This is a genomic window from Tautonia rosea (assembly GCF_012958305.1).
GTDB classification, from domain to species: domain Bacteria; phylum Planctomycetota; class Planctomycetia; order Isosphaerales; family Isosphaeraceae; genus Tautonia; species Tautonia rosea.
This window is the reverse complement of sequence record NZ_JABBYO010000006.1, coordinates 1-57,671: the sequence shown is the minus strand read 5'-3', so window position 1 is coordinate 57,671 and position 57,671 is coordinate 1. Positions and strand designations below refer to the sequence as shown.

Annotated in this window: 45 protein-coding genes and 1 rRNA gene; 22 read left to right on the top strand and 24 right to left on the bottom strand. The window is 65.2% G+C overall.

Annotated features, from left to right (window positions below):
* Positions 1–486 precede the first annotated feature (486 nt).
* A complete protein-coding gene (locus HG800_RS12055) occupies positions 487–1,074 on the bottom strand; it encodes a hypothetical protein (protein ID WP_169976885.1) in 588 nt (195 codons plus the stop codon).
* Between the two features lie 197 nt (positions 1,075–1,271).
* Here HG800_RS12055 and HG800_RS12050 point away from each other — a divergent pair, with 197 nt between their 5' ends.
* Together HG800_RS12050 and HG800_RS12045 are read left to right on the top strand one after the other, a co-directional pair.
* Positions 1,272–1,610: a PadR family transcriptional regulator gene (locus HG800_RS12050; protein ID WP_169976884.1), complete on the top strand. Its 339-nt coding sequence runs from the start codon at positions 1,272–1,274 to the stop codon at positions 1,608–1,610.
* Complete coding sequence (locus tag HG800_RS12045) at positions 1,611–2,258, top strand: hypothetical protein (protein WP_169976883.1); 648 nt, start codon at positions 1,611–1,613, stop codon at positions 2,256–2,258.
* Positions 2,259–2,563: 305 nt separating this feature from the next.
* Here HG800_RS12045 and HG800_RS12040 read toward each other — a convergent pair whose 3' ends face one another.
* The 6 genes from HG800_RS12040 to HG800_RS12015 form a co-directional block, all read right to left on the bottom strand.
* Entirely contained in the window at positions 2,564–3,151 is a 588-nt protein-coding gene (locus HG800_RS12040) for an REP-associated tyrosine transposase (protein ID WP_206352241.1), read from the bottom strand.
* A 391-nt stretch (positions 3,152–3,542) separates the two neighbouring features.
* Complete coding sequence (gene glgP, locus HG800_RS12035) at positions 3,543–5,687, bottom strand: alpha-glucan family phosphorylase (RefSeq protein ID WP_169976882.1); 2,145 nt, start codon at positions 5,685–5,687, stop codon at positions 3,543–3,545.
* Between the two features lie 206 nt (positions 5,688–5,893).
* Entirely contained in the window at positions 5,894–7,054 is a 1,161-nt protein-coding gene (locus HG800_RS12030) for a tetratricopeptide repeat protein (RefSeq protein WP_169976881.1), read from the bottom strand.
* A gap of 390 nt (positions 7,055–7,444) precedes the next feature.
* On the bottom strand, positions 7,445–9,058 hold the full coding sequence (locus HG800_RS12025; RefSeq protein WP_169976880.1) for a hypothetical protein: 1,614 nt from the start codon (positions 9,056–9,058) through the stop codon (positions 7,445–7,447).
* A gap of 243 nt (positions 9,059–9,301) precedes the next feature.
* Positions 9,302–11,254 carry a Xaa-Pro dipeptidyl-peptidase gene (locus HG800_RS12020; protein ID WP_169976879.1) on the bottom strand — a complete coding sequence of 651 codons (1,953 nt, stop codon included), beginning with the start codon at positions 11,252–11,254 and terminating at the stop codon, positions 9,302–9,304.
* 154 nt (positions 11,255–11,408) lie between these two features.
* Positions 11,409–12,056 carry a bifunctional 4-hydroxy-2-oxoglutarate aldolase/2-dehydro-3-deoxy-phosphogluconate aldolase gene (locus tag HG800_RS12015; RefSeq protein WP_169976878.1) on the bottom strand — a complete coding sequence of 216 codons (648 nt, stop codon included), beginning with the start codon at positions 12,054–12,056 and terminating at the stop codon, positions 11,409–11,411.
* A 631-nt stretch (positions 12,057–12,687) separates the two neighbouring features.
* On the opposite strand from HG800_RS12015, the gene modB reads away from it, so the two are divergent.
* The 4 genes from modB to HG800_RS11995 all read left to right on the top strand — a co-directional run bounded on the left by modB (position 12,688) and on the right by HG800_RS11995 (position 17,926).
* Positions 12,688–13,386 (top strand): molybdate ABC transporter permease subunit, encoded by a 699-nt coding sequence (gene modB / locus HG800_RS12010; protein WP_169977146.1) that lies wholly within the window; start codon positions 12,688–12,690, stop codon positions 13,384–13,386.
* 146 nt (positions 13,387–13,532) lie between these two features.
* A complete protein-coding gene (locus tag HG800_RS12005; RefSeq protein ID WP_169976877.1) occupies positions 13,533–14,627 on the top strand; it encodes a molybdenum ABC transporter ATP-binding protein in 1,095 nt (364 codons plus the stop codon).
* Positions 14,628–15,003: 376 nt separating this feature from the next.
* Complete coding sequence (locus HG800_RS12000) at positions 15,004–16,791, top strand: serine/threonine-protein kinase (protein WP_169976876.1); 1,788 nt, start codon at positions 15,004–15,006, stop codon at positions 16,789–16,791.
* A gap of 43 nt (positions 16,792–16,834) precedes the next feature.
* A complete protein-coding gene (locus tag HG800_RS11995) occupies positions 16,835–17,926 on the top strand; it encodes a hypothetical protein (protein WP_169976875.1) in 1,092 nt (363 codons plus the stop codon).
* A gap of 27 nt (positions 17,927–17,953) precedes the next feature.
* Here HG800_RS11995 and HG800_RS11990 read toward each other — a convergent pair whose 3' ends face one another.
* A complete protein-coding gene (locus tag HG800_RS11990; protein WP_169976874.1) occupies positions 17,954–18,469 on the bottom strand; it encodes a DUF488 domain-containing protein in 516 nt (171 codons plus the stop codon).
* On the opposite strand from HG800_RS11990, the gene HG800_RS11985 reads away from it, so the two are divergent.
* Positions 18,463–19,416, top strand: coding sequence for a class I SAM-dependent methyltransferase (locus tag HG800_RS11985; RefSeq protein WP_235963636.1), 954 nt, complete (start codon positions 18,463–18,465; stop codon positions 19,414–19,416). The two genes, HG800_RS11990 and HG800_RS11985, sit on opposite strands and share 7 nt — an antisense overlap.
* A gap of 21 nt (positions 19,417–19,437) precedes the next feature.
* Complete coding sequence (locus HG800_RS11980) at positions 19,438–20,739, top strand: replication-associated recombination protein A (protein WP_169976873.1); 1,302 nt, start codon at positions 19,438–19,440, stop codon at positions 20,737–20,739.
* A 28-nt stretch (positions 20,740–20,767) separates the two neighbouring features.
* Here the strand turns inward: HG800_RS11980 and HG800_RS11975 are convergent, their stop codons facing one another.
* Together HG800_RS11975 and HG800_RS11970 are read right to left on the bottom strand one after the other, a co-directional pair.
* Positions 20,768–22,063, bottom strand: coding sequence for an ATP-dependent 6-phosphofructokinase (locus HG800_RS11975; RefSeq protein ID WP_169976872.1), 1,296 nt, complete (start codon positions 22,061–22,063; stop codon positions 20,768–20,770).
* Positions 22,064–22,208: 145 nt separating this feature from the next.
* The gene (locus HG800_RS11970) at positions 22,209–24,107 is read right to left on the bottom strand and encodes a sulfatase-like hydrolase/transferase (RefSeq protein ID WP_169976871.1); all 1,899 of its coding nucleotides are present in this window, start codon (positions 24,105–24,107) and stop codon (positions 22,209–22,211) included.
* 260 nt (positions 24,108–24,367) lie between these two features.
* Between HG800_RS11970 and HG800_RS11965 the strand changes: the two genes are divergently transcribed.
* Both HG800_RS11965 and HG800_RS11960 read left to right on the top strand, forming a co-directional pair.
* Positions 24,368–24,733 (top strand): STAS domain-containing protein, encoded by a 366-nt coding sequence (locus HG800_RS11965; RefSeq protein WP_169976870.1) that lies wholly within the window; start codon positions 24,368–24,370, stop codon positions 24,731–24,733.
* 238 nt (positions 24,734–24,971) lie between these two features.
* A complete protein-coding gene (locus tag HG800_RS11960; RefSeq protein ID WP_169976869.1) occupies positions 24,972–27,218 on the top strand; it encodes a mechanosensitive ion channel family protein in 2,247 nt (748 codons plus the stop codon).
* 78 nt (positions 27,219–27,296) lie between these two features.
* On the opposite strand, the gene HG800_RS11955 is transcribed toward HG800_RS11960, so the two are convergent.
* Positions 27,297–28,688: a sulfatase gene (locus tag HG800_RS11955; RefSeq protein WP_206352240.1), complete on the bottom strand. Its 1,392-nt coding sequence runs from the start codon at positions 28,686–28,688 to the stop codon at positions 27,297–27,299.
* 44 nt (positions 28,689–28,732) lie between these two features.
* Complete coding sequence (locus HG800_RS11950) at positions 28,733–29,314, bottom strand: thioredoxin family protein (protein ID WP_169977143.1); 582 nt, start codon at positions 29,312–29,314, stop codon at positions 28,733–28,735.
* Between the two features lie 283 nt (positions 29,315–29,597).
* Between HG800_RS11950 and HG800_RS11945 the strand changes: the two genes are divergently transcribed.
* Positions 29,598–30,164: a CHRD domain-containing protein gene (locus HG800_RS11945; protein WP_169976868.1), complete on the top strand. Its 567-nt coding sequence runs from the start codon at positions 29,598–29,600 to the stop codon at positions 30,162–30,164.
* A gap of 43 nt (positions 30,165–30,207) precedes the next feature.
* On the opposite strand, the gene HG800_RS11940 is transcribed toward HG800_RS11945, so the two are convergent.
* From HG800_RS11940 to HG800_RS11920, 5 genes are all read right to left on the bottom strand, one after another.
* The gene (locus HG800_RS11940; protein ID WP_235963635.1) at positions 30,208–31,761 is read right to left on the bottom strand and encodes an oligosaccharide flippase family protein; all 1,554 of its coding nucleotides are present in this window, start codon (positions 31,759–31,761) and stop codon (positions 30,208–30,210) included.
* Between the two features lie 360 nt (positions 31,762–32,121).
* Positions 32,122–32,886 carry an SIMPL domain-containing protein gene (locus HG800_RS11935; protein WP_169976867.1) on the bottom strand — a complete coding sequence of 255 codons (765 nt, stop codon included), beginning with the start codon at positions 32,884–32,886 and terminating at the stop codon, positions 32,122–32,124.
* A gap of 141 nt (positions 32,887–33,027) precedes the next feature.
* Positions 33,028–34,386 carry an ABC transporter permease gene (locus tag HG800_RS11930; RefSeq protein WP_315852022.1) on the bottom strand — a complete coding sequence of 453 codons (1,359 nt, stop codon included), beginning with the start codon at positions 34,384–34,386 and terminating at the stop codon, positions 33,028–33,030.
* 102 nt (positions 34,387–34,488) lie between these two features.
* Positions 34,489–35,736 carry a hypothetical protein gene (locus HG800_RS11925; RefSeq protein ID WP_169976866.1) on the bottom strand — a complete coding sequence of 416 codons (1,248 nt, stop codon included), beginning with the start codon at positions 35,734–35,736 and terminating at the stop codon, positions 34,489–34,491.
* 265 nt (positions 35,737–36,001) lie between these two features.
* A complete protein-coding gene (locus tag HG800_RS11920; protein ID WP_169976865.1) occupies positions 36,002–36,250 on the bottom strand; it encodes a hypothetical protein in 249 nt (82 codons plus the stop codon).
* A gap of 22 nt (positions 36,251–36,272) precedes the next feature.
* On the opposite strand from HG800_RS11920, the gene HG800_RS11915 reads away from it, so the two are divergent.
* From HG800_RS11915 to HG800_RS11905, 3 genes are all read left to right on the top strand, one after another.
* Positions 36,273–36,917: a PEP-CTERM sorting domain-containing protein gene (locus tag HG800_RS11915; protein ID WP_169976864.1), complete on the top strand. Its 645-nt coding sequence runs from the start codon at positions 36,273–36,275 to the stop codon at positions 36,915–36,917.
* A 504-nt stretch (positions 36,918–37,421) separates the two neighbouring features.
* On the top strand, positions 37,422–37,829 hold the full coding sequence (locus HG800_RS11910; protein WP_169976863.1) for a hypothetical protein: 408 nt from the start codon (positions 37,422–37,424) through the stop codon (positions 37,827–37,829).
* A 54-nt stretch (positions 37,830–37,883) separates the two neighbouring features.
* Entirely contained in the window at positions 37,884–38,657 is a 774-nt protein-coding gene (locus HG800_RS11905) for a hypothetical protein (protein ID WP_169976862.1), read from the top strand.
* A gap of 102 nt (positions 38,658–38,759) precedes the next feature.
* Here the strand turns inward: HG800_RS11905 and HG800_RS11900 are convergent, their stop codons facing one another.
* A complete protein-coding gene (locus HG800_RS11900; RefSeq protein WP_169976861.1) occupies positions 38,760–40,502 on the bottom strand; it encodes a S1C family serine protease in 1,743 nt (580 codons plus the stop codon).
* A gap of 283 nt (positions 40,503–40,785) precedes the next feature.
* Between HG800_RS11900 and HG800_RS11895 the strand changes: the two genes are divergently transcribed.
* Entirely contained in the window at positions 40,786–41,880 is a 1,095-nt protein-coding gene (locus HG800_RS11895) for a hypothetical protein (protein ID WP_206352239.1), read from the top strand.
* A gap of 24 nt (positions 41,881–41,904) precedes the next feature.
* Here HG800_RS11895 and HG800_RS11890 read toward each other — a convergent pair whose 3' ends face one another.
* The 3 genes from HG800_RS11890 to HG800_RS11880 form a co-directional block, all read right to left on the bottom strand.
* Positions 41,905–42,669, bottom strand: coding sequence for a class I SAM-dependent methyltransferase (locus HG800_RS11890; protein WP_169976860.1), 765 nt, complete (start codon positions 42,667–42,669; stop codon positions 41,905–41,907).
* Between the two features lie 71 nt (positions 42,670–42,740).
* Complete coding sequence (locus HG800_RS11885) at positions 42,741–44,102, bottom strand: Gfo/Idh/MocA family protein (RefSeq protein ID WP_169976859.1); 1,362 nt, start codon at positions 44,100–44,102, stop codon at positions 42,741–42,743.
* Positions 44,103–44,572: 470 nt separating this feature from the next.
* Entirely contained in the window at positions 44,573–45,658 is a 1,086-nt protein-coding gene (locus HG800_RS11880; RefSeq protein WP_169976858.1) for a peptidoglycan recognition protein family protein, read from the bottom strand.
* Between the two features lie 331 nt (positions 45,659–45,989).
* Here HG800_RS11880 and HG800_RS11875 point away from each other — a divergent pair, with 331 nt between their 5' ends.
* Both HG800_RS11875 and HG800_RS11870 read left to right on the top strand, forming a co-directional pair.
* Entirely contained in the window at positions 45,990–48,725 is a 2,736-nt protein-coding gene (locus HG800_RS11875; RefSeq protein ID WP_169976857.1) for a cation-transporting P-type ATPase, read from the top strand.
* A gap of 790 nt (positions 48,726–49,515) precedes the next feature.
* Positions 49,516–50,427: an acyl-CoA desaturase gene (locus HG800_RS11870; RefSeq protein WP_206352238.1), complete on the top strand. Its 912-nt coding sequence runs from the start codon at positions 49,516–49,518 to the stop codon at positions 50,425–50,427.
* A gap of 96 nt (positions 50,428–50,523) precedes the next feature.
* Here HG800_RS11870 and HG800_RS11865 read toward each other — a convergent pair whose 3' ends face one another.
* Positions 50,524–51,072, bottom strand: coding sequence for a fasciclin domain-containing protein (locus HG800_RS11865; RefSeq protein WP_169976856.1), 549 nt, complete (start codon positions 51,070–51,072; stop codon positions 50,524–50,526).
* 558 nt (positions 51,073–51,630) lie between these two features.
* Between HG800_RS11865 and HG800_RS11860 the strand changes: the two genes are divergently transcribed.
* Positions 51,631–53,613, top strand: a complete 1,983-nt coding sequence (locus tag HG800_RS11860) for a SpoIIE family protein phosphatase (protein ID WP_169976855.1) — start codon at positions 51,631–51,633, stop codon at positions 53,611–53,613.
* A gap of 161 nt (positions 53,614–53,774) precedes the next feature.
* Here the strand turns inward: HG800_RS11860 and HG800_RS11855 are convergent, their stop codons facing one another.
* Positions 53,775–54,317, bottom strand: a complete 543-nt coding sequence (locus HG800_RS11855; RefSeq protein WP_169976854.1) for a hypothetical protein — start codon at positions 54,315–54,317, stop codon at positions 53,775–53,777.
* A gap of 186 nt (positions 54,318–54,503) precedes the next feature.
* On the opposite strand from HG800_RS11855, the gene HG800_RS11850 reads away from it, so the two are divergent.
* From HG800_RS11850 to HG800_RS11835, 4 genes are all read left to right on the top strand, one after another.
* Positions 54,504–54,974, top strand: a complete 471-nt coding sequence (locus tag HG800_RS11850) for an RrF2 family transcriptional regulator (RefSeq protein ID WP_169976853.1) — start codon at positions 54,504–54,506, stop codon at positions 54,972–54,974.
* A gap of 130 nt (positions 54,975–55,104) precedes the next feature.
* Entirely contained in the window at positions 55,105–55,860 is a 756-nt protein-coding gene (locus HG800_RS11845; RefSeq protein WP_169976852.1) for a 3-keto-disaccharide hydrolase, read from the top strand.
* Between the two features lie 95 nt (positions 55,861–55,955).
* Positions 55,956–56,402, top strand: a complete 447-nt coding sequence (locus HG800_RS11840; RefSeq protein ID WP_169976851.1) for a hypothetical protein — start codon at positions 55,956–55,958, stop codon at positions 56,400–56,402.
* Positions 56,403–56,450: 48 nt separating this feature from the next.
* Positions 56,451–57,317, top strand: coding sequence for a hypothetical protein (locus tag HG800_RS11835; protein ID WP_169976850.1), 867 nt, complete (start codon positions 56,451–56,453; stop codon positions 57,315–57,317).
* Positions 57,318–57,400: 83 nt separating this feature from the next.
* On the opposite strand, the gene rrf is transcribed toward HG800_RS11835, so the two are convergent.
* Positions 57,401–57,509, bottom strand: a 5S ribosomal RNA gene (gene rrf, locus HG800_RS11830).
* Positions 57,510–57,671 lie beyond the last annotated feature (162 nt).

Here is a 57,671-nt window from a genome sequence, read left to right as displayed (position 1 = left end):
GTTGTCGGATCGCGTGTCCAAGGCGGGACGGTGAGTTGCCGCGAGGCTTGCGTCGGTGCGCCGCCCATTGCGCGGGCTGGTGCGCGGAACGACATACACGGAAACCATTTCAGGAATAGACGTTGCGAAAAAATCGAGCGTTCGTTTCGGGAAGTGTTCGTGGCGGGGCGGTCGCTGGATAGCCAGAGTCCGGGGCGTTGAGGTTCGCAGGGACGGACGCACCGGGTGCGCTGCCCGGTGCGCGGGGCGTGCGCGGTTCGGTGCGCCAGGGATGAAATGCGAAGACGGTTTCATTGCAAGAGGTTACGTTGACAAGAGCCGTTCGTTTCGGGAATTCAAGAGGAGATTTAGAAGGGTTGGTGTCGTTCGATCGAGCTGAGCCTTCGAAGCCCACAAAATCATTCAACCACGCAATGCCAAATCAGCCGTGAACGAGGTCCGGGAATCGGCAGTTCCTCGATAAGATGATCGGGAAATCGGGGAGTGTCAGTCACGGAAAATGGGCGTTTCGCCTGAGATTGAGGGGGGCTCGGTGCGTTGGCCGGCGTCTCGAATCCTGAGGGCCAGCCAGAGGAAGGGGCTAAGGACGCCGAAGACGAGCCCGGCAGTCAGGATCAGCCAGGCCAGAATGAGCGCGAAGCGGAGGCTCGCCAGGATGAGGGCCACCGCGGCAATCAGTCCGCAGAGCGAACCGATCGAGAAGCGAGGAGGCAGGCCGAGGCGATCGGAGAGTCGTTGCGCGACGGCGACGGATGCGCCAAGCATCGCCGCGATGATCGCCAGGTCGACGGTCAGAATGCCGGGGGAGAACCACGCGGGAGGGCTTCCCGGCGGGGCCATCACGCGAGGCACAGAGCGATAGGGGAAGGGGAAGCCGTAGATCGCGGAATCTTCCTTGCCGAGGTTGCCATCGATCGTGGCCAGGATTCCCACGGCCAGGCCCACCCAGATGAAGGTGAAGCAGCCGAGCGGGCCGGGCCATCGCCAGCGCGATTGCGAGCGATCGGCCCGGATTGGCGTCTCGGGGGCCTCAAACGGGTTCGCGGGGGCAGGGCGATCGGGACGGGAAGGCATTTGTGATCCTCGGCTCTGGGGCGGGGGTGGTCCGGGTTCCGAGCAGCGGACCCCGGGAACGCAAAGCCCAGGGTTCACCCGGGGTCCGCTTGCGCGGAACCCGGGCCACCCGACGCGGTTTCCCACGGTCGGGCCTTGACAGGACGGTCGGCACCGGTACTCTGTGGTGCGTAGTAGCGATCAGGGAGGGGATGGGGATGGATCGGTGGGAGACGCAGGTTCGGCGAGGGTTGGTGGAGCTGGCCGTGCTGGCGGCGGCGGCCCGGGGGGAGACCTACGGGTATCGCGTGGTCGAGCAGCTCGGGAGCTTGCCGGGCCTGGCGCTGACCGAGAGCACGGTCTATCCGGCCCTGACGCGGCTCGCCCGCGAGGGGATGCTCGCGGTCCGGGTCGAGCCGTCTCCTGCCGGCCCCCCCCGGCGCTACTACCGCCTGACGGACGACGGCCGAGGCCGGCTCGGACGGATGGCGGACTCCTGGCGATCGCTGACCGAGTCCCTCAACCTCCTCCTGGAATCGGGGGGGAAGGAACCCTGAATGATGACGCTCGAAGACGCGGGACCGCTGACGCTCGAAGACGCGGGACCGCTGACGCTCGACGCCTCGCTGCAAAACCTGATCGACGCCCGGCTGGACACGATCGACCGGATGCTCGTGGGCCGGGTCCCCCGCGCCGACCGCCTGGCGATCGCCCGGGAGGTGGAGGCCCAGATCTTCGACCAGCTCGCCGGCCAGTCCGCCGACGGGATCGGCCGGGACGAGGTGCTCGCCGTGCTCGGCCGCCTCGACCCTCCCGAGGCCTACCTGCCCGAGGACGGCGAGGCCGGACCGGCCGTTTCGGGAACGGGCGAGATGAGGGTTTCCACCCGGCCCATTCAGGCCCGCCGATCGGGCAAGGCGAGCGGGATCGTCGGCATCGTGGCGTTCACGGTCACCGCCCTCTGGACCGCTCTTTCGTACCCGTTCGCGCACCTTTTCAACTCCGAGTTGATCCTGTTCACCGGTTTCTTCGGGTCCGGCTTCGTGGGGCTATGCGCGGGGGGCACCGCGGTGGCCCTGGCTGCTTTCGCCCGCCTGCGCGACGCGTGGGCGATCTGCGGCCTGGTCAACGGGATCCTGACCATCCTCTTCGGGCTGCTCAGCCTTGCCGCGGGTGTGTGTTGGCTGCTTCTTATTTCGGTGTGACCCCCGCCCCCCGCCTTCCGGGGCGGGGGCTCACGGCCGGGTGGCCCGGGTTCCGCGAATGCGGACCCCGGGAAGGGAAGCCCCGGCCTCTCACCCCGGGGTCCGCTGCGCGGAACCCGGGCCACCCGACGCAACAGCGGAACCCGGGCCACCCGACGCAACAGCGGAACCCGGGCCACCCGACGCAACAGCGGAACCCGGGCCACCCGACGCAACAGCGGAACCCGGGCAGGATGGCCCGGCGGCCGGAGATGGCCTCAGGCTCCTAATGGCCCGCGGAGTGCTTGAAGCCGGCTTCACCTGCTTCATTCGTAAGTCCGAGGCAATGTCGGGTCCATTTCCAACCGCACCGGCCGGATCCCGGCATACCATCGGGCGCTCGACCACTCCCAACGCTCCGGTCGATCGACCAGCCCACGGCGGACGGGATTCAGGTGGACGTAGTCGATCATCTGTGCGAGGGTCGTCTGCTCGGTGACGTTCCGATCGTAGCCGCCCCCGGGTTGCCAGAAATGGAACGTCGTCGACCCGTCCGGGCGTCGTTTCGCCAGCCGTCCCATCCATCCTGGGGCATGTATCTTGAGGAAGTGGATCGCCTGCCGGGCCACCGGCCGCTTGATCTGCCAGAGCATCCGGGAGACCTCGTACCGCGGTTCCCTCGGACAGACAATCAGATGGACGTGCTCCGGCATGATGACATAAGCCCACACATCGAACCGGAGGGATTGCCTCGCCTGCTCGATCGACTCGATCAACCAGCCTCGCGTCCGGTCCCTGGACAGCAGCGGGAGCCCTCGGAAACACGAGAAGGTCAGCTCGTGGGCATCCCCAGGATGATTGATCCGCCGGCGCCGGGGCCCCGAGCCGCGGCCAGGCATCGGAATTGGGCCCATCGACGTCACGCATCCCCCGAGGACCAGGGACGATCATCATTTCGTCCACGCTGCCGTTCCCGGGGATCGACTCGCAACCGATCACCTCCGAGAACACTCGCGTTGATCGCTGATTCAATCATTCCGTGGGTCCCCGCGTCCAGCGTTGAGTGCCGCGCGGCCAAACCCGGGGTCCACGACGCGGAACCCGGGCCACCCGAGGAGGGCCACCCGAACGGCGTCGAACCCTGGAGGTGGGTGGCCTGGGTTCCGCGCCAGCGGAACCCAGGAACGCAAGGCTCAGCATCTCACCCGGGGCCGGCGACGCGGAACCCGGGCCACCCGACACCGGTCTGCTGAGGTCGAGACGACCCCAGCCACCCTAATCCCGAACGAACTCCGAGGTCGAACGTCAGAAGCTCGGCATGGCGCAGGGCTGGCCGCCGCCGGCGGGGAGGTAGGCGAACTGGGCGTAGTCCATGACTTGGCGGTCGGAGTTGAAGCGCCAGCCGAGGGTGCGGAGGTTGTCTTTCACGCGGGCGATCCAGCGGCGGGGGAGGCCGTCGTGGTCGCGGTCGTAGTAAAGGGGAATGACCTGATGGGCGAGGGTGTTGATCAGGTCAAGGTAGTCGCGTTCGTCCTGGATGGAGGGAACAGCGTGGGTGCGGCCCGAGCCGATGGCGAAGCCGTTGCGGCCGTCGTAGCCTTCGGCCCACCAGCCGTCGAGGATCGAGCAGTTCAGGCCGCCGTTCATGGCGACCTTCTGGCCGGACGTGCCGCTGGCCTCCTGGGGGCGTCGCGGGTTGTTGAGCCAGACGTCGACCCCCTGGACGAGGAACCGGGCGACGTTCATGTCGTAGTCTTCGATGAAGGCAAGGCGGCCGCGGAACTCGGCCGAGTTGCTGATCTTGACGATGTGCTGGATGAACTCCTTGCCGAAGCGGTCCTCGGGGTGGGCCTTACCGGCGAAAATCATCTGCACGGGGCGGTCGGAGGCGTTGACGATCTCGGCCAGGCGCTCGGCGTCCTTCATGACCAGGGTGGCCCGCTTGTAGGTGGCGAAGCGGCGGGCGAAGCCGATGGTCAGGGTGTCGAGGTCGAACATCCGGTGGTAGCGATCGAGTTCGTCGGCACGGGCGCCTCGGGCCTCGGCCTGTCGGGCAAGGCGCTGGCGGACGAATTCGAGGAGGCGGGCCTTGAGCACCTGGTGGGTTTCCCAGAACTCGCCGTCGTCGATCTCCGAGGCGGTATCCCAGACCTCGGGATAGCGCATCCGGGTTTCCCAATTGCTGCCGAGGTGGCGGTCGTAGATGGCCTTCATTTGCGGGGCGAGCCAGCTTAACGTGTGGACGCCGTTGGTGATGTGGCCGATTGGGACTTCTTCCTCGTTGCGGTTCGGGTAGAGCGGGTGCCACATCTGGCGAGAGACCTTGCCGTGCAGGGCCGAGACGCCGTTGGCGTGCCTTGAGAGCTTCAAGGCCAGCACGGTCATGCAGAACGGCTCGTTGTGGTCGCCCGGGTGGACGCGGCCGAGGCCGAGGAAGTCGTCCGGAGGCAGGTGAAGCTGTTCGCGGAGCTTGCCGAGGGTGTCTTCGACCAGATCGGCACTGAAGCGGTCGTGACCGGCGGCGACGGGCGTGTGGGTGGTGAAGACGGTCATCGAGGCCACGTCTCGGACGGCCTCGCCGAAGGGGCGGCCCTCGGCTTCCATGACGGTCCGGGTCAGCTCCAGACCGGCGAAGGCGCTATGCCCTTCGTTCAGGTGGATGACTGACGGGTCGATTCCCGAGGCGAACAGTGCGCGGACGCCTCCGACGCCCAGCAGCAACTCCTGGCGAATCCGGATGCGGGCGTCTCCGCCGTAGAGTCGGCCGGTCAGGGCGCGGTCCGACTCGCTGTTCTCGGGGACGTTGCTGTCGAGCAGGAGCAAGGTGGTGCGGCCGACCTCGACGCGCCAGACCTTCGCGTGCAAGGTGCCGGATCGGCTCTCGACGGCCACGCGGACGGGGTCGCCCTGAGGGGTGAGGGCCTCCTCGATCGGCAAGCGGGCGGGGTCGTTGTAGGGGTAGCTTTCGTGCTGCCAGCCTTCGGCGTCGAGCGACTGGCGGAAGTAGCCTTCGGCGTAGAGGATGCCGACGGCCACGAGGGGAATGCCCAGGTCGCTAGCGCTCTTGAGGTGGTCGCCGGCCAGGACGCCGAGGCCGCCGGAGTAGATCGGCAGGCTTTCGTGCAGGCCGAATTCCATCGAGAAGTAGGCGACCGGCCGGGCGCGGAGGGTCGAGGCGTGGATCGCTCCCCAGCTATCGCGGTTTTCGAGGTACTCGTTGAGGCGGCGGAAGGCGTAGTCGATCCGGGAGATGAGGGCCATTTCCGAGGCGCGCTGGACGAGCAGCTCGTGAGGGATCCGGTCGAGGAAGACCACGGGGTTATGGTCGGTTTCTCTCCAGAGCACCGGGTCGAGTTCCCGGAAAAGCTCGATGACGTGCGGCTGCCACGTCCACCAGAGGTTGCGGGCCAGTTCTCTCAGCTTGTTGATAATGGTGTCCTGGCTGACCATCTCCGCTCCTCGGGTCGCATGGAGTCCAAACGCCCCGGTCGATCCGGACGGGGGCTCGTGCCCAGTCTTCGGGCCAGTTCGGGCCGTCAGTATCCTCAATACGCGATGAATCGCCAACCCCGTACAGAGTTGCGGCTCATTTTCGCGGAATTGCCCGATTATTTGACCGCGCCCCGGTCGTCGCAACCCGGTTCGGAGGGAGATGATCAGGGGAGCGACTCGGATCCGGGCTGCGCATCCGGCGCGGGGTCCGGCTCCTGGTTGACCGGGGGTTCAAGCGCCGATCGGGCGAGCAGATGGGGGATGCGGGCCGGGTCGGCGGACTCGACGACCCACTGGAGCAAGGGCCGGGCCTGGTCGGTCTGGCCTTCCATCTGGAGGGCGATTCCGGCGTAGGCCCGGGCCTCGGCCTGCTGGTCGGGGGTTTTGGCGGCGGCGATGAGGTCTTCGAGGGGAAGATCGCCGAGCAGGTAGTCGAGAATCGGGCCGGGCCAGACGGAGAGGTCGCGATCCTCGGCCGCAGCGGCGAGCAGGCCATCGGCCTGAGCCTCTCGACCTTCGCGGCGGTGTTCGAGGCTCGCGAGCAGTGCGGCGTAGGGGGACAGGGCCTCGTACCAGCCGACGAGCACGAGGAAGGCCTCGGCATCGGCCGCTCCGCCGTCGAGGCCAAGGGCGACTCCGAGGGCCGCGCGATTGAATCGGGCGGCGGCGTGGTTCGGATCGACCCGAAGCGCCAGGCCGAACTGATCGTAGGCGCGCTTCGGCTCCTTGAGGTCGAGCCAGGTGAGCCCTCGGTTGTAATAGGGCAAGGGGTCGAGCGGGGCGAGCTGCACGGCGCGGTTCAGGTCGTCGAGAGCCTCGTTCGGCCTCCCGTCGGCGCGGCGAAGGTTGCCGCGGTTGAGCCAGGGAGTGCGCCATTCGGGTTCGAGCCGGATGGCCTCGTCGAAGTCGGCTTCGGCGAGATCGGGACGGCCGCGATCGGCCCAGAGCAGGCCTCGGGTCAGGTAATCCTCGGCCGACGGGTTTGCGGAGGCGATCCGCTCGGAGGCGGCCTCCAGAGCCTGGTCGAAGGGCAAGACGCGGTCGCTCTTGATCCAGCCGGCAAGGTCCTCGGCTTCGAGCCAGAGCCAGGGGCCGTTGACCTTGCCGACGGTGTAAACGCGGTGGATCGCTCCCGAGGCCACGATCCGCGCTTCAATCTTCAGGACGTCGTCGATCGAGGCGAGGACGACGCGGTCGCCGGGTTCGATTCCCTGCGCCTCGGCCCGAGGGGCGGCCATCAGGCCCAGCGATGCGACGATCAAGAGGATTGCAACGTCGCGTCGGTGGCCGTTGGGGTGGTCGGGGATGTCGACTTCTGCGTTCACCCTTGAGTGATGTGTTGTGGGTGGCCCCGGTTGCTTGCCAACCGGGGTCGCGGAGCGACGAGAGGCTTCGGTGCGGCCTCGCGTTGCCTCGCGCGGCTGCGCCGCCCCGGTTGGCGAGCAACCGGGGCCACCCGATGCAAGGGGCGACTCATCATTCGATGGCGGAAGCGGTACAACGCGAGGGACTTCGCATTCATTCAGGACGATGAGGGCAAGTCCGGGGCGAAACCGTCGGCGGAGGTTCCGGAGGTTCATGGCGTCCCTCGGCTCGATCAGAAAGGTGCGAATCCAGGGCGTTGAGGAATGGGGGATTCCGGATGGGAGTCCGGAATCCTCGCTTCCTTCAATCCCAATCGTATCGCACCACGACGAGCGGACCCAGAGGGCGGATCAGCGGACGGGGGAGGATCGGACCCGGGCGCTGGGGTCGAGGCCAAGAATTCGGCCTCGGGGGCGGGGGATGTCGAGGACGATCGGGTCGGACGTTTCGACGGCATTCTGGTTGCCGACGACGTCGAAGACATCGAGCCTGACGTGGAATTGGGCCGGGATGTTGGGGGGTAAGGGCCAGACGAACCGGCCGGAATCGGGCAGGGCGGGGGTGATTTGCTGCCAGATGGCGTCGGGGGCGTCGGGGCGGATCGAGACGACGACGGGAGTTTCGGCCGGGTGCGGCTCGTCGGTCCGCCATTCGACCACGAGCGATCCGGCCTCGTCTCCGCTGCCGATGCCGACGGAATCGAGCGCAACGCGGGGGGGGGTCGTATCGACAATTACCTCGAACTCGGGAGGAGTCCCCGGAACGGGGCGGGGGTCTCCAAGTCCGTTTTGCGACTGGACGACGATTCGGAGCCCGTGGCGGCCGTCGCCTCCCAGATCCACATGAAACGGCGACCGACGATCCGGGTCGGTGCCGAGCGATTCCCAGTTCTGCCCGCCGTCTCTTGTGACCCACATCTCGACGACTTCGAGCGACTCGACCGAAGCATCTTCTACGCCGTAACTCAACGGGAAACGTGGGCTTGCAACGATCCTTGCCCCTCCTAAATCGGCTGGAGGAGCGGAACGGGCGGGCGTTGGATTCGGAGCCGGGGCGGGCATCGGTCGAGCGGGCTGAGCCGGATTCGGCGATCGGACCGGAGCCGAGGCATTGGTCCGAGGAGCGGCCGGGGGCTGATCGTCGATCCCGGCGAACGGGTCGTCCGAGACTCCCGAGCGGCCCGGCGAAGGGTCGGAGGAGCGTCGGGCCAGGATCGGCGGCGGCGCGGAACCGGCCGAGGGGACGGACACCGTTCCCGGGGCCTCGGCCAGACCATCGGGCAAGAGCTGCTGCGCGGAACCCCGATTGCCGGACGCGTCGGAGACGGTCACGCGGACGGTCACGGGCAATCCCGTGCCCACCTCCCAGCGGGCCTCACCGACGATTCTCGGTGAAGTCTTGACCTGCCTCCAGGCGTTGGCCGGGGCCCCTTGCACCTGATATTCGAGCATGAACGTGGAGAGATCGAGGTGCTCGTCCTGGACCTCCCAGACAATCCCGACCACTCCCGCCCGACGCGGCAAGGCACGCACCACGACCGAGGGAGCCGTGGTATCGACGACCACGCGGAGCTTCGGGCGCACTTGCTCCATGTCGGGCGGATAGAGGCGGTTCTGGCGATCTCTCGTCCGCACGGCGAACCAGTATTCACCGTCCCGAGCGGCCCGGTACGGGAACGCAAGCTGATCGGGAGCCGTGTTGCCGGCATACTCCCACGACAGGCCGCGATCGGACGAAACGTAGAGATGGACCTCCGCGATCTGTTCCAGCATCGCGGGGTCCTGAATGTTGAACGGGATCCGGAAGGAGGGCTTATCGGAGTAGGTGATCCGCGGCTCGGCATTTTGGGGGATCGGCGCAGCCCTGGCAGGAGGCGCGGCATCGGGCGCGAGCAAGGCCGAGGCCAGGGCGAGGCCCAGCCCGACGACCTTCCGGCACGCTCGATTCGCGGCCGATGCTGCCACCTTTCGCCCTCCCTGGCCGAGCCGGGCCGGACCGCAGAGCCTGGCCTTCCCTGGCCGGCTCTTTTTTTTGCGGAGTCCGCTTCGGATGCGTCTTCGGTTCCCTCGGGGGCTTCTCAGCGGGCGAGACCGCCGCGCAGGGAAGCCGGTCGGTCATCCCGAGGTCCGGTTTCAACGGGTTTATCGTCGTGACCGGTTAGACGGCTTGAGATGATCTTGGGGGGCGTCTCGGAAAGCCCGAGTCGGTCACTCGGAGGTGTCGACCCGAGGGGGTTGTTCCTCCGCATCGCGGATCGCCTCTGCCAGGCGATCGGCGCCGCCGACGACCGGCAGTTCCAGCGAGGTGGCGTCGAGATCGACCGTCAGCTCCGTTCCCGGCTCGGGCCAGAGGGTGAACTCGCGGTCGCTGGAGAAGATCATGAGGGCGATCTGCTGCCCCTCGGGGATGATCTGATCGTCGGGCTGGAGGTCGAAGCTTAGGGTGACGAATTCGCCGGGGGTCAGCGGCGCACTCTCGGAGAGCGATTGGGAGTTCTGCGGGTCGGCCCAGCCTCGGGTGATGATGTTGTCGGTGATCGACGAGCGGGGGCCGGATTCCCAGGGCAGGGCGACGAGCCAGACGGACAGATTGGCCGCCGGCGTGTTCGAGGCCAGCCGAATCGTCAGCCGGGGGGTGCCCGAGAGGTGGACCTCGGTGCTCAAGGGAGGGGTGGCGTAGAGGAGGCGATGGTTGGTCCATTCGGCCTTCGCCAGCGTCGCGCCGTCGAACGAGACGTTATCGACGAGCGTCTCGGTTCCCTGAGCGTCGTCGAGGGGATCGAGCACGAGCCCGCCGGCCTTCGGTGCGCCGGGCGTCGGGTGCAGGACGGCTGGCTCGGCGTCGGGGTGCGGATAGTCGGGATAGGCGGTCGGCTTCGTGCGGTCGTCCTGCTCTCGGACGATCCAGGCCAGAGGCTCCTGCTCAACGCCGTTCTCGACGCCGAGCAGATACCGGGTGAACCATCGGTTGACCTGATCCGGGGGAGGCGGGCCGCCGTGCCCTCCTTGATGGAAGTAGATCTGTGCCGGGACTCCCTTGGCCTTGATCGCCTCGTAGATCCGGACGCTGTGCTCGGGCATCACGTTCCAGTCGTTGAAGGCGTGGGCCATCAAGGTCGGGGCCTTCAGCGGACCGAGTTCGTTGAGGTAGTCGCGGCCGGCCCAGAAGTCGTTGAGGTCGCCGGTCAGGCGGTCCATCTGCTCGGCCATCTCGGTGTCTCGGACGGTGCAGTCGCAGTGCGGGCGGCGTTCGGGGTTGCCGCTGCGGACGAAGTCGTAGAGGACGTCGATGTCCTCGCCGAGATAGCCGCCCGGCGATCGGACCAGGCCGTGCGACCGATAGTAGTGGTAGTACGACGTGTTGGGCGCGATCGGGATGATCGCCTCCAGGCCCTCGACGCCGGTCGTCGCCGCGGCCAGGGCGAGCGTGCCGTTGTAGGAGGTGCCCGTCATGCCGACCTTCCCGGTGCACCAGTCGGCCACGACCTCCTCGTCGCCGTCGGGGGAGGTAAATCCTTTCGCCCGGCCGTTGAGCCAGTCGATGACCGCCTTCGGGGCGAGCGACTCGTTGTCGCCGCCGATCGTCACGCACCCTTGCGAAAGCCCCGTCCCCGGCGACGACGAGTGCACGACCGCGAACCCGCGAGGAAGCCACGTCTTGACCTCGTCGTTGGAGATGATCGGCCGGTTCTCGCGACGGCGGATCTCCGGTGGGTCCGGGCGCGCCGGGGGCTCGGCCCCCAGCTCGTGCCGGACGTCCCACATGAGCGACTGCGCCGATCCCGCCGTGCCGGCGAAGTAGGGGCTGGAGACGTAGATGGCCGGCACCTTCAGCCCCTCCGTCTCGGTCTGCTTCGGCCGGGTGACGCCGACGTGCATCCGGTCCGGCTTGCCGTCGTCGTCGGAGTCGAACTCCGCCTCGACCCACAGGTCGTGCCGGACCCAGAGGTCCGGGTCGCTGAAGGCCGGCACTTCCTGCGCCATGCCGTCCTCAATGTGATGCTTCGCCTCGGGCGCCTCTTGCGCTGCGGCCGTGCCGACGAACCCCGCCAGCGCCGCCAGCGCCAGCCCGATTGCCCGACGCCCGACGTGTTCCCGATCGCTCGACCCCCGACGCGTGGTGATCGGCTCGCTCTTTGATCCAGCCTGAATCGCGATCATGAATCCTCCGGGTGTACTTCGTCGGGTGCGGGGAACCATCGGGCGGGCCGTCGGCCTGGGCCGGCCGAGGGCTTCGGAATCGAGAGGGATCGTAGCCCCGGCCCTCGGCGCTTGCAAGGAGCTTCGATCCCTCTGTCCGGCCGCGACCTTGTGGTTATTGCCCGCGGAACTTGCGGACGATGGCGACGTATTGCTCGGCGAGGGAGCGGAGGCGGTCGAGGTTGCCGGTGCGGATGGCCTCGGGCTCGACCATGGAGGAGCCGACGCCGAGGCAGCAGGCGCCGGCCTTGAGGAAGGATTCGGCGGTGGTCAGGTCGACGCCGCCGGTGGGCATGACGCGGACCTGGGGCAGGGGGCCGCGCAGGGCTTTGAGGTAGCCGGGGCCGCCGACGTCGGCGGGGAAGACCTTGACGATGTCGGCGCCGGCCTCCCAGGCGGTCAGGACCTCGGTCGGGGTGAAGGCGCCGGGCATGATCGCCTTGTCGTAGCGTCGGCAGAGGCGGATGACCTCGGTGTTGACCGTCGGCGAGACGAGGAACTCGGCCCCGGCCAAAAGGGCGGCGCGGGCGGTCTCGGGGTCGAGGACAGTGCCGGCCCCCAGGACGATCCGGTCGCCGAGCGCCTTGCGGACGACCCGGATGACCTCGGTGGCGTCGGGGACGGTGAAGGTGATCTCGGCGGCCGTCACGCCGCCGTCGGCCAGGGCGCGGACCACGTCGGCCAGTTGTTCACCCGATTCAGATCGGACGACGGCCACGATGCCGCAATCGAGCACGCGCTTGAGGGTCGCTTCGCGAGACATGGACGGAAAAGCTCCGAGTTTGAGAGATCGGGGACGAAAATCCTTTGGGTGGCAACGTTGCATGAGATCGTTGATCGTCGTCTCGTGATCGCTCCAGGGCAACTGCGCTGATTGCGATCCGGACGAGGACCCCTTACCCCGGCCCTCGTCCCCGCTGGGTGGAGAGAGGGGGGCAGATTGCCAGTCCTCTCCCTCGCAAGCGGGGGAACAAGGTGGCCGCAAGGCCGGGTGAGGGGGCTGGAGGTTCGATCGCAAGGTCGTGCGTCCTGAACAAGGCACCCTCACCCGGCCCTCTCCCCCACGGGCGGGGGAGAGGGAGCCGGATTGATCCCTCGCCACCACGGGAGGGGGAGAGGGAGCCGGAGGCTGGAGGCAGAGAGTGCAAACCGTATCGAGCGGGACGACGTTCCCTCACACGAGGAGGGAGCCCCATCGCGACCGAGGTTCAGGGACCTCATTGGGGCCATCATGGCGGTCGGGGGCGGTCGGGGTCCACAGGGCGGTGGGGGCGTCGGAAGATCGGGCGAGGGGTTTCCCGGTTCCGGGCGGGCGGTTAGGGTAAGAGTGCGTCGAGCGTCTCTCGGGAGCAACGATTCGCAATCGATTCGGGCGAGCGATCAATCGCGTGGTGGTGAGCATCGAGACGATCGGGCCGTTGCTGCTGTCGATCCGGGTGGCGCTGCTGGCGACCCTGACGGTGGTCGTTGTCGGTCTGCCGATCGCGATTCTGCTGGCCCGGGGGCGGTTTCCGGGTAAAGGGTTGCTCACAGGGCTCATGACGCTGCCGCTGGTCTTGCCGCCGACGGTCCTCGGCTACGTTTTGCTGTTGATGCTCGGACGCCAGGGGCCGGTGGGGAGGGTGCTGGAGCATCTGTTCGGCGGGGTGCCGGTCTTTCACTGGTCGGGGCTGGTGATCGCGGCGACCGTGGCGGCCTTTCCGCTGTTCCTGCTACCGGCTCGGGGGGCGATCGAGGCGGTCGATCCGGGGCTGGAAGACGCGGCCCGATTGCTCGGCCGACGCGAGTCGAGCGTCTTGCTTCGGGTGACGCTCCCGCTGGCCTGGCGAGGGCTTCTGGCCGGAGCCTTGCTCGCCTTTGCCCGAGCCCTGGGAGACTTCGGCGCCTCGTTGATGGTCGCCGGCGACATTCCCGGCCGGACCCGCACCGCGGCGATGGCCATTTATGATTCGGTCGAGGCCGGGCAACCGGCCACCGCGGCCTGGCTCTCGACCCTGATCGCGTCGGTGGCCATTGTGCTCTTGATTGTGGTCAATCGGGTCATGCCCGGCTCCTCGAAACCGGAGCGCACGCCCTTGAAGCCGAGCGAATGAACCACTCCCTTCCTCTGAGGAACCGAGGAACGCCCCGGCCTGATCCCCCCGATTCCGAACCTTCGGAACGGCCAGATCGGGAGCTTCCCTCAACGACCGATGATTCCCGAGCCCCGGGCAATGGCCTCCCGCTGCTGGAGGTCTCCGTGAGGCATCGGGTGCATCCCGGATTGGTGCTCGACGCAACCGTGACCGTCGGCCGCGAGGTGGTCGTGCTGTTCGGGCGGTCGGGGGCGGGGAAAACGACCTTGCTGCGCCTGATTGCCGGGCTCGATCAACCGGACGAAGGCCGGGTCCGCCTGGGCGGCCGGCTTCTCCTCGATCGACACACGCGGGTCTGCGAGCCGCTGCGACGGCGTCGGATCGGCATGATCTTTCAGGACGACCGGCTCTTTCCTCATCTGAGTGTCGCGGGCAACCTCCGGTTTGGCCTGGCCGGGTGGCCGAGGCGAGACGCCCAGGGCCGTCTGGCCGAGGTGGCGGCGCTCTGCGGGGTCGACGCCTTGCTCGATCGGCGGCCGAGCACACTCTCGGGAGGGGAACGGCAGCGGGTCGCGCTCGCCCGAGCCCTGGCGCCGAGGCCCGAGCTGCTGCTTTGCGACGAGCCGTTCAGCGCCCTGGATCTGGACGCCCGAGACGCCCTGGTTGATCGCCTTCGCCGCATCCAGCGCCGCGAAGGGGTGCCGGTGCTGTATGTCACCCACAGCCCGGCCGAGGCCTCGCGCCTCGGCGATCGCCTGCTGCTGCTCGACGGGGGCCGGATCGTCGCCGAAGGCCCCCCCGGTGACCTTCTGAGCCGGCGGTTTTCCCTGCGGGACGACGGGAATGGGACGACTCGGGCAGACTCTCAGACCAACACGTTGCGAGGGATCGTGACCGGGCACGAGGAACACTCGACCCGCCTGCTCCTCGACGGCGGCCCGGACCTGATCGTCCCGAAGGTCAATCACCCGATCGGGGCCGAGGTCGTCGTCTCGGTCGGGGCCGATGAGATTGACCTGCTGCTCGGGCCAGTCGCCGGGCTCAGTGCGCGAAACCTGATTCCCGGCGAGGTTGAGCGTTGTGTGCCGCTTGGCGCCTTGACCGAGGTGATTGTGACCACCGGCGCGGTACGATGGAGTGTCCGCATCACAACCGAAGCCACCGACGCCTTGGCGTTGCAACCGGGGCTCGCAGTCCGGATGATCGTCAGGGCGAGGAGTGTTCGGGTCGGCACCGAGGGGTCTCAGGACGGCTTCTGAGTCGGCCCGACGCTCACGGGTCGAGACGCCCGGCGTTCCCTCGACGACCGTCGCGCATCGCCGTTCCGAACATCCGACGAACCTCCGACCTTGGAGTGACCGCCCCGACGCGAGCTCCCGAACGGCCTTGAGCAACCGCTTGAAGGGGCCACGACGCAGCCCCCAGACACTCAAAGGCCAAGCCCCCCCAAGGGACCGCGTCGAAGACCCCAGCCGTCCTCGCTGGAGATCAAGGCGCGTTTTGACCGTGATCGTGATCCATCGGCCCTCCCCCCCCGTTCGGGTCGATCTCCCAGACCTTGCGACGAGCTTCGGCGGGTCGCGATCCCCGAGGCTGTCCCCTTCGCTCGATCGACCGCACCTCTGAGCCGTACTGATGGAATCGCCTCGATCCGAACACCTCCGGAACGCGACCGACCGACTGGCCGAAACCATCGATCTGGCCACCGCCGAGGCCATCGAGCGCGGCGAGGTTCCCGCGAACGCTCCCGAGTCCTCGGGAGTCTCGGGGGGGCAAAGCCAGCAAGACGGCCGACCGGTCGAGGTCGTCGAGGGCGCGGTCGATCTGTCGGACGAGACGCGGCTGTTGCTTTGTGTGCGGCTCAGGGCGGTGGCGATCATCTTGCTGACGGGCTTCGGCGCCTTCTTCGTGCGCAACCAGTTTCTCGACCCCGGATCCGCCGGGGTGAACCTGTTCGTCCGGATTTTTCACGCGGTGGCCCTGGTGACGCAGGGGGCCCTGATCGCCTTGCTCTCGGAGCGGAACGACTGGTCGATGCAGCGGCTTCGCCAGTTCGAATTTGCCCTGTTCAGCTCCGCTTTGGCCTTCTTCGGCACCTTGCACTTCGCCTCGACCACCCGATGGATCGAGCGGGGCGATACGGTCATCCGCAACACGCTTGCCAGCGAGTCTCCGCCCGACCTGGCCACCATCAGCGCCCTGGTTCAGGCCGCCGGACGGTTGATTGCCAGTGTCGAGATGACGGTTATCTATGTGATGATTTTAATTATTCTCTACGGGCTTTTTATTCCGAACCGGTGGCGACGTGCCGCCATTGCCGTCGGCCTGATCTTCGCGATTACCGGCCTGGTGCAAATGTCGGTGATGATTCGGACCGCCGGCCGACAGTCAATGGTCGAGCAACTGGCGACCTTCGAGCAGATTTCGACCAACCTGCTCATCCTGTTTCTCGCAGTCCTGATCGCCGTCTACGGCACCCATTTGATCAACGCCTTGCGGGTCGAAGCCTTCGAGGCTCGACGGCTTGGCCAGTATGTGCTGCGCGATCGAATCGGCGGCGGCGGCATGGGAGAGGTGCATCTGGCCGAGCACAAGCTCTTGAAGCGCCCCTGCGCGATCAAGCTCATCCGACCCGACCGCGCGGGCGACCCGGTCGTCTTGCGCCGGTTCGAGCTGGAAGTCCGCGCGATGGCCCGCCTGACCCACTGGAACACGATCGAGGTCTACGACTACGGCCGGACCGAGGACGGCACGTTCTATTATGTGATGGAATACCTTCGCGGCTTGCCGCTCGATACCCTGGTCGAACGTCACGGGCCGCTCGATCCGGGACGGGTTGCCTACCTGCTCCGCCAGGCGTGCGACTCGCTGGCCGAGGCCCACTCGGCCGGAATGATCCACCGCGACCTGAAACCGGCGAACCTGTTCGCTGCCATTCGAGGAGGACGGTGCGACGTGACCAAGGTGCTCGACTTCGGCCTGGTCAAGACCGTCGGCGGCGACTCGGCCGAGACCGGTATCGACCGGCTCGACGTCGTTACGGGCACGCCGCTCTACATGTCTCCGGAACAGGCGACCGGCGACCCGAGGCTCGACCTCCGCAGCGATCTCTACGCCCTCGGCGCCGTCGCCTACTACCTGCTGACCGGCCGGCCGCCTCACCTGGGAGACACCCCGTTGCGGGTGATGGCCGCCGTGGCGAGAGATCCGGTCGTCCCTCCCTCTCGGCTCCGGAAGTCGATGCCGGAGGACCTGGAACGGGTCGTCCTGCGCTGCCTGTCGAAAGATCCGCTCAACCGGTTCCCGACGGCCGAGGCCCTTGGCCAGGCTCTGGCCGACTGCTCGTGCGCCGAGCACTGGAATGCCACCCTCGCCGCGCAATGGTGGCGGACCTCCGAACCCGAAACCCTGGCGAAGACCTGATCCTGTCCTCTTCCTTCCACCCTCCTTTGGACGGCCGCTGCTCATGGACCCTGACACGCCGATTGACGCGATCATCCACCTGGCCTTTGCCTTCGACCTCGGGTACGAGATCGACCTGGAGCGAGCCCGGCCGTTGCTCTCGGGAGAGGCGGGCGGCCTGACCCGAAGGCGCCGGACCCCCGAATCGATCCGGTATCGCCCTGCCCCGCTTCGGCTGACGCTCGACGCCTCGGGCGTGGCCCTGCCGGCCCCGGCCCGATCGGTCGAGCCGCCCCGGGCCGACCTCTCGCTGTTTGACTTCGGCGCCATCTCGCTCGTCTTCCGGTTCCCGGTCAGCATGACCCCCGACGAGTTGCTCACCCTGGCCGGAGAGCTGGCCGAACCGGCCGACCTGACCGCCTCGGCCCGGCTGGTGCTCGCCCCCTGGCTCGACCGCATCCGGCCGGTCGTCACCGAGTTCGAGGTGAGCGACCTGAGCGAGGAATACGTCATCTTCCAGCTCGGCGAGGCCTCTCCCGACTGGCTCGACACCCGTCGCGAATGGCTGGCCGGGCTCGTCCGGCTCGAAGCCGGCTCGATGTCGCCGCAGGAGATCCAGGAGGCCACCCGGCTTTCGCTCTCCTACGCGCCGAACGACGCCATCGTGATCGACTGGGCCGCCGCCGTCGTGGCCGACCGCGATTGCGACGACACGATTCAGGTCCTCGAATTCGCGAATGTTCAGTTGCTCGAATATCGACACATCGACGACCGCCTCGACGACCGGATCGAACGTGCCTACGCCACCATTCACCCTGATCGTCCCCGAGTCCGCCTGCCGATGGTCTGGTCTCCCACGCACAACGACGCCGTCCGCCAGGTCCGCGAGCTGGAGATCGAGGCCACCAGCCTGTTCGAGCGGGCCGATAATGCCCTGAAGCTGATCGGCGATCAATATCTGGTGCGGATCTACGACCTCGCCTCCGCCCGGTTCCACCTTTCAGAGTGGCAGAACTCGATCCGCCGCAAGCTCGAAACCGTGGGCAACGTCTACGACCTGCTCCTCTCTCAGGCCGGCCACCGCCGCGCCGAGTTCCTGGAACTGATCATCATCCTGCTGATCGCGATGGAAATTGTCCTCGCCTTTTTCCGCTGATGTGCATTCGTCTCTCTCACGCGATTCCTAGTGCCTCCTGCCTCCTGCCCGTACATCGAGAATTTCCAGCTCTCCCGAGAAGGACCGATCGTTCAGTGCGTGCGCAATCACGGTTCGATGGCACCGGTTCGCCTCGGCACAGGCGCAGAGTAAGCAGACCACCGCCCCTGGTTGCCGGACTCGATCGGCCAGGCGAGCCAGGCCGCGATGCACTGGCCAGTCTCCGGAGGGGTCGGCCAGATGGGCACGAAGGACGGCCATGCTCGGGTCCTGCCGTTGCGGGTTGCCCAACTCGACGATCCACTCATACGCAATCCCCGATTGACCGAGCAGCGTGTTGATCCCTGCTTCTCCTGCGTGAAGATGCCAGGGACGAGGGCCGTAGGTCCGCTTCGGGTCGAGGTCGGACGAACACGGGGCGATCCGGACATCGACCAGCCGGGTAATCCCCCGATCGACCAGAGCCTTGACCAGCCGATCCGCCCGCACCGAAGCCGCCCAGGCTCCATAGCCAACCGTCCAGAGCTGCCGACGCGATGCCATCGGTTTGCTACCTTTCTTCGCTTCGACTGGTCCCCGAGGCGATCGTCGCCTACCATGATCGGCGAGGGGAACGGATTGCCGTCCCTCGACGATCCCGAGCCGATGAGGATACCATCATGCCCCGCCTCGCATCGCCGGTTCGCCCTGGTCTGGCCCTGATGTTCCTGCTCCTGGCCAGTCCCGTTCTTGCACAGCAAGTCCAGAAACCTGCCAATCAGCCCCGACCGCAAACTCCGACGCACGACCACGACCACGACCACGACCACGACCACGGTCATCACCTTCACGACGGTACCTACCGCGGCCGGGTGATTGCCGAGGTGATGAGTTACCTCGGGGCCAACTGGCTGATGCGGCCCTCCCGAGTGCAGGAAGAACGGCCCGACGAGATGCTTGACTCCCTCAAGATCGAGCCTGGCATGACCGTGGCCGACGTCGGCGCGGGGGTCGGCTACCACGCCTTGAAGATGGCCCAGCGCGTCGGCCCCGAAGGAATCGTCTACGCCACCGACGTGCAGCCGCAGATGCTCCGGATGCTGGTGCAGCGGGCCAAGCAGGCGAAGATCAGCAACGTCAAGCCCGTGCTCGTCACCCAGGACGACCCCGGCCTGCCTCCCGGTGAGATCGACCTGATCTTGATGGTCGATGTCTACCACGAGGTCTCCGATCCCGAAACCACGCTTCGAGGCCTCCGAGCCGCGTTGAAGCCCGGCGGTCGGCTGGTGCTCGTCGAGTTCCGCGCCGAGGACCCGAACGTCCCGATCAAACCCGAGCACAAGATGACCCTCGCCCAGGCCCGCGCCGAGGTCGAGCCCAACGGCTTCCGCTTGAAGGAAGTGCTCGACTTTCTCCCCTGGCAACACATCATCATTTTTGAAAAACCCGAAGACGACGCCCCCGCCGCCGAAACCGCGGTGACGGAGGCCGAAGCAACATCCTCCCCGTGAACACACCACGAGGCCCCGCCCATGCCCCGTGAGCAGACCCAGAGCCTATTCGACGAGCCCGACGACGACGATACTGATGCCGTCGACCCGAATGCGCCGCTTGCCGATCGGATGCGTCCCCGGTCGCTCGATGAGTTCGTCGGCCAGGAGCATCTGATCGGCCCCGGCAAGATGCTCCGCCGGCTCGTCGAGGGGTCGGGGCGGATTCCGTCGATGATTCTTTGGGGGCCTCCCGGTACGGGAAAAACGACCCTGGCCCGGTTGCTGGCGCGCCGGGATCGGACGCGGTTCGCACCGCTCTCGGCGGTGCTCTCCGGGGTCAAGGAGCTTCGCGAGGCCATTGCAACCGCCCGCGACGCTCGTCGTCATTTTTTACATACACTTTTGTTCATTGATGAGATTCACCGCTTCAACAAAGGCCAGCAAGACGCCCTGTTGCCCGCCGTCGAGGACGGCACGGTCACGCTCCTGGGAGCGACGACCGAGAACCCGTCGTTCGAGGTCAACGCCGCCTTGCTCTCGCGATGCAAGACGGTCATCCTCCACCCGCTGGATGAGTCGCAGATCGTGTCCCTCCTGCGGCGAGCGCTCGACGATCCCGATCGCGGCCTGGCCTCGCTCCATCCCGACGTGCCAGGGGCCGAGTTGGGACGCTTGGCCCGCTTTTCCGGCGGGGATGTCCGTGTCGCCCTCTCGGCGCTTGAAGCCGCGGTATTGTCGATTGCGCCGGGCAAGGACGGCAAGCGCCTCGTGGATGAGTCCACCATCGTCGAGGCCCTCGGCCGCTCGCGATTCGCTTATGACAAAGGGGGGGAAGACCACTACAACCTGGCGTCGGCCCTCATCAAAAGTTTGCGGAATTCCGATGCGAATGCCGCGCTCTACTGGCTGGCTCGCCTGATCGAAGGCGGGGCCGATCCAATCTTCATCGCGCGTCGACTTTGCATTCTCGCCAGTGAAGATGTGGGCCTGGCCGATCCGAATGCGATGGTGCAAGCTCACGCCGCGGCCGAGATCACCCGACTGATCGGCCTGCCCGAGGCCCTCTATCCCCTGTCGCAAGCCACACTGTATCTCGCCCGCGCTCCCAAGTCGAACCTGATCAAACGCGCCTACCAGGCCGCGGCGAAGGATGCGGCCGAGACGGCGAACCTTCCCGTGCCGCTCCACCTGCGCAACGCCGTCACCCCTTTGATGGCCTCAGCCGGATACGGCAAAGGCTATCGCTACGTTCACGACGATCCGGCCGCCCGAGAGGCCATGACCTGCTTGCCCGAGTCCCTGGTCGGCCGCTCGTACGTCGATCCCGAGGAACTTGGCTGATCGATCAGGATGCTCCGGTTTTGCTCCCTCACCAGCGCGGCTGTCCCGTGGCGTTAAGGACCGAGTTCCAGCCGTCGCCCCTCACGTCGATCCGCTTCTTGCCGGAAACAACCGTTCGAATCGGCACGTGAACCATCGTTTCTCCCCAGAAGCCGATCACCACGTCGGTCTTTCCCGCCATCGCCGCGTGGCCGGCGGCGCGGGCGAACTGATCGCTGAGAATCCGGTCTCGGCTGTTCGCTGGAACGCTCCGAATCAGATAGCTCGGATCAAAGTACTTGAGATTCAACTCCAGGCCAACCTCGGCAAAATGCTGTGTGATCCGATCGCGGAGGAATGTCCCAATGTCCACATATTTCCGATTTCCGGAGGCATCGCGCCCCAGCTCCGTTCCTTCGAACAGGTGTTGACCCGCCCCTTCGGCCACAACGATGACCGCGTGACCCCGGCGCCGGATGCGCTGCTCGACGGCGTCGAGGAAGCCGCCCGAACCCTCCAGCGGGAAGGGAATCTCCGGAATCAAGACAAAGTTCGACTCGGTGCTGGCCAACGCCGCTCCGGCGGCGATGAACCCGGCATCGCGGCCCATCAGTTTCACCAGGCCGATGCCGTTCGGGGTTCCCTTCGCCTCGACGTGCGCCCCTCGGATCACCTCCTCGGCTTTTTGCAGGGCGGTCGAGTAGCCGAACGAGGAGGACACGTACTGAATATCGTTGTCGATCGTCTTCGGAATGCCCACGACCGCCTTGCGCAGGCCGCGCCGGGCAACCTCCTCAACGACCGCATGCGCCCCCCGCATCGTTCCATCGCCACCGACGCAAAAGAGCATGTCGATTTCTCGATCGACCAGAAAATCGACCATCGTCTCGGCCGGTTGCGGACCTCGGGAACTTCCCAGGACCGTCCCGCCGAGGTTCTGGATTTCCGACAGTCCCTCCAGGGTCAAGACTTTCGGTTCCGAGGCGATCTCCGGGTTCAACCCGCGATAGCCTTCGCGAATCCCCAGAATCCGCCTCACGCCGTAGTTGAAGTGCAGTTCGAGCGTCACGGACCGGATGACGTTGTTCAACCCCGGACACAGGCCGCCGCAGGTCACTATGGCCGCCGTCACCCGACTCGGATCGAAAAACAGATGCTCACGAGGCCCCGCCTTCTCAAACCCGAGATCCCCTAGGTCAGCGATGTCCGGCCCGATTTCTTGCTGGAATCGCACCCGGGTTCGGTCGTCCACAAACTTGACGTTCGCCTCCGAGGCCATTGGCGACCGGACCCGGCCGGGACCAAGTGTAATGATCCGAAGGTCTTCCTGGCTCGGCGTCAGCATCTCTGTTCCTTTTGATGATCGCATCACGAATCCTTCAACCGATCCGATCGGGATTGGCTCCCGTCCTCACGTTCTCGAAGAACGCCAAACGGGTCGGCTCGCTTTGCCCCGATCGCGGATCGGCGATTCCTCGATCTCAAGCGGATCACTCGGCGTCGTCGAACGCCTCGACCGCATGTTCGGCCACTCGGACCACATAATTGTTGGGATCATCGAGCGCGGCTCTGAGCGACGGCTCGGCCCCGGCCGCCCGATCTCCGAGGCGATCCATCACGTTGATCGCCGCCAGGCGGACCCAATCGTTCGCGTCTCCCATCGCCAGGATCAAGGCTGGCACCGCCTCGTCCATCCGGTCGAGCCGGCAGAGAGCATCAGCCGCGGCCACCCGGACCCACGGGCTCGGGTCGTCCAGCGCCGCTACCAGGCGACCGGATACCGGCAGGCTCGACGCCCCCCGAATCGCCAGGCCCGTCGCCCCCCACCAGCGAATCCCCGAGTCCTCGTCATCGAGCAAGGCCGCCAGGGTCGCCACGTCCGAAGGGTCCCCTCGACCGGCCAGCTCGGCCGCGTCGAGCATCCGGTCGATCGGATAGCTCGCCTGGTCGCGCCTCGCCCCATCATACGGCGAACCCGAGCCGAACCGGGTTCGCATGTCGGCCTCGTGCAAAAGGCCAAGATCGATGATCTCCGTTTGCCAGCGCCGAAGCTCGGCCCGCAAGCGGTCGAGCGTCTCGCGGTACTCGGGATCAAGGGCCAGGTTGTTCACCTCAAACGGGTCAACCTCGACGTCGTACAGTTCCTCGACCGGCTTCGACAGCGTCATGAAGGTTGCGGCAGGCCCATTGAGGGCTCCGGCATCGGCCAGGTTTTGCCAGTCCCGCATCGTCGGCATCTCGTACATGTAGCCGATGTACTGATGGTGGAAATAGGGCATTTGCGGAAGAAAGTTTCGAATGTATTTGTATTTTTTGTCGCGGACCATCCGCAAGAGGTCGTAGCGCTCGTCCATCCGATCCCGGAATCCATGCACATAGGTCCGTGGTTCGCCCTCGTGCTCGCCGAGGAAGGCCGAACCCTGCATCTGCTCGGGAATCTCAATGCCCGCCAGGCTCAAGACGGTCGGCGCGAGGTCGACGAAGCTGATTATTCGGTCGGTCGTCTCTCCGGGACCAGCCGGGGCCAGGTGAGCATATTTCTCCGGGAATCGGACGATGAGGGGCACCCGAATGCTCGAATCGTAGAGCCATCGCTTACTTCGCGGCATCCCCGCGCCGTGGTCGGAATAAAAGAAGACGATGGTGTCGTCGGCCAAACCGTCGTCTTCAAGTTGCTGGAGAACTTCCCCCACCTGTTTATCCATGTAGGTGATCATGTCGGCATAGCGTGCCCAGTCGCGTCGGACGGCCGGCGTGTCGGGATGATAGGGGGGCACGGGAGCACGCGCCGGGTCGTGCCGTTCTTCGGGCGAGAAGTCGGCCACGCGCTGCTGATACTGAGCTTCGGGAAGGCGGATCTGGCTCTCGTGGCAACTCGTGAAGTTGAAGATGGCGAAGAAGGGCTGCCCCTCCTCCCGATTCCGGTAGGTGGCACGGTTGCTCGACTCGTCCCAGGTTTCGGGGGAATGAGTGAAGTTATAATCGGTCTTGACGTTATTGGTGCAATGGTACCCGGCCTCTCGCAGAAACTCGGGATAACACCGTACCCCCTCGGGCAGTTGTCCCTCGCATCGCATGTGCTGGGTGCCGATCGATGGGGGGAACATGCCCGTGATGATCGTCGAGCGGGCCGGGGCGCAGACGCCGATGGGGGCGAAGGCGTTCGTGTACCGAACCCCTTCTGAGGCCAGGCGGTCGAGGTTCGGCGTCACGGCGTAGGGGTCGCCATAGCAGCCGAGGTTCGGGCTGATGTCCTCGCAGGTAATCCAGAGGATGTTCGGCCGATCCTGCGGCCTCGTACCGCCCGCCAGGGCCGCCGAACCGCCCAGGGTCAGCGCGATCAGAATTCCCAGGCCAAGCAAAGGGGGCCGGCTCGCTCGATGCGTCATGGCGTGTGTCTCGCGTGGGTTCAGAGAGCGCTTCGCGGGCGATCGAGAACGATCGGGACGGGCATCGCGGGGGGCGAATCGGCCGGTTTGCCCGGTCCGACGCCTGCCATCCGACCGATGCAGGACTACCAGATCCCGGAGCCCCCGGCAAGGCTCCCCGCCGGTTGCGTTCCGGAACCCTCGGGGCTAAAGTAGAGCGGTCGATTGTTCAATCCATCCATCAGAACTCCCCACTCCCCGAAGTGCAGGAACCGCCCCCCATGTCCGACGCTTTCGAGCCCCAGTTCGTCGCCGAGGATGTGGACCATGCCACGGTCGCTCGCCTCAAGGCTCGGGAAATTCGTCATCCCGAGGTCGCCGTCGAGTTGGGTTCGCAGCTCCGGGCACTGGTCGAGCAGCACCAACGGACCCGAATCGTCGTCGACTTGCAAGACACCCGATACCTCAGCAGTACCGCCTTTGCCACCTTGCTGAACCTCGGCCGGTTGCTGCAGCAGCACCAGGGGAAGATGGCGCTTTGCAACCTCGATCCTGATGTGATGGTCGGAGCCCGAATCATCGGCATCGCCCAGGTCGCCCCCATCTTCGACTCCGAAGCCGACGCCATCGCCCACGTCTCGGCTTGATCGCACGATCCCGACCGACACGCTCGGCCGATGCGGCAGGCGCACTTGGGAAGGCGTTTCGACCCGCTCGGCGCGGTTTTTGCCCTGCTATCGGAGCAGTGGGCGAGACGATTGATCGTTCTGGATTCGGCCACGGATGTTCCTTTGGCGCTCCGACCGATCGCTCGTCTTCGAACGCCGGGCCAGGCCGAGCCGTTCGACCTTCTCGATCCTCCTCGCAGACCGAAGGACCGACACCATGTCGCGTACCCGCCGTTCTTCGCGACCCCCGAATCAATCGGCCCGTGCCTTCGGTGGAGTGGTCGTGGTGGCCGGGGTCATCTTCACCCAGGCCGAAGGGTTGGGAACATCCGCCCCATCGCTCGACGCTCTCCCACAGATCAGGGATTCCGCGTCTGAGGTGAACCCCGCTCCGATCAGCGATCCTCCGGCCGACGTCCCTTCCTCGGCCGATCCCGCGGTGGCGGGCGCGCCGTCGGCGGATTCCGTCGAGAATCCGGAGCTTGTCCCGACGGGATTCCAGACCGATGATGCCGAGCTGATCGCTCGGTTGGAGCGCCTGCTCCGCACCAATCGCGAGGAACTGGCGAAGCAGAAAACGCTGATCGAGGACCGCCCCGATTCGGACTACTCGCGCGCCGAGCGTGAGTTCAACCAGCTCGACGAACAGTTCAAGAAAACCGAGGAGGCCCTGCAAGCCGCCCTCAATGCCGGAGAGACCGAGACGGCCGCCAAGCTCCAGTCCGAGCGAGACGACCTGGCCCGCCGCCGCGATCTGGCCAAGGACCGCTTCGAGCTGGAAGTCCGCGAGCGTAAGGCCGCCAAGGAACAGGTCGACATCCTTTCGAAAGCGATCGAATCGGACGAACAGCGGCTTCGAGAGCTGCTGGGCGACGAACCAGAGCCGCCTGGGGACGAACCGGCCGAGGAGCCTTCCCCACCGGCCGACGCCCCACCGGCCGACGCCCCACCGGCCGCCGAGACCCCGGCCCCCTCAGCCGAGCCCGAGGCCACCGAGCCCGCGCCCGCCGAGCCGGCCCTCACCCCAACCCTGCCCGGCATTCCCTCCATTACTTCCACACAGGAGGCCCAGCCGACCCCCGCCCCCCCCGTTCGGGAAGAGGTGGCCAAGGCTCAGAAGGAGGTCGAAACCCGAGCCGACGTCGCCGCCAAGGCCGAACGCCGATCCCAGTCGCTCGACGAACGCCTGGACCTGATCAACCGCAAAATCGCCTCCACCCGAGAGCAGCTCGCCACCGCCCAACGCAAGGCCGACAACGCTCGGGAAACCCGGAACGTTCTGTCCGAGGAGTTCCGTGAGAAGTCATTCAACGGCGCTCCTCGCGAAGCGCTTCAAGCGCTCCGCAGCCGCATCGCCGAGGCCGACAAGGCCGTCATGGAGGCCACGGCCGAGGTCCGCGATCGCACGGCTCGGCTCGAAGAGGTCCACGAAGAACGCGCCCTGATCAGCGAGGCACGCGAGGCCGTCACCCGAGAAGCCGCCGAGGCCCGCCTGGCGCTCGAAGTGGCTCAGGCCACCCTCCGAGAAACAACCAACCCTTTCTCCTTGCAGAACATCTCTCGATGGCTCGTCGAGCGAGGGCCGGGAATTCTCATTATCCTCGTGCTTGCCTCGTTCTTGATCTGGATCATCAATCGCTTCGGCAGCCGGGTGGCCTCGCTCATGGCGCAGCGGAGCAACCGAGGATCACTGGCCGAGCGGGAAGACCGGTCCCGGACCCTCGTCAGTGTCTTCGAAAACGCCTCCTCGGCCATCATCATCATCGGAGCGGGCCTGATGGCCCTCGACTACGCAGGCGTGCCCATCGCCCCGCTACTCGGCGGTGCCGCCGTGCTCGGCCTGGCGATCAGTTTCGGGGCTCAGAATCTGGTCTCCGATTTCTTTTATGGTTTCATGATTCTGCTTGAAAATCAGTACAAGCTCAACGACGTGGTTCGGATTAACGAGCATTCCGGGCAGGTCGAGCGCATCACCCTGCGGATGACGGCACTCCGAGACATCGAGGGAAACTTGCACTTCATTCCCAACGGTCAGATCACCTCGGTCATCAACATGACCCACGGCTGGTCGCGTGCCCTGTTCGACATCGGCGTGGCGTACAAGGAGAATGTGGACCACGTCATGGAGGTCATCCTCGAACTGGGCAAGGAACTTCGCCGGGACCCGAAGTTCCGCCCCTTGATCCTGGAAGACCCGACCATGCTCGGCGTCGACGGCTTTGCCGACTCGGCGGTGATGATCAAGTTCTTCATCAAGACACGCCCTCTGCAACAGTGGGTCGTGAAGCGCGAGTTGCTTCGACGCATGAAGAACCGTTTTGACGAGCTGGGCATTGAGATCCCGTTCCCCCACCGGACCGTCTACCATCGGACCGACGACCCTGCCCTCAGCCGCTTTTCCGTCTCCGTCGAGCCAACCCTCGGCAGCGACAACGGGCACACCCCCAGCGAGCACCCAGTCTGATCCCGAGCACCCGAGCGAATCCTGATTCGTGATTCGATCAAGATTCGCTCGGGATTCTGACTCCACCGCATCGAGTGATCACCGCGTCTGGGCTGCTCGATCGGGGTCGTAATCCGGGTTCGGCCGAGGAAACTGTGCGTTGACTTCGGCCCGCCACAGGGCGAGCCGCTCGGCCAGCTCGGCCGCCTTCTCGGGCATCGATTCCGCAAGATCCCTGGATTCGCCGATATCTTCCGCCAGGTGGTACAGCTCGACCCGATCGGCCTCGAAGAACTCGATCAGCTTCCAGTCGCGGGCCCGGATGGCCGAGTAAGGCGTCGCGCCGCCGGGATGATAGTGCGGGTAGTGCCAGTACAGGGCGTCGCGGTCGAGGGAGGCCTCGGGATCGCGGAGCAAGGAGACCAGGGATTGGGCGTCGGGCAAGGCCGCGACCCCCTCAGCCCCGGCCACGTCGAGCGCCGTGGCGAACAGGTCGTTGCTGATGACCGGCTCATCGCAGGAGGTTCCGGGGGGGACCGTCCCCGGCCAGCGGACGATCAGGGGAACGCGGACCCCTCCCTCGTAGGCCGACCCCTTCCCGGCCCGAAGCGGAGCGTTGTCCGTAATGTCGCGCAGGGTCAGGCCGCCGTTGTCGGAGGTGAAGATGATGAGCGTCTCCTCGGCGAGCCCCAGCTCATCGATCGCCCCCACCACCCGGCCGATCGCCTCGTCCATCGTGTGCACCATCGCCGCATACGTGGGGTTCGTCTGCCGCAAGTCTGGGGTGAGCTTCGCCCGGTAATACTCAACCAGCTCCTGCTTGGCCTGGAGCGGGGTATGGACCGCGTAATGGGGCATGTAGACCAAGAACGGCTGATCTTTGTGCTCTTTTATAAACTGCACCGCCTCCTCGGCCAAGCGATCGGTCAGGTCTTCCCCGTCGGGGCCCTCCTCCAGAGTGGGGATGTTGTACGGTGCGAAGTACGACGGCGGCTGACCCCGGCCATAGCCGGCAATGTTGCGGTCGAACCCGTGATGCGTCGGCCACTGCTCCGGCTCGTCGCCGAGGTGCCATTTCCCAATGCTCACCGAGGCATATCCGAGTGGTTTTAGGGCCTCGGCCATCGTCGTCTCATCGTGCGAGAGAAACTCGGTCCACTCGGGGATGGCCAGCTTCGCAAACGGGCGTTTGTGACCGTGAATCCAGTCGGTCACGCGCAGGCGGGCCGGGTACTTGCCTGTCATGACGGCCGCTCGGGTGGGGGAGCAGACGGTGCAGGCGGCGTAGGCGTCAGTGAAGGACATCCCTTCGCGGGCCAGGCGATCGACGTTCGGCGTCTCGTACAGATCGCTGCCGAAACATGCGAGGTCGGTCCATCCCAGGTCGTCGATCAGGAACAGCACGACGTTCGGCGGCCGATCCCCGGCGGCCTCTGCCGCCGTCGCCATCGAACCGATCATGCCCAGCAGCACGACAACTCGGCACATCATAAACAAAAACTCCTACTTTTTGATGTTTTCAGTCATACCAGGACTCAGCCTTTGAAATATTCGGGTTCGTTGCCGGGTTTCCACTTGATGTTGCAGCCGATGCTCGGCTTCTGCTCGGCTGGGACGGGCTGGCCGGAGAGAACGGCATCGACGGCGGCCTTCAGGTCCTTGCCGGTCAGGGGGATGTCGTTTCCAGGCCGGCTGTCATCGAACTGGCCGCGATAGACGAGGGCATGGGAGCGGTCAAAGACGTAGAAGTCGGGCGTGCAGGCGGCCTTGTAGGCCTTGGCCACCTTCTGCGTTTCGTCGTAGAGATAAGGAAACGTGTATCCGACCGAATCCTTCTCCTCTCGCATCTTCTCGGGAGCGTCGTCGGGGTGAGACGTGGTGTCGTTGGAGCTGATGCCGACGACGGCAACCCCGTTCGATTGCAGTTCCTTGGCCACGTCTCGCAAGGAGTCTCGAATATGTTTGACATACGGGCAGTGGTTGCAAATGAAGGCCACGACGAGGGCGGGGGCATCCTTGAAGTCGCTCAGTTGGACGGTCTGGCCGTCGGTATCGGGCAGGGCGAAGTCGGGGGCAGGGGTGCCCAGGGGGAGCATGGTCGAGGGAGTCAGGGCCACGGGAGTTGCTCCTTCGGCTTGCGGGTTCCATCGATGCAGGCCGGATCGGCCTCTTTGCGAGTTCCATCCATCCGGGGTGTTCAGAGTAACGCGAAGCAAGGGTGAGCGGTAGGTCTGGGCCTCGAAGACCACGAAACCGCGGTAGGTGTCGAGGTCCGTTGCTCGCGCAATCACGACCCGAGCGAATCTTGGTGCTGGCCGAACTGCGAACGCGGGTCTACAATCAGTGCCGCCTTGTGAAGGAAGCCAGGGATAAAGTCATCAAGGATTTCGAGGATCTTCCATGAAGATTGTTCACCAAGCATTCTTTGCTCTTGTTCTTTCCATCGTGATTGCACCGTTGGCCGGGGCGTCAACAATCACCTTCACCACCACGCTCGACACCTTGCAGGAGGTGCCGACTCCTAACATTCCTTCGGGTTTTGATCCGAAAGGGAGCGGAATTCTGAAGCTCGACACGACGTCGCTCTTGCTGTCGTGGGACATTGAGTACGAGGGGCTCACTGGGCCGATCGTCGCGCCGGGCGCCCACCTGCACGGCCCGGCAGGTCCGGGAGTCACCGCCGGAGTTCAAGTCTGGCTGGCCGGCGGACCGAGCGGTGTCCCTTTGCCGCAACCGGCCTCCGGCCAGTTGATTGGCTCGACCACCATCACCAGTGCCCAGGCCGATCAACTGATCGCCGGCCTCTGGTATGTCAATATCCATACCGCGCTGAACCCGGCCGGCGAGATCCGAGGTCAGGTGCTCGCGATTCCTGAGCCCTCTACGCTCGGCATGATGGGCATGGGAGGGCTGGCGGTTGGGCTGTTCGTCCGTCATCGACGACGACGAGAGGACCGCGTGGCCTGAGTCGCGGTAACCGCCACCGTGGTCGGCTCGATGCCGGTTCCGCTCAGCGTCGGAGCAGGCATCGAAGCTCGGTCATGGGGAGGGCGTTGAGCAGCACCAGGGTCCCGAGGTAAACGGCCGCGCCGCCGAGGACCGCGGGAACCACGTGCCACAGGGCCAGCACCAGGCAGACCGGCACCATCATCAGCGAGGCCAGCAGCGGAGGGCCGAGGTGATGGTGCCAGGCCGGTGCTCGGCCCTCGGCCCGCAGGCGGCGATACCCGGCAAGGGTCAGCAAGGACGCGACGATCAGGACCGCCTCGGCCGCGCCGACGAGGCCGAACTGGAGGCGGAAGACCGCCGTCAACGGGCCGATCAGGACGGCGGCCCCGATCAGCATTCGAACACCGGCCGCCTCGCGATTCAGGGCGATCAGGGCCGACTGGTAGAGGAAGGCCAGGGTCAAGAGCGGGATCCGCCAGGCCCCGACGGCGAGCAGGAGCCCCGCCCCGGCATACTCGGGGCCGAGCAAGAGGCCGATCAAGGGGTCGGCCAGCACAGTTGCCCCGACGGCCACAGGTACGAGGCCGAGCATCAAGGCCCGGACCATCCCGTCGAGCGCCGCCTGGCCTTCGGCGGGAGAGGATCGCCAGCATCGGGCGAGCATGGGGAAGACGACCTGGCGGAAGATGATCCCGAAGGTCAGGATGGCGGCCACGACCCGGTGAGGAGCGCCGTAGAGGCCGACGTCGGCCCACTGGCTGAGCAGGCCGACGATCAGCAGGTCAGCCGAGCCGATGACGGCCTGAGAGACCTGGATGACGTAGACCGGCCTTCCACGTCGGAGGATCGTCCGCAAGGCCCGAGTGCCCCGGAGGGTCAGGCGAGGGGGGCCGAAGGATCGCAGGTAGCAGGCCCAGACCAGGGCGATCCCGCAGAGTTCTCCGGCCACGAGGCAGATCGGCACCCACTCGATCCGGGTGATGTCGGTGACCCAAAGGCCGACGCCAAGGGCGTAGATGGCCGTCCGGATCAGGAGCGAGACGGCGACCAGGGTCATCCGCTCCAGCCCTCGGTAGACGAAGTCGAGGCCGATGGCGGTGGACAGGAGCATCAGGCCGTAGAGGGACAGGAGCAGCCACTCCGAAGGCTCGGAGAAGGCGAACCAACCGACAGCGACGAGGCCGGTGAGCAGGGCGACGGCCAGGCACCCCCGGATGGCCAGGATGTGGTTGACCAGCGGGCGGATGAGGCGGGGGTGGCGGGCGATCTCTCGGGTGGCAATGACGTCGAGCCCTTCCCGGACGAGCAGGACGAGCCAGAAGACCACATTGAAGGCGAACTCGATCCGGCCGTAGCCTTCCCGGCCGAGCCGCTGGGCCAGGGCCAGGGTGACGACCATCGAGATGGCCCGGCACGCGATCTCGGCCGCGCTCAGGGCGGCGAAGTTCGAGGCCATTCGTCGCGAGTTCGAGGCCTGGGCCGAGGGGGGGGCCTCATGGACCGCGACAGGGGGGGCGAGGGGGGCGGCGGACAGATCCTGATCCCAATCCGACGGCAGGGCCGCGGGGGGGCGAGGGGGTCGGACGGGGCTCCGCAAGCTCGACGTGCTGGGCATGCGCGATCGCACTTCCCTGTGTGCCAGGCGTCAGGTCAATCCGTTTGAGAGACGCCTTGTGGGGGCGACCGACACCCGCGTCGCAGGTTGCCGAGGCCCCGATTCGTTTTTCCTCAACCGTAGGACGCCGGAGCGCCCGGACGAACTGGATTGTTTAAAAAAAGGGACCGCATTGGCGAACTTCGAGGACGGCGGTCTCCGGTGATCCGGCTCGGTGAGTTTGAGGTCTGGCCATCCTAGACCGCCCTGGGAGGGGCGTCAACGCAAGGTTCGACCGGCAACGACCCGGAACTTGAAGGCGATTGCACATTCTTCCATAGGGGACGTTGCCGGGACCGGGGACTTCAAGGCGTCGGTCCGTCAGTCCGGCGTGCTGATCTCGAAGACGACCTGAACGGAGACGCTGAGCTGCTCCTCACCCGGAGAGACGGGGACCGACTCGGAAGCCATCATCATGGCCCGGCCCATCATCGGCTGGGGAGGGGGCAGGAATCCGCCGGACTCGTTGACCGAGACCGGGACGCCGAGGACCACGCCCAGTTCCCCGCAAAGCTGCTCGGCTTTGCGTTTTGCGTCGGCGACGGCGCGCTTGCGAGCCTCGTCGAGCAGGGCGCGAGACTCCTCGATTCGGAAGCTGATGCCGTTCATCTGGTTCGCCCCGGCGGTGACGACGGCGTCGAGCAGCTCGCCCAGTTTGTCCAGATCGCGCACAGTCACGCGGACGGAGTTGGTCACGGTGTAGCCGATGATCCGAGGGGTGAAGGCTTCCTGGGGTGGGCGAGGGCGGCCGGGCTGGGGGGGCTCGGGCTGCGCGTAGCGGGGGTTGAGGTTGATGTTGGTCGTCTGGATGTCCTTGGCGGCCACGCCTCGCCCTTTGAGCTGTTCGGTGAGGGTGCTCACGGCCTGGTTGTTGGCCGAAAGGGCGTCTCGGGCGGTCTGAGCCTCGGTGACGACCCCGACGGAGATGTCGGCCACGTCGGGGGCGGCGGAGATCTCGCCGAGGCCGGAGACGGTGACGGTCCGCCGATCATGAGCGTGCATGCCGTGCTCCTGGGCGAGGGCGTCGGGCAAGGGACTGATTAGGGCCAGGCAGAGGGCAACGGCCGGGGGGGTCAGGCGGTTCATACACGCGTCTCCCGAGGGCTTGGGAACTTGGGGACCGTTTTCTTGGAAGAGTGGTCGAAACGAGGGCAATCAAGGCGACACGGGGCGGGGCAGGATTGCGTCCCTCGTTCTCTTTCCACAACGCGGGGCCGAGGCGGGTTCTTAGGCGTCTCCCCGGTGGCGGAGGCGATCGAGGGTGACGGCGGCGATGATGATGACGCCGATGATGATGTCCTGCACGGGGTTCGGGAATCCGGCGTGTACGCTGCCGTTGTTCAGGACGGACATGATGAGGACGCCGATCAAGGTGCCGAGCACCCGGCCTTCGCCGCCACTGAGGCTGCCGCCGCCGATGACCACGGCGGCGATGACCTGAAGCTCCAGCCCCTCGGCCGTCGTCGGGTCGCCGGTGCCGCCGAGGTAGGTGAACTGCATCACCCCGGCCAGGCCGGTGAGCAGACCCGCCAGGCTGTAAATGGCCAGCTTGATCCCCGAGACGTTCAGGCCGCAGAGCCGGGCGGTGGCCTCGTTCGAGCCGACGGCGTAGGCATATCGGCCGAGCAGACTGGAGCGGAGCATCAGGGCGATCAGAACGCTTAGGCCGAGCAGGATCCAGACGCCGGGGGCCAGGCGGGCGACTTCCTGCACGACCGGCCCGGCCGCTCCCGGAACCCGGCTGAGCTGGGCCTCGATGCCGGGGGGCAGGGTGGCGTCGGTCGCCAGAAGCCCCTTGAACCAGGGGGTTTTGTCCGCGTCGTCGATGTAGACCGAGGTGCTGCCGGCCGACCACTTCGCCAGGCCTCGGAACGCCTTCATCGTGCCCAGGGTGACGATGAAGGGGACGACGTTGAGCTTGGTGATCAGGGTGCCGTTGACCAGGCCGCAGAGACCGCCGAGCAGGACCCCGGAGACCATCGCCACCGGCAAGGGGACCGGCGGCACCGCGACCGAGTCGCCCCCGGCGAGCCGCTGAAGCCAGTCGCCGCCGAGCGCTCCGGGGAGCATCGGCACCGGCAGGTCGAAGCCGCCGACGAGCGAGGCGGCCAGGACCGTCACCAGGGCCACCGCCGAGCCGACCGAGAGGTCGATGCCACCGACGATCATGATGAGGGTCATCCCCAGGGCCGCCGTGCCGACGATGACCGATTGCACGGCGATCGTCCGCCAGTTGTAGGCGGACATGAAGGCGCCCGAGTCTCTCGTCAGCCAGGCAAACAGGGCGATGATCAGGACCAGGCCGACGAACGGCCCGAAGACGGTCCAGACCCAGCCGAGCGTTCCTCGGACCCGAGCGGCCCGCTGGCCGGCGGTTGGCGCGGTGGGCTCCATTGCGTTCGACACCCAAACTCCTCCCGTCCAGGGGCCGACCCGACCCCGGAGCGTCCTCGATCGCGGCTCCTCTCGGTCGCCCGGAACCTCGACGGCGCGGAGGCTCCTCGACCTCGACCGCTCGATGATCGGGGATCGTGAGTCGGGGATCAATGGCCGAGGGGCCATCGGGGCGGGGGAATCGGGTCGCACGAGGGGGGGCTCCGATCGGGGTTCGGTGGGGATGGTCGCTGGGCGCATCCCGGCCCTGGGAAGGGTCGGGAGAGGGGGTTCGAGGCTTCGATCAGGGGCCGATCAGGACCGCCAGGCGTCGTCTCGGGAGCCGCTGGGGGCCGGCGGCCGGCTGGGTTCGGGGCTGAAGGAGGGATCGGAGGGGGCGGAATGGCCGTCGAATCGGGGCTCGGTGCGCTGATCGGCGGCGGAGGGATCGGCCGAAGGCTCGCAACGCATCTCGTGATCTCGAAGGGGATTGAGACGATCGCCTGAGGCTTCGGGAGGGGATTGCGGGGGTTCGTTTCGGGAATCGACCGGGCAAGGCGCGGCGGGAGGAGGCGGGGCGGGGTCGGGGGCCGCCCGGTTGGGGAAGCCGGCGCCGGTGGAGGGGGTTTCGGCGACGCGCTTGCGGGAGACGTGGGGGTGGGCCTGGTGCCACTGGCGGTCCTGATCCTTGCTGCGTTCGACGCGGAGGCGCATGAGCTGGTTGATGCCTCGGGTCATCTCGGAAAAGGCTTCGCGGCGGTAGCGCTGGCGGAGCTGGCCGTCCTTGGTGGTGTCGATGAGGCCGAGGTGGGCGACGGCCTCGGCTTCGGGGCCGTCTTGCGATTCCCAGAGGGTCTGACGGAGGGTGTCGAGGCGGTCGATCTCCTCGGCGATGAGCTGACGAAGTTCAAGGCGGGCGGGAACGGGGTCGATCGGCGGGCCGAAAGAGGGATCGACGGGCATTCCGGAGCAGACGCGGGCGAGCCGCCAGAGGGAACGAAGCCAGGGGTCGGCGTCGGGGCCGGGGGCCTGCGGGTAGACGCCGAGCATCCGCAAGGCGCGGGGGCAGTCGTCCTGGTCCCAGCGGAGCCCCTGGGCGAGCTTCGCGTCGAGCTGCTCCCAGTGGCGCAGGAGCCACTCGCAGCCGAAGGAGGTCGCTTCGAGATCGGCGACGGTGTTGATCGGATCGTGGTTGAGGTTCTGCGCGAGGCTGCGTACGCGGTGCCGCTGCTTCGCTTCCCAGCGTGCGACGGCCTTTCGTGTGGCGTCGCCGAGGGATGCCTCCTCGACCTTTCGGCAGCGTTCGAAACGCGCATAGGCAACGGCCGAGGCGCGGATGAGGGCTTCCTCGGCCTCGGTGTCGGCGCCGAGTTGCCTGGTCCAGCGATCGGCGAAGTCCTGCATGAGTTTCGCCTCGTCGTCTCCGATCGGCAGTGCGGCGGTCATCCCGTGTCGCCGGGCGTTTTGCCTGCTGCGCCGCTTGCCCCGATCGGTCCGAGGGCCGGGGGAGCGCTGGGGACGGCTCGAATCGTGGTCGAGGGAGGCGGGATTGCTTGGGCTCATGGTGGGGGCCTCGATGGTTGCGGTGCGATTCGGTGCGTGCTGCGGTTGTCCGCGGAAGCGCGGGGGATACAGCGTCTTCGTCTCGGCCCCTGGGCGGCTCCGTCGCCGCGCGTCGGGGGATGAGGGCCTGGCTGTCTAAAACCATCGAGAAAAGGGGGAGCCTTAGTCACAAGAAATCAGACGCGGGGACGGAATTTCCGCGCAAGAGCGCGATGACCACGACTTCGGGAGCGGGTCGGGCGGGTTCGCTGGGGGCATCTCGACCTCAGTCCTCCCGATCCGTCTCGAAACGGCCTGCGGTCAGAATGACCCCAGCGAACCCACCGCAAAGCATGGCCATGAGATGGCTTCGCCAGATCTGATCACTCAAGCCAAACAAGGATTTTTTGATTTTTTGACTTGCAAGGCTGGTCGCGTAGGGATAACGTCGGACGACCGCCGCCTGGACCACACCCACGGTACTCGCGAGCGAGGGCGGGTGTGCAAGACAGGTGCGCAGGAAAATCTGACACATCAATCACCATAGGATTGTGCTCATGAGAAGCTTCAGAATGCTGGCCGTGGTGGCGGTTGCGTCGGCCGTGATGGCCGGTGCAACGAGCAGGGCAACGGCCGAGTCGGTGCTGACCTTCGATGGGCAGCCGACGGGACTGTTCACGAGCCTGACCGAGAACGGTTACCGGCTGAACTTCGTCGGGTTCGGTGACAGGCAGATGGTCAGCGACCTCGGAGGCGGCAACAACGCGCTTCTCGACAGTGATCCCGGCAACGCCTCGGGGGCAGAGGTTACAATTACCAGGCTGGACGGCCGGTCGTTCAGCCTCATTTCGATGGACATCGCCAACCTGAACAACCCCGGAGGCGGGCCGTTCGAGGTCGAGACCGACGAAAATAGTCGCGTCCAGTTGACCAGTGGCGGTGGCGACCGCATCGCCTATCGGACTGGGTCGAGTACGTTCAGCACGATTCGCCCGAGTGGATTCACGAAGATTCATTCACTCTCTTTGAACATCGTGAGTGGCTTCGAGCTGGATTCCGATGGCAACCTGTTCCCGCTCACCTTGGCCGTGGACAACATCCATTTGAGGGCGGTTCCCGAACCATCGAGCCTGGTCCTGGCCTCCATTGGCGGCCTGGCTGGGCTCGGGGTGTGGCTGAGGCGTCGCCGAAGGACTGCATGAACTCTCGGGTGGCCAAGACCCGTTGCGTGGGTCTGGGCAGGGTGGTTGGGGGCATCTCGACCTCAGTCCTCCCGATCCGTTCAGGGGAGGAGTTGCGGGGCTCATGGTGTGAGACTCGATGGTTGCGCTGCGCCTGATGGTTGTCCTCGGCGGCGCAGGGTGTGGGCTCCCTCGGCTCGGCACCGGGCGGCTCCGTCGCCTCGCACGAGATGGGAAGGCCTCGTCTTCAATCCCATCGAGAAATTGAGGAGTGATCGTCATAATAATCTGAAGCGGGGACGAACTTTTCGAGCAGGAGTGGCGTGATTTCGACTTCGGGAGCGAGGCTGGCTGCAGTCAGGATGACCGAGCCACACCGTGACCTGGCCGATTTTTTCTCGAGAAACGACTCATTTTCTGATCGCGTCTCGAAGGGCCAGGTTTGTATCTTCAATGATTCGGGAGCCGACGAAGCTCCCGAGTTCACGTCAAATGATCCACACTTCATTCGAAGGGCGATCTCTCATGGCGAAACCATCTGCCCAGTCCAGGGTTGCCGGGAAAACGTCGATTGAGCTGAAGGACGTCGTGGAGAAGATGGCTGAGCTGATTGGCATGACGACCCAGCTTTCCCCGAACGTACGGAGCGAGATCCTGCGGGATCCGGCGATGCTCGTCGGGGCGGTGGAGCCTCGGAAGTCGAGCCTCAAAGACCACAAGAAGGAAGTCCAGGTCTTCAAGACCTCAAGAAATCGTGAGCGGACGCCCATCCAGCCTGAGGATCTCCTCAGTGAGAAGTCGCTCAAGCGCCAGGTCGAGCTGCACCAGGCCATTCTGCGGAAGCTTGGAATCGAGGACGAAGTCAACGAGCTTCAGGCCATCAAGCCGGAAAAACAACGCACTCGGCCGAGCAAAAAGACGGATCGCGGATAGGACCCGATCGGTCCTGGGTTCCGAACGATTGCTTGAGATTATTGGAGGTGCAGAATGAACGGCATTGGAGACTTCCTCCAGTGGTTGGCCTGCCTGATTCTCTACAGCCCCATCGAGCCTGATGAAATCGATACGGAATTGAACACTGTCAATGAAAAACAACAATTTGTGCCGATCCTTGATTCATGCGGCGGTGCGAATACGTTGACGGCCAACTTCACCAACGCCAATGTTGGTCGGATCCGAGGCCAGGCGTTTGGCTGCAGCAATTTCGTTCAGAACAAGCGCGGGGTGATCGGAGCCGATTTCGCGTATCTGTCGGGGATTGCCGGGGGAGACATCCTGACCGGGATCGAGTACGAATTCCGTGCTCGGGTGGCCGCGAGAGGGCGAATGCGGCACTTCCCGGCCGAGACGCCCGGTGGCTCACCGCCATTCGGCCGGAATCCCGCCCCCTTCACCATCGGGCTGGTGTTCACCTACATCAGGATCTTTCAAGTGAATGACGCGGGCGATCTTTTTGAGATTGAACGATCACCGCAGATTCTCCATCGCTCCGTCACTCATCCTGCCAGCGCGGGGGTGATCTTGCTTGATCCCTTCGACCTGGACGAGGAGGTCTCGCTGCGCTTCACCCCGATCAACGACGGCCCGGTGTTCTTCGAGGTGGAAGTCTCGGTGCAAGGAGGGGCGACGGGCAGCTTCTCAGACATTCAGATCGGATCGTTCGAGGATGCGTCCTCGGGGTTCGCCACGGTCGAAGTCAGCGTCCCGATCGCGCAGAAGGTGCTCGAAGACGACGCCTGCGCGGAGCTGTTTGGGAGGTGATCGGGATCGGCTCGCATCCTTCCGATCCGTTTGACGGAATGGCTGGGGTCAGGATGACTCCAGCCACTCCGCGGTGATCCGGGACAGGGGCGGGGTGAAGGTTCAGAGGGTCGGAGGCTGCGCGTTTACGAAGAAGCGAATGCGATAGGTTGCCGGCTTTCCCTGGGGCGTTCGGATGGTGAGGATGCTGCGGTCGTCCTCGGGGTGCTGGATGGTGACCTCGCCGTTCTGCAACGTGGTGTCCTGGGTTGCGGCGGACCAATCGCGGAGGACCTCGCAATCCCAGAAGCCCTCTTTCAAGGCCACCGGAAGGATGTTCGGAGGATAGGGGCCAGGGGGAGCCATGCCGTAGTGCCAGAGCTTTCCATTGATTCGGATGAACGGCCCCATCAGGGAAAAGTTGCCCGGAGGCGGTTGCCGACCGCCCGGATACAGGAGGGCAATGGCGGTAAAGGCCTGGTCCATCGGGCCGTTTTGGGGAATGAACCGCCCGACATTGAAGGTGACGGTCCCTTGCAGGGGAATCTGAATGCTCAAGGCATCGAGGGCCCCTTGCTCGTCGAGCACCGGGGGATCAGCCGGGAACTGGGAGAAGAGGGGGCGCTGAGCCAGGGGAAAGGTTAGCGCGAATTCCTTGAGGGTCTCTCCGTCTCGCCTGGCTCGAATCACACAGTCGATGTAGCCGGCTTGCGGATCATCGACGTGGACCGTCGAGGCGTTCCAGACGTTGGGAGGGAGTAATTCGTCGGCCTTGACGAGATCGGTCAACTCCACGCGCATGGAACGGCCGGATCGAAGCTCCAGAGCGGCTTGGTCCTTGGGAACGCGGATCAGGCGAGCGAGGTCCGAGAGTCGCGTGCCGCTCGGGGGGTGAATGACCTGGTCGGCAATGCGCAGCAATTCGTCCTCGGTGGGCTCGTTGGCCGACTGCCCACGTCGCAAGAGCAACTGAAGATCGTTGCGCGTGTCGGGCGCCAGGTTCACGACAAGCTCATCGAGGTCTTCAGCGAGGGCCGCTTGCTGGACGTTTCGGGTCTCACCGTCCGGGGAGAGTTCGACCTCAATCGTGTCGGGGCGGATGGCGCCGAAGTCGGAAATGACACGGATGTGGAACTCCATCGGCTGGTCACGATCGTCCCAGGTCGCGACTTCGGTACGCATGCTGAGTCCAGGCTGCTTGAGAAACTCGAGCAAGCGTTTGTAACCGACTGCAAAGCTGGTTCGTTCTGCCGGCGGGGGCATTTTGGCGACGACGACCCCGATGACGCGGCCTTGCTCATCGACGAGCGGACCTCCGGAATTGCCGGGGTTGATGGCAGCGTCGAACCGAACATCGGTCAGGTGGCCGTTCTCATCACGAGCCAGCGAGCTGACACGCCCCTGGTTCATGGTGATGGATGGGTTTTTTCCGCCTGGAAGCGTTCCGAAGGGGAAGCCGAACGCTCGGACGACCTGTCCCAACTGGAGTTCCTGATCGGGCGAGAGGATTTCGAGAAACGGCCAGTCGGTCTGGCCCTCAACTTTCAAGAGGGCGAGATCCCACTCGTGATGGGCGCTGAGCAGCGTCGCCTTGACTTCCTGCTCCTGACCAAATTGACCGGAGTTCACGATGAGCGGAACCTCATCGAGCAGTTGCAGGCTTTGCAGGACATGCGCATTCGTGACAAATAAGCCATCGGGGCGAATGCAGAACGCCGAGCCTTCACCGAAGTCGGACTGTTTGACGAATGCGGTCGCCTTCGTGATCTGTTCAATGGTGGTTTCGGCTTGCAGAGCGTCAGAGGATGCAAGCACCGTTGCCACGACAATCATGTGAGAAATGCAGAATCGCTTGTTTGTCTTCATCAAATCACTCGCAGAATCAGCGTGTACTCATCTCCGAACCCGAGGACGCAGTGGTGGGGCAACGCCGGTCTGAGTCGACTTTACCCAGCCCTGGCATGCTCAACAAGAAACCATTCGCTCCAGTTGGTCTGGGATTGCTGGGGATTTCACTTCCTGGCCTTGCGTGCGTGAGGGAGGGACGGGCCGTGGTTCAGGGCGTTGCATGGAGAGGAGAGGTCGGGTATGGGAGAGAGGTCGGACGTTGGGAATTTCGAGGGTTGACAGGGAATAAGGGCCACTCCCGATGAGATGGATGACGACGGCGCTGATGATCATGTTGGGTTCGATTCATGCCTTCGGGGCAGAGGATACCCCGAAGCGGAAGACGAAAGTGGAGATCCGGGGGGAGGCGTTTTTCCTGAACGGGTCGCCGACGTATGAGGGGAGGGAATGGAACGGGAATAAGATTGAAGGGTTGTTAATGAACTCAAGAATGGTGCAAGGGATCTTTGATGACCTGAACCCGGAGACGAGGCATCGGTGGGCGTATCCGGATACGGGGGAGTACGACGCGGAGCGGAATACGAGGGAGTTCATCGAGGCGATGCCCGAGTGGAGAAGGCACGGGCTCTTGGCGTTCACGATCAACCTGCAGGGGGGGAGTCCGGAGGGGTATTCGAGGGAGCAACCGTGGCACAACTCGGCGATCAAAGAGGATGGGAGCCTGAGGCCGGAGTACATGGATCGACTGGAACGGATTCTCGATCGGGCGGATGAGCTGGGGATGGTGGCGATTCTGGGGATCTTCTATTTCGGGCAGGATGAGCGACTGAGGGATGAGGAGACGGTCAAGCAGGCGGTGGACAATGCGGTGGACTGGGTATTCGATCGAGGATACACAAATGTAATCATCGAAGTGAATAATGAGTGCAACGTGCGGTATGATCACGACATTCTCAAGCCGGATCGGGTGCATGAGCTGATCGCGCAGGTGAAAGGGCGGACGCGGGACGGTCGGCGGCTACTGGTGGGGACGAGCTACGGCGGGGGGACGGTGCCGAAGGAGAATGTGGTGCGGGCGTCGGATTTCTTGCTCGTGCACGGCAACGGCGTGAAGGACCCGGCGAGGATTGGGGAGATGGTGCGTCAGTGTCGGGACGTGCCGGGGTATCGACCGATGCCGATCCTCTTTAATGAGGACGATCACTTTGATTTTGATCAACCAACGAACAACATGGCGGCGGCGATCGGGGAATTTGCGTCGTGGGGGTTCTTCGATCCGGGGAAGAACGATTACGAGGACGGCTATCAGTCGCCGCCGGTGCGTTGGGATTTGAACACGGAGCGGAAGCGGGCCTTTTTCGAGAAGGTGAAGGAGGTGACGGGAGAAGGGGAGTGAGCGGAGGGGAGGTGCGTCGGGGTATTATGTCGTGTGCCGACCCACCTTTCGTGCAAGATAGAAACCGTAGCTGTAAGAGGCGCGGTACGTCTCGTAGAGTGCGATTTCTCGAATTTCCGCGTCGACGATGGCTTGCGCGTCGGCGCGGTGATCGTGCCGAGCGAGGAATTGGTCCAGGCGATGTTGGATCGGCCGGTAGTAATGGTCGAGCCAGCAATGCTCGGGCAAGACAAAGTAGCCGATCGGCATATAACCATTCTGTTCCAGAACGCGCAGTTTGGAAGAGGCGACGTCGATCTCGGGATATTCCCGCTCCCAGTGGGCCTGGAGCTCGGCCGGCCGGGAACCGGTGGTCCAGGTGATCTCCGACACGGCCAGGAGGCCGCCGACGTTCAAGAACCGGTTCCAGGTTTTGACGCCGTTCTCAAATCCGATGTTGTAGATGGCGCCTTCGGACCAGATCACATCGAATTGCTCATCTGCAAAGGGGAGCGCATCCATCGACGCGCAAAGGGTTGTGATTTTCTCAGAAAGGCCTTGCTCGCTTGCGCGCGTTTCAAGCACGTCAAGGAAGTCCTGAAACAGGTCGACCGCGGTGATCGTTGCGTTGAGGAGGCGAGCGAGGACGAGGGTGGACGCGCCGGTGCCGCAGCCGATGTCGGCGATGGTGAGGGGCTTCGACCGGTCGACCCGGGCCAGGGTGAGGGCGCGTTCCGTCTCTGCATCGCTGCCTGGTCCCTGGCGGGTTGCATCTTTATGGAAGTCGATCAAAAGACGAACGTCGTCCACGAATCGCTCCAACCAACGGAGGATCGGCCGATCCCCCAAGCTGAGGGGGAGATCGGCCGGGGTGGTGGGGTTCAGAACTCGCGGTCGCGGAGGCGGCCGGGTTCGGGCTGGGGATAGATGCCGCTGGCGAGGAGCTGGAGTGGGGCGGGGGAGTCGAGCGTGAGTTGATCGACCTCGGGGGCGAACTCGTGGTCGTGGTTGAGCATTTCGTCAAAGGTGACGATGCGGCCGGTGTGGGCGGCCATGCGGCCCATCGCGGTCACGAGGCTGGCCTCGGCGCCGCGCTTGACCTCGTTCCAGGGTTCGTCGTTGCGGATGGCGGCAATCAGGTGGTCCCATTCGAGCTGATAGGGGTTCGGCTCGGGCTGGGGGAAGGCCCAGACGGGTTCGCCCTGGTCGATGCGCTGGTCGGCGTAGATGCGGGTCTTGGCCGGGGTGTGGGAGTTGGTGGAGATGACGGCCGAGCCCTTGGTGCCGTGGGCGTAGCTGGCGAACTCCTGGTGGCAACGGGGGACGTTGCGGGTGTAGACGAACAGCTTGGTACCGTCGTCGAAAGTGTATTCGATCGAGTAGTTGTCGAAGTTCTGATCGACCTTGTCTTCGCGGTAGAGCCGGGCCCCCTGGGCCTGGGCGGTGACGGGCCAGGCGTCCTTCATCCAGCACGATTCGTCGATGTTGTGGATCATGTAGTCCATGATCACGCCACCACTGGCCCACATGAAGCCGTGGAAGTTGCGGATCTGGTACATCAGCTCGGTCATATCGCTCGTGTTCGGGCCGATGAGGCCGCCGCCGCCGACCTGGCGGTAGGAGCGGAGGGTGAGGAGGTCGCCAATCTCACCGTTTTTGATGCGTTCGTAGAGGGCCTTGCGGGCGTCGCAGTGGCGGCACATGAGGCCGACGCCGACCTTCAGGTTTTTTTCCTTCGCCTTTTCGCCCAGCTCGATCATGCGGCGGGTGGTGGGGCCGTCGACCGTGACGGGCTTTTCCATGAAGGTGTTGACACCCTTTTCGATGGCGTAGGAAAAGTGGGGCCATCGGAAGGCGGGGGGGGTGGTCATGATGACCACGTCGCCGGGGTCAAGGCAGTCGATGGCGTTCTTGTAGGCGTCGAAGCCGAGGAAGCGGCGGTCCTCGGGGACGTCCATCTGGCTCGAGTACTTGTCTTCGAGATAGTTAAAGCTGTTGGTCAGTTTGTCTTCGAAGACATCGGCCATGGCGACGAGCTTGATCGGTCCGTTCTGGACCGACAGGGCGTTGGCGGCCGCGCCGGTGCCGCGACCGCCGCAGCCGACGAGGGCGACCTTGATCGTGTTCTGCTCGCTCGCGTGGACCGCCGGAACGTACACGCCGGCCAGGGCCGAGACCGAGGCGGCGGCGCCGGTCTGCTGCAGGAAGGATCGACGCGACGGGTTCGAATTCGAGGGGGTCATCGTGGGAACGTGCTCCGCAAAAGAGAACCCCGGCGGCCGATCGGGCGCAGCGGCGACTCGGGTTGCGGGCCGCCGTCGTCGGTCGGTGCGATTGGGGAGGGAAAACCGTGGACAAGGTGTCGATCGACCGGGACCCCTCCCGGCCGATCGCCCGGTGTTGATGGGTGCGAGAGGTTGGTGCCTCTCAGTCCGCCGCGACGCAAGTCCCCTTACCCGGCCTTGCGGCCACCTGTTCCCTCGCAACCCGGGGGAGAGGTTTGGGAGAGGAGCCCGACTCACCCGGCGCCGGGCTCCCCGCAACAACAGGGGGGGAGCGAGGGTCGGGAGAGGGAATCTCGCCAGGTCGGTGACGACTCGACGCGATGGTCCATCAAGACAAGGCTCACCCATTTATCGTAACGCGCGGGGAGAGGGGCTGAAACCATCAAATCCAACCTGACGATGCTCCGAAACCTCGAACGGTGTTGAGGTCACTTGGGGTCGTTCGCGGGGGGGTTCATCAAAGACCGGGCGCCGTCGATAACGGTGTCCCACTGGAAGGCGGGGCCGGGATCGACCTTGTTGGTTTGAACGTGGAAGTGGCCGAGAATGCCTTGATACGATTCCCAATCCTCGCGAGAGAGCGTGTCGGTGATGAGGTTGCCGTGCTCGTCGCGTGGGTAGTCGCACCTGAGCTTCGGAAAGACGGTGCAGAGGGTGGCGGTGAGTTTGATGAGGGAGTCGTACTGTTCGGGGGTCAGGTCGTACTGCTTCAGTTCCATCCCTCGGACGACGCCGACGATGGGTCCGTTGCGGGCGGGTCGGAAGCTGGCATTGAGGTTCTTCATGCCGGCGGCCTCGGGACCGCCGGGGATGGTCAGGCGGGTGTTGCCGTCGTTGGAATGGGTGTACCAGCGGTCGAGGGCCGAGGCGTTGGCGGGGGGATAAGCGCCCATGTTGGCGATCTCGATGCCAATGGAGCGCTGGTTGGCGATGGTGGCGTGATAGGCGGATTCTTTCAGGTCCATGGTCTGATAGATGGTGCCGTCGAGGTCGAGCATGAAGTGAACGCTCAAGGCTCGGGAGTCGTGCAGCACGCGGAAGCAGTTGCGGCTGGTGCCGGCCACGTCGTAATGGAGGACGAACTGATCGACGACGTCTTGCAGCATGGGTAACGACCAGCCGCCGCCGCGGACCTGCTCAACCTGATCGGGGGAGAGCCGATTGCCTCGCAGCCCGAAGCGGACGGGGGATCGGAGCCCGGCCGCCTCGGAGGCCTTCCAGCCGGCCTCTGCCAGGGGGACGAAGCGGCGATCGACGCGGTAGGCGTCGTAGCCGCCGGGATCGGTCCAGAGGACGACCGGAGCGGTCGTGTGGAACAACTGACCGGCAACGACGATTTCATCTCCCTTGCGTTCGAGGCGATCGCCGGGCCGAGGCTCGTGCTGGGCAATTGCGGGAGCGGAGAGTGTGAGCAAGAGGACGCAGGTGAGACTCGGATTGAAGCGGACCGAGGGGCGGAGGGTCCGATCGGCCGAGCGATTGCGCAGCGAGAGCAGAGTCTGGTCGCGGCTCATGGGAGGAGGTCTCAACAGTCGGGGTTCACGGGGTTCGACTCGCCGATCGGGGGCGACCGCCGTCCCGATTCGGCCTTGTGACCGATTCTACCAAGAGAGACTCCAGAGGATGTGGATGTCGCTCGACCCCTCCGGAAGGGGGGGCTGTTCCCCTTCGGTTCGTGCCCGAAGGTCGGCGAGTTTCGAGGGGCTTTCTTTTTCGAAGGGACGACGGAATGATTGCTCGCCGGATCGGATCCAGAGGAAGGGAATCGGCGTATCGCCGCGGTTCGAGTCGTCACTCGGCAGCCCTGCGGGTCGGCTCCGGAATTGACGTGAAGGCACTACCACAATGCAGGAATTGCTCGGGAAGCACTGGCACCACCTCAGCACGCAAGAGGTGCTCGAATATCTGGAAACCGATCCCGCCAGGGGTCTCGACCTGTTTGCCATCGGTCATCGGAAGGAGCAATTCGGGGCCAACATACTCACCCCGAAACCGGGAACCAGCCCGCTGGTCCTGTTCTTGATGCAATTGCATCAGCCGCTTGTTTATATTCTGATTGCGGCCGGAGTCGTGACGGCGCTGCTGAACGAGTGGGTTGACGCGGGAGTGATTCTCGGGGTGGTGCTTGTCAACGCCGTGATCGGGTTCGTGCAGGAGTCGAAGGCGCTGCGGGCGATTGAATCGCTGGCCAGGGGGATGTCGAGCGAGGCCACCGTGATTCGAGCCGGAGAGGTCCGGCGTCTGGGCGCGGCCGAGCTGGTGCCGGGGGATCTGGTGCTCTTGCAGTCGGGCGACAAGGTGCCGGCCGACCTGCGATTGACCCGTTGCCGAAACCTTCAGGTCGACGAGTCGGCCTTGACGGGGGAATCGGTGCCGGTCGGGAAGCAGGCCGAATCGTTACCGAAGGAGACGCCGCTGGCCGAGCATCGGAACATGGCGTACTCGTCGACGCTCGTGACCTTCGGCACGGCGACGGGGGTGGTGGTGGCGACCGGAGATCAGACGGAAATCGGCCGGATCAACGAGCTGATCGCCTCGACGCCCAATCTGGAAACCCCGCTGACGCGAGACATCGCGGCGTTTAGCCGGACGTTGCTGTACGTGATTCTCGGGCTGGCGGCCCTGACGTTCGTGGTCGGCTTGGTGCGGGGACAGTCGTGGTTCGCCATGTTCATGGCCTCGGTCGCGTTGGCCGTGGGGGCGATTCCGGAAGGGTTGCCGGCAGCGGTGACGATTACGCTGGCCGTCGGCATGAAGAAGATGGCGCGGCGCAATGCCATCATCCGCAAGCTCCCGGCCGTGGAAACGCTGGGAAGCACGACAATGATCTGCTCAGACAAGACAGGGACCTTGACGCAAAATCAGATGACCGTGCAAGAGGTGATCGCGGGAGGGACTGTCGTGTCGCTTTCGGGGACCGGCTACGATCCGAAGGGCCAGCTCTTTCGAGACGGCACTCCGATCGAGCCGAGCAGCGACGCGGCGCTCTGGGAGACGCTTCGGGCCGGGGTGCTCTGCCAGGATTCTCGGCTGGTACTGCGAGACGGGCAATGGCAGGTGGAGGGGGACCCGACCGAAGGAGCCCTGATCACGGCCGCGCGGAAAGCGGGGATCCAGCCGGAGGAACTGATTCGAGCCTTGCCTCGGATCGACACGATCCCATTCGAATCGCAACATCAGTACATGGCAACCCTGCACGGAAACGGTGAGGGAGGCGCGGATCGGGTGTATCTGAAGGGGGGGATCGAGGAGGTCTTGAAGCGGTGCGACACGGCGCTCCAGGCCGACGGAGGCGTGCTGCCGCTGGGGGTCGAGGCGGTGCATCGCCAAGTGGCCGATCTGGCCCGTCGAGGGCTCCGGGTGCTCGGGTTTGCCCGGAGGGAGGTGCCGGAGTCGTTGCGGGGGATCGACGCCTCGGACGTGGCGGGCGGCCTGACGTTTCTCGGGCTGCAGGGGATGATGGACCCTCCCCGGCCGGCGGCCGTCACAGCGATCCAGACCTGTCAGAAAGCAGGGGTACGGGTGAAGATGATTACGGGAGATCATGCCTGGACTGCCTCGGCGATTGCCTCGCAGATCGGCTTGCAAGGGGCAGTGGATGGGGAGGGGAGGCTGCTGGCACTCTCGGGCCAGGAGCTGGCCTGTCTGAGCGATCGGGAGCTGATCGAGGAGGCGGATCGGGTGGCCGTGTTCGCCCGGGTCACTCCGGAACAGAAGCTCCGGCTGGTCGAGGCGCTTCAGGCCCGAGGGCATGTGGTGGCGATGACCGGCGACGGCGTGAACGATGCCCCGGCGCTTCGACAGGCGAACCTGGGGATCGCGATGGGGATTACCGGGACCGAGGTGGCCAAGGAAGCGGCCGACATGGTGCTGGCCGACGACAACTTCACCTCGATCGAAGCGGCGGTTGAGGAAGGGCGAGGGGTGTACGACAACCTGGTGAAGTTCATCACCTGGACCCTACCGACGAACATCGGCGAGGGGCTGGTGATCCTGGTGGCGATCTTCGCGGGGGTGCAGTTGCCGATCTTGCCGGTGCAGATTCTCTGGATCAACATGACGACCGCGGTGCTGCTGGGCTTGATGCTGGCCTTCGAGCCGAACGAGCCAGGGATCATGCGGCGACCGCCGAGAAACCCGAACACGCCGGTCCTGACCCGGCCGCTGGTGTTCCGGATCGTGCTGGTCGGCGTGCTCTTGCTGGCCGGATCGTTCGGCCTGTTCGAGTGGCAGGAGCTTCAGGGCCGATCGCTCGACGAGGCCCGCACGGTGGCGGTCAACGTGTTCGTCGTCGGTGGGATTTTCTACCTGCTGAACTGCCGGTCGTTGCGCGACTCGATGTTCGGGGTCGGCCTGTGGTCGAATCCGTGGATCGTGGTCGGCATTGCGATCATGATCAGCCTGCAACTGGCCTTTACCTATCTGCCGGTGATGAACACGGCGTTTTCAAGCGCACCGATCGGGCTGGCCGAGTGGGGGCAGATCACGGCGGTCGGGATGATGATCGCGATCATCATCGGTGTCGAGAAGTGGGTCCAGCGGCGCTGGTGGTCTCGCGGGGAGGGGAGGCCGAATCGCTGAGCGTTGGGATCGCGCGACGAGGGGCCACCGCGAGCGTCACGGACTTGAAGCCACCGGGCGGGCAAGGATGCCCGGATCGCCCTCGCCGGCCCGATCCGAGGCGAAGGGAGACGGGCCTATCGGTCGGTTCGCGTTCATGATAGGGTACGGACGCGTCTTGCAGACGCAACGGGATCGAGCGCGAAGATCGCCCCCGATCGAGAGAGGAGGGGGGATCTCGGGTTCCGCCGGCAGGTCGCCGGTGAGGGGCAGCGTGGCCCCAGGCGCTTGATACCTTCCTCCCGGCCAAGGTCCGAGAGGGACGCGTCGAACGGGTGAGCCCGTCCTCCGGGAGGATGCGGTCCGATCGGGACCGACCCGAGGGGATCACGCCGGGCATCCCCGAATCGTCGGCCTCAGGACGAAAGCGATCCAACGACAGGGACGTCTTCCTGACCACCCGACCCGCGCGACCACCGGCCCTTGACGCGCGGAAGGGCGAGGCCGATCTGAACGATCCGTACGGAGCCCTCGTTCCGTCGAGGTTCAGGATCGAACCGGACAGGCCTCAAGTGCCAGGTCGAAGCAAAGGCAAAGGCGACGCATCACTCCCACACTCCCGCCCCACTTTATCAGGACGTTCAAGGACGAGGCTCAAACCGTCATGGCTGAATCGCTCACGATCACCGGACCACTGGAACCGACCCCGGGGGACACCGAATCCGGATCACCGTCTTGGGTACCGGCGGCGAATGCCGGAGAGGCTCCGCATGCCTCCGACACGACGCGAGGGAGTGAGGAGTCCCGGCCGTTGTCGACGTTGGAGGCGGTCGTTCGGATGTCGATGACGGTGCGATGGGTGGTGCTTTGCGTCATCATCCTACCGCTGATCGCCGTGCTGGCGATTCCGCTGATCGTCTGGGGGTGGGGGTTCCACTGGGTCGATCTCGGGTTGTTGCTGGGGATGTATTTACTGACCGGGATGGGGATTACGGTCGGCTTTCATCGGCTGTTCACGCATCGGTCGTTCGAGACGAGTGTGCCGGTGAAGTTCGTGCTGGGGGTGCTCGGCTCGATGACCGCGCAGGGGTCGTTGCTGGAGTGGGTGGCCCTGCACCGTCGGCACCATCAGTTCTCGGACGACGAGGGAGACCCGCACTCTCCGCACGGGAACAACGAGGGGGTGCGAGGGGTGTTCAGGAGGTTCTGGCACGCGCACGTCGGCTGGATTGTGCGGCCGGGCGAGTTTGGGCTGGATCGCTACGTGACCGATCTGAGGCAGAGCCGGGCCTTGCGAATCGTGGACGCGACGTTCGCCGTCTGGGTGGGGCTCGGGTTGTTGATTCCGGCGGCGGTGGGAGGCCTGGTGACGGGATCGTGGGCCGGGGTGCTGACGGGCCTGATCTGGGGAGGGCCGGTGCGGATCTTCCTCGTGCACCACATTACGTGGAGCGTGAACTCGGCCTGCCACCTGTGGGGCTCGCAACCGTTTCAGACGAACGACGAGAGCCGAGACAACGCGCTGTTCGGCTTGCTGGCGTGGGGGGAAGGATGGCACAACTCGCACCACGCCTTCCCGACCTCGGCGCGGCACGGCCTGGCCTGGTGGCAGCTTGATTTGAGCTACGTGGTGATCTGGGTGCTCACCCGGCTCGGGCTGGTCTGGAACGTGAAGCTTCCGAGCCGTGAGGCCCAGGTGCGCCGGCGTCGGGCCGCGGCCTGACGGCGGGATTCTGGCGACTCAACCGCCGCCCCTGCCGAAACAGCAGAGGGGCGGCGGTGGATCGTTCGATTGTTGCGGGTTGGTTCGTGACCCAGGTCAGCGGATCCGAGCGGGCTGGATCGGCTGCATCGGGAGCAGGACCTGATCAATGATGTAGATCGCGCCGTTGCTGGTCAGGACCGCGTGGTTCAGGATCCGAGAGTCGTTGATGTACACCCAGAGGTGGTGCGGCCAGGGCCTTCGGATCGAGAAGTAGGTCATGCCACCGTTGAGCATCATGACGTTGCGTTGCGCGAAGAGATCGTGCAGCGGTCGAGCCCCGGTCGTTGCGTGGTAGAGGAGGATCTCGGTCAGGGTTTCTCGACCGATCTGGCCGACGTTCTCGGGCGTCAGGCCGATCTGGAAAAACGCGGCGTCGGTGGGCAGAAAGACCGTCAGGGGTCCGGGACCGGACAGGGCATCCAGAATCATGGGATCGGCCGCAAGGACAGCAGCGATCAGCGTATCGAATTCGCCCGTGTGGATGTTGTAATTGACAACACGTTCCAGAATCGTCTGAGCGTTGACCCGAGCCGGAGCGGCGGCAAGGCCCACGATCATGACGAACAGCGCAGCCACACACCATGTGCGTCGGAGAGATGTCATTGGAAGGGCTCCCTGGTGGAATGTCTCACGAATCCTTCTCGTGTCCCAGGATCAACCTGGACGATCGGAACCGATGGTTGCTCGTACGCCCGATCCCACCCGGAACACACACGGAAAGCAAGTCATGCACGGCCATACAAAGCCGTGCATGACCCTCAATCTAGTCTGGCAGTCCAGACAACACAAAACATTTTTCCGCACAATCGTTACAAATTGCCCAATCCACAAATCTCCGAATTCCGAAGGCTGGGTGTCGGGCTGTGAGCGTCCCGTTGGGATGACACAGTGACGACCATCGGCGCGCCTGGGAAGGCGTGCTGAGATCGTTTGGCGATCGCTCGAAGTTCGGGATTCAGCACGCGAGAACGTTTGCACATCGAAGGTCGAGGGGGATAGGATGACAGGCCCGGGAGGGGAATCGACCGGGGTGTTCGCCGCCACGGGGCGCGCGGATCGCCGGGTCGACAAACGGGGATCGGGTCGGGTCTGGGCGAAGGCCGAGAGTCGGGTCGGTTGGGAGTCTTGAAAAGCCGCAACGCTGTTGTGAGGTCTGTTGAGTTGCGATCTGTCTCGATCCGAACCATCGGTCCGATACTCGTTTTGATTCCGGTGGCTGTGGTGGTGTTGGGGTTCGGCCTGCTGGCGTCGTGGCAGGGGAAACGGGTGGTGGACGACCTGACGGGTCAGGTGGTCGACCAGGCGGCGCGGCGGGTGGAGGAGCAGCTGGACCGCTATCTGGCCACGGCGGTTCAAGTCACCGAGCTGACGGCCTCGATGGTTGCCGGCGGGGATCTCAACCCGGCCAAGCTGAGAGACTGGCGGCCGGATCTGGTCCGACAGCTCTCGGCCTTCGGGGCGATCAACTCCGTCGCCTTCGGCACCCCCGAGGGGTCGGCCACCTGGGTCATCCGCTACCCGGGAGAGCCGGGGATGGAATACGCCATCAAGGACGATCAAACAGGTGACGAGATTGTCGAATACCGGGTGATGGACTCTTCGGGGGTGCCGGGCGATCGCATCGGTTCGTATGTATACGACCCTCGCGTCCGTCCCTGGTACGAGACCGCCGAGGAGGCTGGAGTCCCGACCTGGAGCGCCGTCTATCCGTGGGTCCGCAGCAACAGCGACACGGCAACGCTCGGCCTGGCCTTCGGGCGCACGGTTCAGGATTCCGAAGGGAGGCTGCTGGGGGTGGTCGCGTCCGACGTCGGCCTGCTGGCGGTCTCGGAATTCCTCAGCGGGCTGGAGGTTTCGGAGACGGGCCGGGCCTTTCTGGTCGGGCCGGACGGGGGATTGCTGGCGACCTCCTCGGGAGCACCGGTCATCGGCCCCGGCGGGTCGCAGGTGGAGGCGATCGCGTCGGACGATCCGATGATTCGGGCCATTGCCCGCCGGATTTCGGACCAGGCTGGTTCGTTCGGCGCGATCGACGACCGCTTGCAGTTCGAGCTGACGCTCGATGAGCAGCGGCACCGGATCGAGGTCGAGCCGCTTCGGGACGTGCAGGGGCTCGACTGGCGGCTGGCGGTCATCGTGCCCGAGGCCGACGTGATGGGAGGCGTGCAGGAGATGCGCCGGCAGGCCTTGGGGATCGGTCTGCTGGTGGTGGGTTTGACGCTTGGGCTGGGCATTGCGGCGTCGCTCCGGCTCGTCCGGCCGATCGTGGAGCTGGTCGAGGGGGTCCGCACGATTGGCGGCGGGGATCTCGATCACCGGGTCCGGGTCGAGGGGGCTCGCGAGTTCGCAATGCTCTCGACCGAGCTGAACCAGATGGCCGAGGCCCTGAAAGACCGCCTCCGACTCCGGCAATCGCTGGCATTAGCGATGGAGATCCAGCAGAAGCTCTTGCCCGAGGAAACCCCGACGCTGCCCGGCCTCGACATCGCCGGACACTCCACCTACTGCGACGAAACCGGCGGAGACTACTACGACTTCCTCGAACTCGACGAGACGACCCAGGGGGACCTGATCGTTGTGCTCGGCGATGTGATGGGGCACGGGATTGCCGCGGCGTTGTTGATGGCGACCGCTCGGGGGGTCTTGCGGACCAGGGCCTCGGAAAGCGGTTCGCTTGGCCAGCTCTTAACGCACGTCAACCGCCAGCTAGAAGCCGACACCGGCGGCGAGCGATTCATGACCATGATCTTGATGGTGGTCGACGCCCCTCACCATGCGATTCGATGGGCCAGCGCCGGTCACGATGCGCCGATCGTGTATGATCCGCAGCGCGATGCGTTCGTCGATCTGCCGAACATCAACGGCCTGCCACTGGGCCTGATGGACGACTCGGCCTATGAAGAAGGGGTCTGGGACGGCCTCGGGCCGGGGCATATTGTACTGCTCGGCACAGACGGGATCTGGGAAACGCGGAGCCCCGATGAGGAGGAGTTCGGCAAGGACCGCCTTTGCGCCATCATTCGAGCCCATCGAGACGAGCCTTCCGAGCGGATCTCGGAGGCCATCAACGACGCCTTGAAGCAGTTCCGAGGGGACTCGCACCAGGACGACGACATTACCTTCGTCGTCGTCAAGCTCGCCTGACCGCGGCGAAGCGAAGGGCCAGCCAGCGATCGAGACACCTCCCGCAACTCGAACGAAGGGATCAAGGAACCTCGGACGGACCATCGGCCCGAGGTTCCCGATCCCCCGAAGGATGAGGCGGCGGTCTGCCGGTCGCAGGGCCTCAGGGCGAACGGCGCGGTTCAGCGAATCGGAATCTCGTAGCGAATGAAGCCGAGCAGATCCCCTTCCTCAACCGCGTGGCACGAGGCACATCGTTGGTGCACGGCAGGAACGACCGTCGCGGCCAGCAGGCGGCGATCGGGACCTTCACCGACGATCTCCTCAACGTAGGTTTCGTTCCGCTGCATGGCTGCCGCGGCCCGTTTCTCGAAGTCGGTTTCGGGATCGTTCCCCTCTCCCAGGGGAATGCCGGTGGCATCGACCAGCCGGGGGGAGTGATGGCCGAACTTGTCCATCGCCTCGAAGACATCCTTGGCCACCATGATTGCCGGTTGCCCGCGCTGATATTTGTCGGTGATCGAAACGACCGCCGTTTTGTATAATGCATCGAGCATCTGGACCTGCTCCCTGGCGCGTTCGACCGCCGGATCCTCCTGCGGCGCTGGTCCCAACGGTTCGGCCCGCATGGCCGAGGCCCCGTAGACCACCATCAGGGCCAGCCCCGGCATCAGGGCAATCCATCCCCCGAGCCACCGCCTGCCGTTGCCGTGTGTCGCTGTCATCTCGCCTCCTTCTTGCTTGGAACGTTTCCAGGACCTTGGCGGCGATTCCTAGCCCGATTCGAGAAGAATCCCGAACACCCTTGAAATCGGACAAGGCCATCTCTTTTCCGCTGAAACCACTGTAGAGAGGCTTATTTCGGATTTCAAGGTCTGATTTTCCGGTTTTCTTCCGAGGAACGTGTTTCGATGTTCTCTCAAACGGTTGAGTACGCGTTGCGAGCGACGGTGCATCTGGCCGATTGTGCGCCGGAGGCTCGGACGACGGAGCAGATTGCGCGGGTGACGCAGGTGCCTGCACCGTATTTATCGAAGGTGTTGCAGGGGCTGAAGCGGGCCGGGATTGTGAGGTCGCAGCGGGGGATTGGAGGGGGGATCACGCTGGCGAAGCATCCCGAGGAGCTGACGATTCTGGAGGTGGTCAACGCGGTGGATCCGCTTCGTCGCATCCGGACCTGTCCGCTGGGGCTGGCCTCGCACGGGGAGCATCTTTGCCCGTTGCACCGGCGGCTTGATAATGCGCTGGCGAGCGTGGAAGAGGCGTTTCGGAAGACGACCCTGGCCGAGGTGCTGGCCGATCCGAATCCGAGTGTGCCACTCTGCGACTTTCCGGGATCGAGAGGCGGGCCGCAGGCGGCGGCCGAGGTCGAAACCTCGTGAGCCGAGGCGCTGTGCGTGGGTCGCGGCACCTTCTTGCAATCGACACTTTGGCCCCCGTACCATCGACGGATGGATCGAGATGAGCCCGAGTGACCCGGCAAGCGTCGGCCCCCCACGGAGCCCCCCTCTGATGCGAAGACTCCGAGCCCTGGCTGTTGTGGCGGCCGTGTTTCTGATCGTGCCGGTTTCGGCATCAACGCTCTGGGCGGACGACGGGGCCGCCGACGGCTGGATCACCCTGTTTGGCGAGGGGACCGGGCTGGAGGCCTTCCGCTCGCCGTTTGGCGACTGGCAGATTGTCGGGGCGGCTGCGCTGAACGCGGACGACCCGAAGCACCTGAAGCCCGAGCCCGGATCGGGCGTCTTGATCAACGATCCTCCCGGCCGGACGAGGAACCTGGAGACGGTTGCGGAATTCGGAGACGTGGAGATCGAGATCGAATACATGATGGCCGAGAACTCGAACGCAGGCGTCAAGTTCCAGGGCCTTTACGAAATTCAGATGTACGACAGCTATGGCAAGGAGATCGACGCCAGGGGGAACGGCGGCGTGTACCCGAGGGCCGAGCTGCTGCCGCGTTACCGGCACATTGACGAGGGGTTCCCGCCGATGGTCAACGCCTCGCGGCCGGCGGGGGAGTGGCAGGTGCTCCGTGCGACCTTCCGCGCTCCTCGGTTCGATGATTCGGGCGAGAAGACCGCCCACGCCGTGCTCGAACGGGCCGAGCTGAACGGGCAAGTCATTCACGAGAACCTGGAAATTCCGTATCCGACCGGGCACGCCTGGCGCACGAAGCCCGAAACGCCCCTCGGCCCGATCTTGCTGCAGGGGGATCACGGCCCGGTCGCGTTTCGGACCGTTCGCATCCGGCCGATCGACCCCTGATTCGTCGCAACCGGGTGGGTGGGCTGACCCGATCGGCTGACTCGCTTCGAAACCCGGTTCGGCCCCTCTCCCCTTCCGCCCTGCGAGGTCGTCTCATGGAGCACTACGCCCTTCGACTCCTCCAGCCGGCTGTTCCGGCCCCTGCCGGCATGCGAGCGATCGTCCTCCGCGACGAGTTCGACGATGACGGCTCCTCGCGGATCATTCACGAGCTACTGCTTGTCGTCGGAATTCAGGCCCAGGTCGTCCATCACTACACGAGCGACGACCCTCGCCCGGTTCATCCCGACCCGATTGTGATGGAAAAGCTCGGCTGGCATTACAAGCACCAGGACTGCCACGTGGCACCCATCTGCCTGACCAGCAACGGGCGGCTGGCCACACTTAGCCCCGACGAACCGTGCTGGATGCTCCTTGAACCGAACACCCCCGTGGGGCGCATCGAACAACTTGCCGAGAAACTCCGAGAGGAGGAACAGGTCCGCCGCGCCGTCGAGCACCGGATCGAGGATCTCGATCAGGATAGCCTGGCCAGCGACTGAGGGCGGAAGTCTACCGGAAGACGACAGATGACGCTTGGGAGCCCGTTCATGAACGGCCCTTGCTTCGGTTCGCTCCTGGCCGGAGCTGTTCTCTGGCTCTGGCCGGTCGTCGCGATCGGTCAGCCAATCTTCGGCCATGCCGAGAGCATCGAGGCGACCGTCGCCAACGCCGACCTGGTGTTCGTGGGGACCTTGCTCGACTTTGATCTGTTGGAAGGTCCTGAGGGTTTCGAGGCCCGGTTCCTCGTCGAGGAGACGCTCAAGGTTCCGATCGGGGAGTGTTACGAGAAGCTCTCAGTCGTGCTGCGCGAGCCTCAGGCGGTGCTTGGGGCGTGGAAAGGCGAGGAACGCCGCCTCCTCGTGGCGGTGCGGGACGAATCTCGGGTTCCGGCGTCGATCATCGACCTGGAAGACGAGCGCCTGTCCCTTCTAACCGCCGATTTCACGCTGCTCCGCGACCGGGACGACGTGCTCCAGGCCGCCAGGGAGACTGTGAGCCGGATGCCGAGTAATGTGAAACGCATTCACACGTTCCGTCGCGAGGTTCCGCGCGAAGTGATCGCCAGAACGCGTTGGGAGGAGTATGACGGCGTGACGGTCAGTGTTCCCGTCGATGACCGTTTGGAGCAATGGGCGCGGGAGGCGATCTGTTCCGAGGAGTTGCCGCGACGTCTCGAAGCGGTCAGGGCCTTGAGGTATTTCCGGTCCGACGAGACAATCGCGTTGCTGAAGCCACTGCTCGACGATCCGGGATGGGCCATCCTGCATCATGCCCAGGAGAACGAGGGGCGAGAGGTTCGTCGGTATCTCGTTCGGGCCGAAGCCTACCGGGCGCTCAAGGCGTGGGGGGTCGATGTCCGTCGGCCCAAGATCGAAGAAACGATTGAAGTTCACTCGATCAACCCAGTCAGGTGATTGCTTGATCACCTGATCTGTGTGCGCACACAAACGCCCCGCACTTCCGGAAGGAAATGGGGGGCGTTTGTGGGGGTCAAAGGACCCGGCGATGACCGACGTTCGCGCCAGGGGCACTATCATAGGCCCCGCGGGCTTAACGGCCGTGTTCGGGATGGGAACGGGTGTGGCCCCGCGGGTATGGTCGCCGGGAAGGCGGGCGGGGGGTCGGCAGTGAGACCCCACGCTCGCGAGGAGCAAAGGCAACTCTGCAGGTCGTGCCGCACGTCCGGGAGGACGGGGGGCGACGAAGACGAACCGGAAGAACCGGGAAGCAAGGCAAAGGGTTCCGAATGCGAGACCCGGTCGGAGCGA

Excerpts from the sequence above, each read along its gene's own strand:
- HG800_RS12000 (WP_169976876.1), top strand. The coding sequence starts at position 15,004 with ATGGAATCGCCTCGATCCGAACACCTCCGGAACGCGACCGACCGACTG.
- HG800_RS11970 (WP_169976871.1), bottom strand. The coding sequence starts at position 24,107 with ATGACGCATCGAGCGAGCCGGCCCCCTTTGCTTGGCCTGGGAATTCTG.
- HG800_RS11995 (WP_169976875.1), top strand. The coding sequence starts at position 16,835 with ATGGACCCTGACACGCCGATTGACGCGATCATCCACCTGGCCTTTGCC.
- HG800_RS11850 (WP_169976853.1), top strand. The coding sequence starts at position 54,504 with ATGTTCTCTCAAACGGTTGAGTACGCGTTGCGAGCGACGGTGCATCTG.
- HG800_RS12020 (WP_169976879.1), bottom strand. The coding sequence starts at position 11,254 with ATGATCGCGATTCAGGCTGGATCAAAGAGCGAGCCGATCACCACGCGT.
- HG800_RS11955 (WP_206352240.1), bottom strand. The coding sequence starts at position 28,688 with ATGATGTGCCGAGTTGTCGTGCTGCTGGGCATGATCGGTTCGATGGCG.
- HG800_RS11865 (WP_169976856.1), bottom strand. The coding sequence starts at position 51,072 with ATGACATCTCTCCGACGCACATGGTGTGTGGCTGCGCTGTTCGTCATG.
- HG800_RS12015 (WP_169976878.1), bottom strand. The coding sequence starts at position 12,056 with ATGTCTCGCGAAGCGACCCTCAAGCGCGTGCTCGATTGCGGCATCGTG.
- HG800_RS12050 (WP_169976884.1), top strand. The coding sequence starts at position 1,272 with ATGGATCGGTGGGAGACGCAGGTTCGGCGAGGGTTGGTGGAGCTGGCC.
- HG800_RS11940 (WP_235963635.1), bottom strand. The coding sequence starts at position 31,761 with ATGCCCAGCACGTCGAGCTTGCGGAGCCCCGTCCGACCCCCTCGCCCC.
- HG800_RS12045 (WP_169976883.1), top strand. The coding sequence starts at position 1,611 with ATGATGACGCTCGAAGACGCGGGACCGCTGACGCTCGAAGACGCGGGA.
- HG800_RS11980 (WP_169976873.1), top strand. The coding sequence starts at position 19,438 with ATGCCCCGTGAGCAGACCCAGAGCCTATTCGACGAGCCCGACGACGAC.
- HG800_RS11990 (WP_169976874.1), bottom strand. The coding sequence starts at position 18,469 with ATGGCATCGCGTCGGCAGCTCTGGACGGTTGGCTATGGAGCCTGGGCG.
- HG800_RS12040 (WP_206352241.1), bottom strand. The coding sequence starts at position 3,151 with ATGGGCCCAATTCCGATGCCTGGCCGCGGCTCGGGGCCCCGGCGCCGG.
- HG800_RS11905 (WP_169976862.1), top strand. The coding sequence starts at position 37,884 with ATGAACGGCATTGGAGACTTCCTCCAGTGGTTGGCCTGCCTGATTCTC.
- HG800_RS11965 (WP_169976870.1), top strand. The coding sequence starts at position 24,368 with ATGTCCGACGCTTTCGAGCCCCAGTTCGTCGCCGAGGATGTGGACCAT.
- HG800_RS11845 (WP_169976852.1), top strand. The coding sequence starts at position 55,105 with ATGCGAAGACTCCGAGCCCTGGCTGTTGTGGCGGCCGTGTTTCTGATC.
- HG800_RS11960 (WP_169976869.1), top strand. The coding sequence starts at position 24,972 with ATGTCGCGTACCCGCCGTTCTTCGCGACCCCCGAATCAATCGGCCCGT.
- HG800_RS11925 (WP_169976866.1), bottom strand. The coding sequence starts at position 35,736 with ATGAGCCCAAGCAATCCCGCCTCCCTCGACCACGATTCGAGCCGTCCC.
- HG800_RS11910 (WP_169976863.1), top strand. The coding sequence starts at position 37,422 with ATGGCGAAACCATCTGCCCAGTCCAGGGTTGCCGGGAAAACGTCGATT.
- HG800_RS12055 (WP_169976885.1), bottom strand. The coding sequence starts at position 1,074 with ATGCCTTCCCGTCCCGATCGCCCTGCCCCCGCGAACCCGTTTGAGGCC.
- HG800_RS11895 (WP_206352239.1), top strand. The coding sequence starts at position 40,786 with ATGAGATGGATGACGACGGCGCTGATGATCATGTTGGGTTCGATTCAT.
- HG800_RS11900 (WP_169976861.1), bottom strand. The coding sequence starts at position 40,502 with ATGAAGACAAACAAGCGATTCTGCATTTCTCACATGATTGTCGTGGCA.
- HG800_RS11915 (WP_169976864.1), top strand. The coding sequence starts at position 36,273 with ATGAGAAGCTTCAGAATGCTGGCCGTGGTGGCGGTTGCGTCGGCCGTG.
- HG800_RS11920 (WP_169976865.1), bottom strand. The coding sequence starts at position 36,250 with ATGTGTCAGATTTTCCTGCGCACCTGTCTTGCACACCCGCCCTCGCTC.
- HG800_RS11835 (WP_169976850.1), top strand. The coding sequence starts at position 56,451 with ATGAACGGCCCTTGCTTCGGTTCGCTCCTGGCCGGAGCTGTTCTCTGG.
- HG800_RS11985 (WP_235963636.1), top strand. The coding sequence starts at position 18,463 with ATGCCATCGGTTTGCTACCTTTCTTCGCTTCGACTGGTCCCCGAGGCG.
- HG800_RS11875 (WP_169976857.1), top strand. The coding sequence starts at position 45,990 with ATGCAGGAATTGCTCGGGAAGCACTGGCACCACCTCAGCACGCAAGAG.
- HG800_RS11975 (WP_169976872.1), bottom strand. The coding sequence starts at position 22,063 with ATGCTGACGCCGAGCCAGGAAGACCTTCGGATCATTACACTTGGTCCC.
- HG800_RS11880 (WP_169976858.1), bottom strand. The coding sequence starts at position 45,658 with ATGAGCCGCGACCAGACTCTGCTCTCGCTGCGCAATCGCTCGGCCGAT.
- HG800_RS11945 (WP_169976868.1), top strand. The coding sequence starts at position 29,598 with ATGAAGATTGTTCACCAAGCATTCTTTGCTCTTGTTCTTTCCATCGTG.
- HG800_RS11855 (WP_169976854.1), bottom strand. The coding sequence starts at position 54,317 with ATGACAGCGACACACGGCAACGGCAGGCGGTGGCTCGGGGGATGGATT.
- HG800_RS11840 (WP_169976851.1), top strand. The coding sequence starts at position 55,956 with ATGGAGCACTACGCCCTTCGACTCCTCCAGCCGGCTGTTCCGGCCCCT.
- glgP (WP_169976882.1), bottom strand. The coding sequence starts at position 5,687 with ATGGTCAGCCAGGACACCATTATCAACAAGCTGAGAGAACTGGCCCGC.
- HG800_RS11935 (WP_169976867.1), bottom strand. The coding sequence starts at position 32,886 with ATGAACCGCCTGACCCCCCCGGCCGTTGCCCTCTGCCTGGCCCTAATC.
- HG800_RS11885 (WP_169976859.1), bottom strand. The coding sequence starts at position 44,102 with ATGACCCCCTCGAATTCGAACCCGTCGCGTCGATCCTTCCTGCAGCAG.